Source organism: Marinobacter profundi (assembly GCF_002744715.1).
Taxonomy (GTDB): Bacteria; Pseudomonadota; Gammaproteobacteria; order Pseudomonadales; family Oleiphilaceae; genus Marinobacter; species Marinobacter profundi.
Window position 1 is genome coordinate 56,290 of record NZ_KZ319377.1, and the last position, 44,467, is coordinate 100,756.

Below are 44,467 nucleotides of genomic sequence, written 5' to 3' on the forward strand. Positions count from 1 at the left end.
ATCCGGGTGGTTGCCGAAGGCGTCGAGACCGAAGCCCAGCTTGCACTGCTGCGCCGGCAGGCCTGCGATCTGATCCAGGGCTATCTGGTCAGCCGACCGGTGCCGGCGGGGGAGCTGCCGGCGGTGCTGGCCCGCGGCTTTGCCCTGGATGACCTTTCCGTCGACCGCTGATTGCAATTCGTGCCCGGCCGCACCAGTATTCGGCCATCACCCTTTTGCGACAGGATGCTATGAGCCAGACCTATCTAACCCCCGAACAGGACCGGACCCTGCGCCGCTGGGAGCGCTGGAACCGGAATTATTTTATCTTTGCATTTATCGCCCTCACCCTCGTCCTGGTGTTCGGCAGTCAACTGGGATTATCCAGCGGTGACAGCTGGGGGCCACTGGGCGTGCTGCTGGTACTGCTGATCATTCCCATCATCGTGCTGCAATTGCGGCTGGCCTGTCCGGCCTGCGGCCACCGGATTGGCTGGCAGGCAAAGCTGATGGCGCCGGATCAGTGCCACCACTGCGGGGTTTTCCTGCGCGCCCGGGAGCGCTGATTCTTTCCGCACTTTCCTTTCTGCAAAAAAGCTTCCTTCAAAAAACCTTTGACCTGTGAGTTGCTCACAGGTTTTAGGCTAATCTTATGGACCAGCTGTGGTGACCGCCGTGTCAGGCTCTGACACTCCTCGAATCCTGCATGGTGGCCAATTTTCTTCATGTCACCTCTTCATGTCACCAAAGGAGTGAGCGATACATGAAAGTCAAAGAGATTGCCCAGGCCGCCGGTGTGAATCCCGATACCGTGCGGTTCTACACCCGGGAGGGCCTGCTCAGCCCGGCCAGAAACCCCGACAACAACTATCAGCAGTACGACGCGGACGACCTGCGCCGGCTGCGGTTTGCCCGCAAGGCCCGCCAGCTGGGATTTTCGTTACCGGAGATCCGCGCCATTCTGGATCAGGCGGACGATCACCACTCGCCCTGCCCGATGGTGCGGGAAGTGTTCGAGCAACGCCTGGCCGAGGTGGAGCGGGAGATTGCCGAGCTACAGCAGTTGCGCGAGCGGATGACCACGGCGCTGTCAGCCTGGCGTGAAATGCCCGATGGCACGCCGGATGGCCATACCATCTGCCGGCTGATCGAACATTGGGACGAAACCGCTGCCGCCACTTGCCACGAGGAGTAAATGCGGATGACCGATACCATCGAGTTGCAGCCAGCCCTGAACATCTCCGGCGCATCCTGTCAGGGCTGTGCCCGGAAAATCCGTACCGCCCTGGCGCCGCTGACCGGTGACACCAAGCGGGTCCAGGTAAACCTGGACGACCAGACCGTCGCCCTGCCAGCCGGTAGCGACCTTGCAGAGGCCGCCCGCCGGGTAACCGAGGCGGGCTATCCTGCCACGCCGATAAGCCCGGCGGCAGCGGCACCGGCCGGTTGCTGCGCCGGCAAGAAGGACGGCGCAGCAACCGGCGACGGGGACGGCAATAACCGCGAGCAGACGATGGCCGGGAGCACTGGCCGGGCCGCGGCAGAGGATCAGGTTGCCTTGTCGGTCACCGGCGCCACCTGTGCATCCTGTGTCAGTACCATCGAGAAGGCGCTGCTGTCAGTCCCGGGGGTTAGCCATGCCCACATGAACCTCGCCGACAATACCGCCACCGCCAGTGGCCATGCCGACCCCCTGGCCCTGGTAGAGGCGGTGGCGAGCGCCGGTTACGGCGCCCGGGTGATCGAAAATGCCGATGAGGCGGACGAACGCAAGCAGGAACAGGACCGCCAGCACTACCGGGTGTCACTGATCCGGATGGCGGTCAGCCTGACACTCGGGGTAGGCCTGATGATCTGGGGGATGGGTTTCGGCTCCATGATGGTGACCGAAGCGAACCAGACCAGCTGGCTGGCCCTCGGCGCCCTGACCCTGGTGGTGATGGCGGCCACCGGCGGCCATTTCTTCACCGGGGCGTGGAAGGCCTTCCGCCACCACAACGCCAACATGGACACCCTGATTGCCCTGGGCACTGGCACCGCGTGGCTTTATTCCATGGTGGTCGCCAGCATCCCCGAGGCACTGCCGGAGATGGCCCGCCACGTGTATTTCGAAGCCTCGGCGATGATCATCGGCCTGATCAACCTGGGCCAGGCACTGGAGCTTCGTGCCAAGGGCAAAACCTCGGAGGCCGTGCGCCGGTTGCTGGATTTGCGGGCTAAAACCGCCCGGGTCATCCGCGACGGCGAGGAACGGGATATCCCGGTGGCGGAGGTCCGCCAGGGTGACCGCATCCGGGTCCGCCCCGGTGAAAAGCTGCCCGTGGACGGGGTGATTGTCGAGGGTGCCACCCGCATCGATGAAAGCATGCTTACCGGAGAACCCATGCCGGTCAGCAAAGCCACCGGTGACGAGGTGGCTGCCGGAACGCTCAACACCCACGGCGCAATCATCTACCAGGCCACCCGGGTGGGCAGCGAAACAGCGCTGGCGCAGATCATCAAGCTGGTAAAGAAAGCCCAGGGCTCCAAGCCCGCCATCGGCCGGCTCGCCGACCGCATTTCTGCGGTGTTCGTGCCCAGTGTGATGCTGGTCGCCGTGGTATCGGCGCTGGCCTGGTACAACCTGGGCCCCGAGCCGGCGGTAGTTCACATGATGGTGGCCGCCACCACGGTACTGATCATCGCTTGCCCCTGCGCGCTCGGTCTGGCCACCCCCATGTCGGTGATGGTGGGCGTCGGAAAGGCGGCGGAATACGGGGCGCTGATCCGCCAGGGCGATGCCCTGCAGACGGCCGGCAAGATTGACCTGGTGATCCTGGACAAGACCGGCACCATCACCGAAGGTCATCCGGCAGTCACCCGCGTACACGCCCGCGATGGCAACAGCCAGCGCCTGCTGGCGCTGGCCGCGGGACTCGAACAGCATTCCGAGCACCCGCTGGCGGAAGCCATCCTGGGCAAGGCGCAGCAGGATGGCGTCGAGGCCGCGGCCGTTACCGGATTTGAAGCCCTCAACGGCAAAGGGGTAACCGGCGAATTTGACGGCCGCCCCCTGCGGCTGGGTAACCGCCGCTGGCTGGAAGGCCAGGGCCTGGCATTCGACGACCTGGACGAGGCAGCCGCAACCATTACCGCAGAGGCCGGCACCCCGCTGTTCCTCTCCCACGGTGACGCCGTACTGGGCGTAATCGGTGTCGCCGATGCCATCAAGCCGGACTCCAGGGCCGCCATCCAGCGTCTGCACGACGCCGGCATCCGGGTAATGATGGTTACCGGCGATGTCAATGCCACTGCCAAAGCCATCGCCGCTAACGCCGGCATCGACGACTATCGGGCCGAAGTGCTGCCCGAGGACAAGGCCAACGTGGTCAGTGAAATGCGCGGCAAGGGCTACACCGTGGCCATGGTTGGCGACGGCATCAACGACGCCCCGGCCCTGGCGGCAGCGGATGTCGGCTTCGCCATTGGCACCGGTACCGACGTGGCCATCGAGAGCGCCGCCATCACCCTGATGCGGGGCTCACTGCACGGTGTGCCGGATGCCATTGAAATATCCCGGGCCACGGTGAGAAACATCCACCAGAACCTGTTCGGCGCCTTCATATACAACACAATGGGTATTCCGGTCGCCGCCGGCCTGCTCTACCCTCTGTGGGGAATCCTGATGAGCCCGATCCTGGCCGGCGCAGCGATGTCGCTGTCATCCGTCACCGTGGTTTCCAACGCCAACCGGTTACGGCTGTTCCGAACCAGCCACCAGCCGGCGCGAAATGCATCCGGCCCTGATCCGAAACCGCAAAAGGAGCGGAACTGATGGAAACACTCCTGGTCAACGCTGGAGGACTTGCACTGATGGCCGCCATCGTCTGGTGGTTCTGGCTCTCCGGCTCCGGCACTAAAAGCTCCGGCGATCATCAACATCACCACTGAGGTAGCTAACATGAAGCGACACACCCTGGCACTTGGCCTGACGGCCGCCCTGGGATTCAGTGCCACCGCCCTCGCCGGCGGTGCCGCCCAGAGTATCCATGTCTACAAATCCCCCACCTGCGGTTGCTGCGGTGACTGGATTGAACACCTGGAGGAGAATGGCTTCGAGGTGACCGCCACTAACACCAATGACATGGGCAAGATCAAGGCTGACGCCGGACTCATCCCCGGGCTCGGCAGCTGCCATACCGCCTTTGTCGGTGATTACGTCATCGAAGGCCATGTGCCGGCCGACGATATCAAACGTCTGCTTGCCGAAGCCCCCCGGGCCACCGGCCTGAGCGTACCGGGCATGCCCGCCGGCTCACCCGGCATGGAAATGGGCGACCGCAAGGACCCTTACAAGGTCATTCTGTTCAACGGGGCCGGTCAAACCCGGGTGTTTGCCGAACATAATTAAGCACCGACGGACAACTGCGAACAGCCTCGGGACCTGGTGCCGGCAACGGCGCCAGGGGGACTCCGGCATTAAGCCCGTGTAACGGGTCTGACTCATTCAGTCATAACCGGTATACTCCGCTCCAACATTTACTTTTCCCCCAGCCAGGTCCTGTTCATGCTCAATGCCGACGCCCTCAGCCAGTTGCGCCAGCTGAAAACCGATATCAAGGAAAGCAAGGTAGTCCTCTCCGGTACCGTGAAAGCCACCACCGGCCGCTTCGGCTTTGTTGCCCTTGACGAGGGGCGGGATGTGTTTCTGCCGCCCGAAGAGATGCAGAAGGTGTTGCCCGGTGACCGGGTCAATATCACCGAGCAGGAAGTGGAAAAAGGCAAGACCCAGGGCGTGGTGGACGAACTGCTGGAAAGCTCCCTGACCACATTTGTGGGTCGCTACCTGGTCAAGGGCAAGGGCCACTTTGTGGTGCCGGAAACCCCGGGGGTAAACCGCTGGATCTTTATCCCGCCCAAGGAACGGATGAATGCCCGGCCAGACGACTTTGTTTACTGCCAGATTCACCGCCACCCGATCAGGGATGGCAAGGGCCAGGCCCGTATCGTGCGCGTTATCGGCAAAGCCGGCGAACCGGGGATCGAACGCGCCTTCACCCTCGCCACCTTCGACCTGCCGGATACCTGGCCGGAGCCGGTGCAACAGCATGCCAGTACGCTGGGCGAAGAATCCATCGCCGCCCTGGGCGGCAGCCGCGAGGACCTGACCGAGGTGCCCTATGTCACCATCGACAGCCCGGGCACCCAGGATATGGACGACGCGCTGTTTGCCGAGCCCAACGCCACCGGCTGGAAGCTGTCTATTGCCATTGCCGACCCGACGGCGGTCATCGAGCCGGGCAGCGCTGCCGAAGCCGAAGCCCTCAGCCGTGCCACCGCGATCTATTTTCCCGGTGAACCGCTGCCGATGCTGCCGGACACCCTGAGCACCCGGCTGTGCTCACTGATGCCGGACGTCGACCGCCTGGCACTGGTGTGCAACCTGCAAGTGAATAACGATGGCAGTCTGGGGGACTACAGTTTCCACCGCGCCACGATCCGCTCCCGCGGCAAGCTCAGCTACGAGCTGGTCAACAACGTCATCGAAGGCCGTGAAGACGACGACGTGCGGGCGTTGCCGGAAACCGTCAGCAACAGCCTTGACCAGCTCCACCAGGTAGCGACCGCACTGCGCAAGTGGCGCCGGGAACATGCCCTGCTCAGTAATGACCGGCCGGAGTTCCGCCTGCGGCTGGATGAGAACAAGCGCATCCGCCAGATCGAGCCGGCGGTTCCGAACGAAGCCCACCGCCTGGTGGAGGAGTGCATGGTGGCGGCTAACCGTTGCGCCGCCGATTTCCTGCGCCAGCAGGAGCATGGCCTGTTCATCCAGCATCCGGGCCTGCGGGACGACCGGCTGGACAACATCCGCGCACTGTTGGAGGCGCACGCTCCGGCGCTGGCCAGCCTGGATGCGGCCAGCGCCGCAGGCTTCCGCGAACTGATGAAGCAGGCCGAACAGGTCGAAGCCGAAGTGCCGCTGAAGGCCATCCTGTCACGCCAGCTGGCGCGGGCAGAGCTGTCGTTCAGTGCGGCCCCCCACCAGGGTATGGGGCTGGAGGCTTACACCACATTCACCTCACCACTGCGCAAATTCAGTGACTTCTACGTTCATCGGCTGATCAAGTCACGGCTGTGGCAGGAAGGCCACCAGGCCCTGAGCGAGCAGGCACTGGCAGCCCTGCAGGCGGCCCAGCTCCGCGCCCGGCAGGCCGCGAACAGTCTGGAAAACTGGCTGAAATGCGAGTTTGCCAAAGGACTGGGGGAGGAACCGATGACCGGGGTAATCAGCCGGACCACACCTGCTGGCTTTTTCGTCCGGTTGGACGACAACGGTCTGGAAGGCTTTGTCAGTTGCAAGACCCTGGATGGCAAGTACAGCTTCGACCCGGTCACCCTGCGGCTGATTCACAACAAGAACGGTCGCATCTTCCAGCTGGAGCAACCGGTCACCGTGACGTTCGCCGACGTGGACGACGAGCGCAAGCAGATCAACTTCCGCCTGGTGGCGGACGCCGTGGATGCCCCCGCATCGTAACAGCCGGCGGGGCCGTGCCTGGCGGGCAACCGGCAGGCACGGTCTGTTCTCAGGCTTGCGGCTCCCCCAGCATGGTCGCCAGCCGGTCATCCTTGGCCTGCCACTGAACGGCCAGCCAGTCCTTCACATTGCGGCGATGCTCGGCATCCGTTGAGTAATCCCGGCCCTTGAGATGCTCCGGGATGGCCACGGTGTGGATCTCCATCCTGATTTCTTTCACCCGACCACACATGAAGTCCCAGAACGTCGGGGCGCCGCCAGGATAGGCAATGGTGACGTCCACCAGGGTCTGAATGGCATCGCCCATGGCGTCCAGCACAAAGGCCACGCCACCGGCTTTCGGCACCAGCAGGCGGGTGTAGGGCGATTTCTGCCTGGCGTGCTTCGCCGGGGTGAAGCGGGTACCTTCGACGAAGTTCATGACGCTCACCGGGGTGTAGCGGAACTTCTCGCAGGCAATGCGGGTGGCTGTCAGGTCCTCACCGCGTTTTTCCGGGTGCTTGATCAGGTACTCGCGGCTGTAGCGCTTCATGAACGGGAAATCCAGCCCCCACCAGGCCAGGCCGATGACGGGCACCCAGATCAGCTGTTGCTTGAGGAAAAACTTGAGGAACGGCGCCTTGCGGTTGAACACCCGCTGCATGGCCATGATATCAACCCAGCTCTGGTGGTTGGCCAGGACCAGGTACCAGCTTTCCCGTTGCAGCTCATCGGCCCCCTGCACCTGCCAGCGGGTACCCTGGGTAAGCGTCATCCAGCCGGTATTGCAGGCCACCCAGGACTCCGAAATCCAGATGATGACGCGGGTGCAAAGGACGCGGAAGCCCTTGTGGGGAACGATCAGCTTCAGCACCGCGGGGATGTACAGCAGGAGACACCAGAACAGGGTATTGATGCCAAGCAGGATGGCATTGAGGACGCCGATAACGGGGGCGGGCAGGAAGCTGAGCATGGTGGTCCTGTTCTGGTTGTTGTGTGTAATGGGCTGCAATCATAACAACCGGAGGCAGGATTGGGCAGTGCCCGGGTGACCGGTTTGCCATCCGCCGGTGACAGTTATGCCATGGCGTCCATGCCGTTGCGGCGGTAGGCTTTATGGCCAGACTGCAAGATCCGGAATCCGGCAATCAGCGGGCAGGACTCTCCTCCCGCCTTGCCGGGAATGCCGGGGTTTCCACTCTTTCGACGTGAGTTTCAGAGCACCATGGACCTGCCCATGCCCAACTTTTTCAGAGCTGCCGCCGACAAGGCCGCAGAGCTAACCCGGCAATCCGCGCTGTACGCTGGCAATGCCTTTGACCGGGTGTTCCGTGCCGCCAGTCTGGTGCAGGCGGGGCAGACGCCGTTCGAGACGCTCCATACCGACGGCCTGGTGAGCCTGCGCTATTACCCGCCGCTGGCCGAGGACGCCATCGAACTGGATGGTGAAACCATCGCCGTCGAGCGCACGGCCCACCGGACCCCGGTAGTGATTGTGCCACCGCTGGCGGTTAACATGCTGATCTACGACCTGTTTCCCCAGCGCAGCCTGGTGCGTTTCCTGCGGGCGAAGGGCTTCGAGGTGTATCTGATCGACTGGGGCGTGCCAACCCGGGCCCACAGTCACTACAACCTGCACACCTATGTGGCGGAGTTGCTGCCGGCGTATCTGAACCGGGTGCGGCAACACAGCGGCGAGCAGGAGCTGTCGCTGCACGGCTGGAGCATGGGAGGCATGTTCACGCTGTTCTATTCTGCACTCAGCAATGATCAGCACGTCCGCAACGCCATCGTGCTGGGGTCGCCCATCGACAGCCATGCTTCGGGACTGATGGGGCTGATGTACCAGCGCATTGCCGAGGTGGCCGAAATGGTGCGCAAGCACACCGGGTTCCGGCTGCACGACGTCAGACCCCAGTGGTTTCACACCCCCGGCTGGGCCAATACCATTGGCTTCAAACTGACCAATCCGATTGGCAGCGTGATGGGTTACTGGGAGCTGCTGGTGCGGCTGGGTGACCGGGAGTTCGTCACCAACCACGCCACCACCTCGGCCTTTCTGGATCGCATGGTGGCCTACCCTGGCGGAATTATCCAGGACACCGTAGTGCGGGTGTGGATCGATAACCAGCTGTCCCGCGGCGAGATCCAGATTGGCGATGACGTTGCCCGACTGGAGAATGTAAGTGCCAACCTGCTGGCGATCGCCGGCCAGCAGGACACCATGGTCACTCCGGGCGCGGCCAAACGGGTCATGGACCACGTCAGCTCTACCGACAAGACCTTCCGGGTGATTCCTGGCGGCCACATGGGCATTCTGGCGGGCAGCAAGGCACCAAAGGCAAGCTGGCTGGAGCTGGCGGAGTGGCTGGCACAGCGCTCGGACTGAAGCGCGGGATACACTGGCGGGGCAGGCCATACCTGGCTTACACTGCCATTCATGAATCCTGTTGATACATTCAATCTCGACATTCGCGCCCTGGGCACCTTCCTTGCAGTCCTGGACGAAGGCAGCGTGTCCCGCGCCGCAGTGAAACTCGGTGTCAGCCAGTCGGCGGTCAGCCACACCCTGGAACGGCTCCGCCAGACCTTGGGTGATCCGCTGTTCGTCAAGTCAGGCCGCGGCATTACCCCCACCCGCTATGCCCTTAATGCCGGCCCGCACATTCGTCAGATTCTCGACGACCTCAGATCGCTGTCCGCCGGGCCGCCCTTCACCCCGGCCACCGCGGAATTTACCTTTACCATTGCGGCCAATGATTACCAGCGCGACCTGTTGCTGCCGGGACTGGTGCGGACCCTGCGGCGAGAAGCGCCCGGCATCAGCCTGCAGGTAATTCCTTCCGGGATGCCGCGGGCTGAGATGTTGCGCAAGGACCTCTGCGATCTAATCATTTCGCCCCATCCACCGGCCGCGGGCGATATCATGCAACGGGGCCTGCTCGGCGATCGCATGGTGGTGTTCTACGACCCAACTCGGCGCGACCCGCCGCAAGACCTGGCCGGCTATCTCCAGGCCGATCACGTGGCACTGATGTTTGCTGCCGGTGAAAAACCGTCACTGGAAACTGCCCTGGAAGTGCGCGGGCTCAGCCGCCGTAATGTGGTTACCGTCGCCAACTTCTCCGGCCTGGCGGAATTTCTCCGGGACAGCGACATGCTCGCCACTGCCCCGGAACGGATGGGCAAGCACCTGCTGCGGGACTTCGCCTCGGTACCCCTGCCCTTCGATTTCAAGCCCTTCACCCTGCTGATGCTGTGGCACCAGCGGAACCAGAACGATCCCGCCCACCGCTGGCTGCGCAACCAGGTCAATGCGGTGGCCGCCACGATCAACGGCCTCAACGATTAATCAATCTGTTTTGTTCATAGGTTGTATGAGCAAGCCCTCCGTTTTCTTTGTCCCCAATATCCCTAGACTTACCTCCATATTCTGACGGCGGGGTTATGGCAACCCCTTGCCGGTCCGGCCGTCCCCGAAGGTAAGAAACCCGATGCTCGCACTCACCAGTACCTGGACCACCATTTTGCTTGCCGCCGCTGTCGCCCTCGGGCCACTGGCGACCGATATGTATTTGCCCGCCCTGCCGCAAATTGGCAGCGACTTTGGCAGCGGAGCCGACGCGGTCCAGCTCACCCTGAGCCTCTACATGGCCGGCTTCGCCCTGGCCCAGCTGGTCTGTGGCCCGATTGCCGACCGTTTCGGTCGCAAGCCGGTGATGATTGCCGGCTTTTTGCTCTTTGCCATCGCCAGCGTGGGCTGTGCGCTGGCTACCGACATCGAGACGCTGATCCTGTGCCGCTTCCTGCAGGCCCTCGGCGGATCCGCCGGCCCCGTCCTCGGCCGCGCCGCCATCCGGGATATCTACACCCCCCGGGAAGCGGCGAAAATTCTCGCGATTCTGGCCAGCATCATGGCGCTGGCACCGGCCATTGCCCCAACTCTGGGCGGACTGCTGGTGACCGGGTTCGGCTGGCCGGCGATCTTCCTCGCCCTCGGCGGTTATGCCGCGGTCATGGCGGTGGTGGTGGCCATTGGTATTCCCGAATCCCTGCGCCCGGAACACCGCCAGCCACTGCGCCCGAGCAGCCTGCTGGGCAACTATCGCCGTATTGCGACCGACGTCAGCTTTCTCGGCTACACCCTGACCAACGCGCTGATCTTTTCCGGCCTGTTTGCCTTCCTGTCCGGCTCGTCGTTTGTGCTGATAGATTTCCTCGGCGTGAAACCCGAACACTTCGGACTGTTCTTTGCCTGCATGGTCGCCGGCTATGTCACCGGCAACCTGGCGTCGGTGCGCCTGGGCAACCGTCTGGAGCCCGATCAGGTACTGCTGCGGGGGTTGGTGATTGCGGTGGCCGGAGGCTCACTGATGGCCGGCCTCGCCATGGCGGAAGTCTACAACGTCTGGGCGGTGATCCTGCCCCAGGCGCTGTTCATGATCGGTGTCGGCATGGTAATGCCGCAGACCATGGCCGGTGCCATGGCCAACTTCCCCACCATGGCCGGTTCGGCGTCCGCCCTGTTCGGCTTCACCCAGATGGCCGTTGCCGCCTGTGGCGGGGCCCTGGTGGGTTACCTCCACGACGGTACGTCGCTGGTGATGGCCTCAGTCATTGCCATCTTCGCCGTGGCGGCGCTGGCCAGCTACCTGTTGCTGGTCCAGCGCCATCCGGCCCCCAGCTTGAAACCGGTGTCCTTCACCGAGTGAGGAGCGGCCCCTGGCCGCACTCCGGGATTGTGAAGCTCATTTGCACCCCGGACTTGTAACGGTAAAAATTTGCATCCAAAGTGGAGAGTCCGGAGTAAGTTGTAATTCACCACAACCCGAGTCTTCAGCCTCAAAGGAGCATTTCATGAGCAAGGTATCACTGGACGGCAATCCCATCGAAATCGGCGGCAATTTCCCGCAGAACGGCGCCACCGCGCCCGGTTTCACCCTCACCAACCAGGGGCTGGAAGAGATCAGCCTCAACAGCTTTGCCGGCAAGCGCAAGATTCTCAACATCATCCCGAGCATTGATACCGGAGTTTGCGCCGCCTCCACCCGCAAGTTCAACGAGAAGGCGGGCAGTCTCGACAACACCGTGGTACTGGTCATTTCTGCGGACCTGCCGTTTGCTGCCGGCCGCTTTTGCGGTGCCGAAGGCCTGAAAGACGTCATCACCCTGTCGACCTTCCGTAACGGCGGCTTTCTGCAGGATTATGGTGTCGCTATCCAGAGTGGTCCGCTGGCCGGCCTTTGCGCCCGCGCGGTGGTGGTGCTGGATGAGAACAACCAGGTCCTGCACGGCGAGCTGGTCAGCGAGATCAAGAACGAGCCGGACTATGAGGCCGCATTGAACGCCCTCTAAGCAACCCGTGGTACCACCTTCCGCCAGGGCCAGTCTCCCCCGTCAGCTCTTCACCATGACCTGGCCGATGCTGTTCGGGGTGCTCTCGCTGATGACCTTCCAGCTGGCCGACAGTGCCTTTATCGGCCAGCTGGGCCGCGACCCCCTGGCTGCGCTCGGCTTCACTCTGCCCATGCAGCAGCTCATCATCGGCCTGCAGGTGGGCCTGGGCATCGCCACCACCGCCATCATTTCCCGCACCCTTGGTGCCGGGGATGAGCGCCGCGCGGAAAGACTTGGTGGACTGGTCATCACCGTCGGAGCCGGCCTGGTCCTCGGCCTGTGTGTTGTTCTCTGGTTGCTGCGAACTCCGGTCATGATCCTGCTCGGTGCCGAGCAGACCCTGCTGCCGCTGATCCGCAGCTACTGGATTCCCTGGCTGGTGGCAGCCTGGGTTGGCGCCATGCTGTATTTCGGCTATAGCGTGTGCCGCTCCCATGGCGATATCCGATTGCCCGGCTACCTGATGGTGGTGACCAGCCTGCTCAATATCGCCCTCGACCCGCTTTATATCTTTGTCTTCGGCTGGGGCCTGCCAGGGGCGGCCCTCGCCACCATTACCGCCTTCGCCTTCGGCTGTCTGGTAATCTATCCCAAGCTGCTCCGGCGTCAGTGGATCCGTTTCGACCTGCGCCAGCTTGCCCTTGGCCAGGCTCTGCGGCAGCTCAACGGCATCATGGCGCCGGCCATGGTGAGTCAACTGATGCCGCCGGCCTCGGCCATGCTGGCGACCGCCCTGGTGGCAGGCTTCGGCTCCGCCGCAGTGGCGGCCTGGGGGCTGGGCACACGGCTGGAATTCTTCTCCATCGTGGTGGTGCTGGCACTGACCATGTCGCTGCCGCCGATGATCGGCCGCCTGCTGGGCGCCGGCGACATCCCACAGATTCGCCAGCTGGTGCGGCTGGCAGTGCGCTTCGTGGTGGTCTGGCAACTCGCCATCGGCCTGCTCTGGCTGGGAGCCTCGGGGCTGGTCGCCGCGCTGTTTACGACGGACGGTAATGTGCAGGACATCCTCACCAGTTACCTGGTGCGGGTACCGCTCAGTTACAGCGGGCTGGGCGTCTGCATGCTGATGGTTTCGGTGTGCAACGCCCTCGGGCTGGCCTTGCGGGCAATGCTGGTGGCTACCCTGCGGCTGTTTGTCTGCTTTTTGCCGCTGCTCTGGCTGGGCGCCCAGCTCGGTGGCATCACCGGGCTGATGAGCGGAGCGCTGGTGGGCAACTTGCTGGCAGGCGCCATGGCTTACAGTTTTTACCGGGCGGGGATACGCCGGCTCAGTTGAAGCGGGCGCGGAAGCTTTCCGGTAACGGCATCACCTGGCGCTTGCGGAAGTCAAAGAACACAAAGCCGTACTTGGCCAGTGCTACCGGCTGCCCACTGTCGGCCTTGGTGACCCGGAACACAAAGTCACCGCCGTACTTGTTGAAGTCCATCACCCCGACCTCAAAACGCAGCATCTCCGGGAAGAACGATTCCGACTGGTACATGGTCGCCAGGTCCGTCACGATGATGCCGCCGCCGGCCGCAGCGGTCTCTTCTACCCCGTAGGTGAGCATGAACTGGGCGCGGGCCTCGGACAGCATGGAAATCAGCGCGTCATTACCCAGGTGATTGGCGCCATTGATATCCGTGCTCCGCACAGGCATCGACGTTTCGAAACAGAACACATCATCGGGAAAGGAAAGCTTGATTCGGGCCACCGGAACACACCTGCTGCAGCTGGGTCAGGAAAACGAGGCGCCATCATACTCTGCCACTCCGGCGCTTTCACCTGAGCCAAATCAATTACAGACAGGCCCGGGGTATTTCAGTTATGTTTAGGAAAAACATCGTTAGCTAATGAGTTGTTCAGAGGCTTGCCAATCAACACGGCCCCATCGCCGGCACAAACATAACAATGGTGACTTATGGAGATTCGCCCTGCCGCCACCCTGGTGCTAACCCGGGATTCCGACCACGGTCTTGAAGTCCTCCTGCTGCAACGCACCTGGGATGCCGTCTTCCTGCCCGGCTACCATGTGTTTCCGGGCGGTGCGGTAGACAACGGGGACGTTAGCTGCCGGGACCGGATGACCGGCGCCGACGACCAGGCGATCAGCCAGACCATGAGCCTGGACGAAGGCGGAGCAGACTACATGATTGCCGCCGTGCGTGAGTGTTTCGAGGAAGCCGGCATCCTGCTGGCGATGGACCGTGACGGTCAGCTGCCATCGCCGGAACACCCGGTCTTTGACTTCGAGTGGGCGGCCCTGAACCAGGGCGAGGTGACCATGGCAGAATTGCTGCAGCGCCATGACCTGACCCTGCCCCTGGACCGGCTGGGTTACCTCAGCCACTGGATTACCCCGCCCGGACCGCCGCGGCGCTTTGATACCCGTTTCTTCGTGGCGGTGGCCCCTGCCGGCCAGCAGGCCCGTCATGATGGCGTGGAAACCATTGACCACCGCTGGATTTGCCCGCAACAGGCCCTGGCGCAGCATCGCCAGGGACAGCTGCTGCTCGGGCTGCCGACTATCCGCACCCTGCGCCTGCTGGCAGATTTCAACGACACCCGGGCACTGATGACCTACGCCCACGCCAACCCGCCAGAGCCTTATCCCACCCGGTCCTGGCCGGCATACAAGGACGGGCGCCGGATCGAGATCGAACCGGGCGCTCCGGCCTACGATGAAGTCCGCAAACTGGATCCAACCCGTGACAGCACCGCCAGTGCAGCCATTGTGCCGGGCGAGCCGGTCACCCTCGGACCGGGCGTGCAGCGACTCACCGCACCCAACCCCGGCATGATGACCGGCCCGGGTACCAACTGCTACCTGCTCGGCACCGCTGACCGCTTCATGGTAATTGACCCCGGCCCCGCCGACGACGGCCATATCGAACGTATCCTGGAACTCACCGGCGGGCGCATCAGCCATGTCCTGGTGACCCACACCCATCGCGACCACTCACCCGCCGCCAGGGTACTCAGGGAGCGCACCGGGGCCCGGCTGGTGGGCATTCCGGCTCCCGAGGGCGCCTCCCAGGACACATCGTTCGAACCGGATCTGATTCCCCGGGACGGCGAACCCTTTGGCAGCGATGCGGGTCCGTTGCGGGCCATCCTCACTCCCGGCCACGCCTCGAATCATGTCTGCTACCTGCTGGAGAACCAGCATATCCTGTTCTCCGGCGATCACATCATGCAGGGCTCCACCGTGGTGATAAACCCACCGGACGGCGACATGGGTGCCTATCTACGCTCGCTGGGACGACTGCTGGAGGAGACCATCCGCTTTATTGCACCGGGGCACGGCTTCCTGATGGGCAACCCCCACGCGGCCATCGACCACCTCACCACCCATCGGCTGGCCCGTGAGCACAAAGTGGTGAAAGCGCTTCAGCTGCATGGCCCCGGCACCCTCAAGGAACTGACCCCCCATATCTATGACGACGTACCGCCGGCCCTGCATGGACTGGCATCGCGCTCGGCACTGGCGCACCTGCTCAAACTGGCGGAGGAACGGATCGCGCACTGCGCGGGCGAGCAGTGGCAGTGGTTGGGGCGAAAATAACGAAAAAGCCCGGGAATCCGGGCTTTTTTTAGCAAATTTCGATCAAATTCCTATTTTTTGGCGATCACCCATACGGCGTGGACGATGCCCGGAATGTACCCCAGCAACGTCAGCACGATATTGATCCAGAAATGCTTGCCAATCCCCACCTGTAAAAAAACCCCCAATGGCGGTAACAAAATCGCAATCAGAATACGCAAAAGGTCCATACACTCTTCTCCTTGAACAACGTATAACAGACACAGGATCGATGCGTGCCCCCTGTAACCTGGCTCTGAGTATAGCGCACGGCTGACCGCACTTTTTGTGAAGCACTGCGATATCCCATGGTTGCAGGTGTCCACGCAGAGTTCATGAAAGTGGCATTAAACCTCTGTCACAGCCGTATTCATGACCCGAAAGGACAATTATCCTTGGGAGCGTCAGATGAACTCCCTTGGTTCCCGGCGCACGACCTGTGAGGATTTATGCGAGCTGCAAGGCCCTTCAAAGCACTTTCCCTGAACCTGCTGGTTGCCCTGGCCGCTGCCGGCGTGGCCGGACCCTGTGCCCTTGCCGCAACCCCCCCGCAAACCCTGCTGATCGCCGAGCTCGCGGAAGACGAGAATGTCGAGGATATTGAACACTCCGAACCCCGCCAGGCCAAGCCGGCCCAGCCCGCCTCGGCAGCGCCCGAGCAGGCTCTCCCCACGGTGTCGCCGATAGCGGATCCGGCGGATACCGCTCCGGACACCGCCCGGCAGGGAGACGGCGTGAGTGATGGCGTAGGTGGTGGAGCAGGTGGTGGAATTGATGGCGGAGTGCAAGATGGGACCGCCGCGGGCGAAGCCGTGGAGCAGCCTGCCGCGACGGCGGACGCACCGATCGAGCCGGCACCCGCCACCGCCCTCCAGCTGCTGGGTGCCGAGGTGCCTCCGGGCACCTCCACCCGCCTGGCGTGGTCGCCGGCAATCCAGATTGCCGGCCTGTCCCAGCCCACCCCGGTGCTGGTTATCAACGGCGCCAACCCGGGACCCACCCTGTGCCTGACCGGTGCCGTTCACGGCGATGAGCTGAACGGTATCGAAATCATCCGCCGCACGGTCTATGACGTAGTTCCGGAAAAACTGGCCGGCCGTGTGGTGGGCATTCCCATTGTCAATTTACCGGGCTTCCAGCAGGGTACCCGTTACCTGCCGGATCGCCGGGACCTTAACCGGCATTTCCCCGGCTCCGCCGATGGCAGCCTGGCGGACCGTATCGCCCACTCGCTGTTCGAGAGCGTCATTCGCCATTGCGACATGCTGGTGGATATCCACACCGGTTCGCTCAAGCGCACCAACCTGCCACAGCTGCGGGCAGACATGAACGTGCCGGCGGTGGCCGACTTTACCCGCGGCTTCGACCGGATTGCCGTGGTTCACAGCACCGGCACGCCCGGCATGCTACGCACCGCTGCGGTGGACGCTGGCATCCGCGCAGTCACCCTGGAAGCCGGCGAATCGCACCGCATCCAGGAGCACCAGATCGAGGCGGGCGTTAACAGCCTGACCAGCCTGATGGAAAAACAGGGCATGATTTCGCGGATGTTCGTCTGGGGCGACCCCGAGCCGGTCTACTACGATTCCAACTGGATCCGTGCCGAACAGGGCGGCATCCTGTTCAGCGAAGTCGAGCTGGGCGACCGGGTAACGGCAGGCCAGATCATGGGCTACGTGGCGGACCCCATCACCAATGCCCAGCACCCGATCCGGGCGACCAGCAAAGGCCGGGTCATTGGCATGGCGGTGGACCAGGTGGTGATGGCAGGCTTTGCCGCCTACCACGTTGGTACGGAGGCAGAAGTTCCCGGCGAGTAGTATGCTAACGGGCCGGGAGCCTGACTGCGGATATCACCGAATCCGGCTCCCGCCTTGAGCAACCACAGGAGCCGGTGTGCCTTTCAGACTGCAGCAATCCTCTGGCCTGGCCTACCTGGGCCTGACACTGACGACTCTGTTCTGGGCCGGCAACGCCGTGGTGGCCCGCAGCGTGGTCGATACCATTCCGCCGGTGTCCCTTGCCTTCTGGCGCTGGGTGCTGGCGCTTGTCATCCTGCTGCCCATCGGCCTGCCCGGCATCCGGCGGCACTGGACCGTGATCCTGGCAAACTGGCGACCACTGCTGGTGCTGGCGGTGTTCAGTGTCAGCTGCTTCAACACCCTGCTCTACCAGGCGGCGATTACCACCACGGTACTGAACATTACCCTGGTGAACTCCACCGTGCCGGTAGTCGTCGCGTTGATGGCCTGGCTATTGCTGGGAGACCGGATGCGGTCCCCCCAGGTCCTCGGCATCGCCCTCGCACTGCTGGGAATGCTGGTAATTATCGGTCGCGGTGAGCTGGCGACCTTTCGCCGCCTGGATTTCCAGCCCGGCGACCTGTGGATGGTTGCCGCCGTGCTCTGTTGGGCGCTGTTCTCGGTTTTACTGCGCCGTCACCAGATACCACTGCCGGCGTTTACCTTTCTGACCGTCCAGGTCGCCATGGGCACGCTGGTGCTGCTGCCACTGTACCTGGTGGACGCCCTGATGCTGTCCGGAGGATTTTCGCTGACCCCGGCGGTGGTGCCACCCCTGCTGTATGTCGCGATCTTCCCCGGCATACTGGCGTATGCGTTCTGGAATCACGGTGTCCACCAGGTGGGGCCGTCCCGCTCGGCGATGTTCATGTATCTGAACCCGGTGTTTGCGGCGGTCCTCGCCGGGCTGTTCCTCGACGAGCGGCTCAGCCTGTTCCATCTGGCCGGCGGCCTGCTGATCCTCGCCGGGCTGTTCCTTGCCACCCGCAGCAGGCCGGCGCCCCGGCCTACCCCCTGACCGAGACGCCACCGCACGTTCAACTCCCGGCGCGCCCGCCAACCGCCGATTCAATCTGCTCCAGGGCCTGTTGCAGGATCGGTCGGGGGCAGCCGATGTTCATCCGCATGAAGCCGCTGCCCTGATCGCCGAAACTGCTCCCCGGGTTCATCCCCACGCCTGCCCGGTTGACAAAAAAATCCTTCAGGCCGCGATCGTCCAGCCCCAGTTCACGGCAATCCAGCCACAACAGGTAGGTCCCTTCCGGATTGACCAGGCGGATCTGCGGCAGCCGCTGGCGCAGGAACTCCGCCACGTAATCCCGGTTGGCCTGCAGGCAGCCGCGCAAAGCCTCCAGCCAGCCCGCACCACCCCGATAGCCCGCCTCAAATGCAACGCTGCTGAATGGATTGCAGTGCAGCATGTGCAGGGTGTCGAAGGTCTGTTTCAGGGCCTGGCGACGGCGGGCATCCGGCACTACCAGCGCCGACAGGCCAAGCCCCGGCATGTTGAAGGTCTTGCTCGGCGCGACCGCGGTAACCAGCGCATCCTCAGGCCCGGCCAGCGTTGCCAGCATGCGGTGACGGGGCCGGTCCGGATAGGTCAGGTCGGCGTGGATTTCATCCGACAGCACCACCAGCCCGTGACGGCGGGCAATATCCAGCACCGCTTCCAGCTCCTGCCGGCTCCAGATCCGGCCGACCGGATTGTGGGGCGAGCACAGCAACAGCAACCGGGCGCCCGGTTGTGCCGCGCACTGCTCCAGGTGCTGCAGGTCCATGGTGTAGCGGCCATCGGCCAGGCGTAGCGGATTTTCAATCACGGTACGGCCGGTCTGGCGGATCGCACTGAAAAATGGCGGATACACCGGGGGCTGGATAATGACGCCCTCACCGGCTGCGGCGAAGGCCAGGCAGGCGGCATGGAGTGACGGCACCACGCCGGGCACCAGCAGGATCCATTCCCGCTCGATGGTCCAGTCATGACGATCGTGGAACCAGTCCGTCATGGCCTGGTAGAGGCTGTCCGGAAACAGGCTGTAACCATAGACCGGATGGCGGGCGCGCTGCAGCAGAGCCTCGGTGACCGCGGGGGGTGCCGGGAAATCCATATCCGCAACCCACAACGGGATGACATCCTCGCGGCCAAACACCGCCTTACGGGCATCAAACTTGACGGCCTGGGTGTTGGCGCGGGACAGGATCTGATCAAAGCAATCGGACAACAGGGGCCTCCGCCGGGCAACCGGGAAATGTTGACCGTCCATTCTGCGGCAGCAGCATCTCAGGAACAACCCGCCGGCGCAGCCCCGCTGTCAGGAGGTTGGGCGCAGGTGGCGGCGGAACCAGTCAACAGCGAGCTCGCAGACCTGGTCAAGCGTGCCCGGTTCCTCAAACAGGTGGGTGGCGCCCGGCACGATACTCAACTCGGTTTCACAGGTCATTTGCGCGGCAGCCGCCCGGTTCAGCGCGATCACCTCGGTGTCGTGGCCGCCAACAATCAGCAGGGTCGGAGCCTGCACGCCGGGCAGGGCAGCGCCGGCCAGGTCCGGCCGGCCACCGCGGGATACCACCGCCGCCACGTATTGCGGGCGCTCCGCAGCGGCGATCAGGGCGGCGGCGGCACCGGTGCTGGCCCCAAAGAAGCCGATGGGCAGGTCCTCCAGGGGCGGGTATTCCAGCACCCAGTCGGTGGCACTGACCAGACGCTCAGCCAGCAGTGGTATGTCAAACCGGTATTCCCGGGTAAAGCGGTCCAGTTTCTCCTCTTCTTCGGTCAACAGGTCCAGCAACACGGTGACCAGGCCATGCCGCACCAGCACCCCGGCAACCCCCCGGTTACGAGGGCTCAGCCGACTGCTGCCACTGCCATGGGCAAACAACACCACCCCCTGGATCTCGCCCCCGGGGAAAGTCACATCCGCACATAACCTCACCGTACCGGTTTCGATGGTAACGGCATCCGTCCCCCGCGCCCTGTTCATGACCTGTGCACTCCTGCCAACCGCCAGCAACCTCAGCAACCGAAGAAACGACGGACTTCCTCGATGACCTCCTCGTCGGCCATTGCCATCGCCGGACGGTCCTCCCGGATGGTGCCGCGGAAATGCTGCTTGTCCTCAAGGTAATGACGGAACTCCTTGTGGGCCTGGCCGGAACCCAGGATCAGCAGTTCATCGACACTGGCAAGCTCTGCCGCAACCGCCTGGTAATAGTGTCCGAGCTCCCGCTGATAGTCATGTTTACGGTGGTCTTCCGCTACCACATCCTGATGCCCCCAGGGCTCTTTCTGATGGGATCCCCCCGAGGTTTTGGTAGGCTTTTCGGTATGGGATTCAACGGTTTTCACCCGCGGCTCGCCATCTTCAAGAACCACTACCACTGCCTTACGATGGTCAATCCAAACACCCGCCTGACGCTGCATAACCGGTCTCCTTGTCGTCCAGACATCGCTCATGGCCGGTGCCGCAGCTGCAGCCACCGCACTGACCTGTCTTGAGCCAGACTACGCCTGCCGCTTGCGGCAAATGTTGATACGCATCAAGCTTGCTGCGCAAAAAATACACAACCCGACAAAGACCACTTGCAACTTAGGTCGCAAGGCCGATCAGAACACTTGCTCCGACCAGCCTGTAATTGCGAAGCTAACGGATTAATACGCAGCCTGCCGTCCCGATGCGGAGCCCGTTCTGATGATTGCCCAGATTCTGTCCACGATGCTGCCGGTGTTTCTGATTACCGGCTGCGGGTCTCTTTATGGCCGCTATCGCACGCCCGATATCCAGGGGCTGAACACCCTGAACATGGAACTGTTCGTGCCCATGCTGGTGTTTGCCGTGCTTGCCGATCAGCAGGCACCGCTGCAGGAGTATGCCCGCCTCGCGCTGGCCGCGACCGTGGTGGTACTGGGCTCCGGCCTGCTGCTGTGGCCGCTGGCGAAGGTGTTGAAACTCAACATGAAGACCTTCCTGCCGCCGATGATGTTCAATAATTCCGGCAACATGGGTATTCCGCTGCTGGTACTGGCCTTTGGCGACGCCGCACTGCCGGCGGCCATTGTGCTGTTCATCGTGGAAATGCTGCTGCATTTCTCCATCGGGCTCTACATGCTGGATCCCCATACCCCGATCTGGCGCCTGCTGCGGCTGCCCATCGTGATTGCCAGTATTGCCGGCCTCGCGGTGAACCTCAGCGGTGTCGAGCTGCCCCAGTGGATGCTGGAGGCGCTCAATATGCTCGGTGGCGTGTGCATCCCGCTGATGCTGTTCGCCCTCGGGGTGCGCATGCTGGATGTGGATTTCAGTGACTGGAAGCTGGGCCTGCTGGGGGCCATCGCCTGCCCTGCCAGCGGCCTGTTGCTGGCCTGGCCAATGATTGCCCTGCTCGACCTGCCGGGACTGCAGATTGCTGCGCTGTGGGTGTTCGCCGCGCTGCCACCGGCGGTGCTGAACTATATTGTCGCCGAACAGTATCGCCAGGAGCCCCACAAGGTGGCGTCGCTGGTGCTGATTGGTAATATGGGCAGCCTGGTGGTGATGCCACTGGTGCTCGGCCTGGTGTTTGCCGCGGGCTACGTCTGACGCCACCGCCTCACCAAACGGACCTCAGGCTCGCAAGGCAGACCTGCCCCACAACAAACCTCAAGGGATCGAGATGACCACAAGCGTGGCGGTATTAAGGGCATCCCGCCCCAATTTCCTGTTGCTGGCGCCGTTGTGTGCCGGCCTTGGGCTGGCGCTGGTTTGGCGCCAGGGCGTGGTACCGTCCCTGCTGGACACACTGCTGGTGTTTGCCGGTGCCCTGCTGGCCCACGCCGCGGTCAATTTACTCAACGAATACGAAGACTTTGCCTCCGGCCTGGATCTGATCACCCGTCGGACCCCCTTTTCCGGCGGCAGCGGCAGCCTGCCGCAACAGCCGGAAGCCGCGCCGCCGGTGCTGATGGCGACCGCCGTGACCCTCACACTGGTGGGCCTGATCGGGCTCTGGTTCCTCTGGCAGCGGGGCTGGCCAATGCTGGTGCTGGGCGGTGCCGGGGTGGTGCTGGTGGTGACCTACACCCGCTGGATTACCCGCTCGCCCCTGCTGTGCCTGCTAGCTCCCGGGATCGGATTCGGCCCGGTCATGGTGCTGGGCAGCGTCATCGCCCTTGGTGGTCGCCTGGACAGCACCGCCCTGGTGACCGCGCTGGTCGCCCTGTTGCTGGTCAGCGAACTGCTCCTGCTTAACCAGTTGCCGGATACCGAGGCCGACCGTCAGATCGGTCGCCGCCACCTGCCGATAACCCTGGGACGGCGGCGAGCCGCCGGGCTGGTGTCGCTGCTGCTGATGGCCGCCTTTATGGTGATCGCGCTGGGCGTCGGCGCCGCCGTCTTGCCCGCCCTGTGCCTGGTTGCGCTGATTCCCGCGCCGGTGGCGCTGTGGCGGATTATTGCCCGCCTGCCCGCAGCCACCATTGACGACCAGCGGCTGATGCCGGTGCTGGCCGCCAACGTCGCGGTTATCCTGACCTGCCTGGCCCTGCTGCTGGTCGCCCTGCTGCTCGCAACGCCGGCGGGATGATTCCGGCCCCGGCTTGCACTTGGTCCGGGTTTGTCCGATGGTGAACGGGTATTCGGGTAGATGACATTTCACGATAGGGAGGTCTGTCCATGAGCGTCCTGTTACTGCTGATCAGTGCACTGGTACTGATTTATCTGGGAATCGGCGGCAGTACCGCCGCGGCGGTGCTGGTCATCGCCACCATCATTGGCCTGTTTCAGGACGGCTGGCATATCTTCAGCATCCTCTGCGGCGGCGCCCTGCTGGCGCTGGGCCTGATCCTGGTGCTGCCCGGCAACGTCAGGCGGGAAAAACTCAGCCGGCCGCTGCTGGGCTGGGTACGGGGCCGGCTGCCGAAACTGTCTGCTACCGAGGCCGAAGCCCTCAAATCCGGCAGTGTTGACTGGGATGGCGAACTGTTTTCCGGCCAGCCGGACTGGCAGAAGCTGCTGGATGCACGGCCTGCCCACCTCACCAGCGAGGAACAGGCCTTTCTGGACGGCCCGGTCGAAACGCTGTGCGGGATGCTGGATGACTGGCAGATTACCCACGAGCACTACGACCTGCCGCCGGAAGCCTGGAGCTTTATCCGTGACAACGGCTTCTTTGGCCTGGTAATTCCGAAGGAGGACGGCGGCCTCGGCTTTTCCAACACCGCCCATTCGGAAATCGTGATGAAGATTTCCACCCGCAGTGTATCGGCAGCGGTGACCGTGATGGTGCCCAACTCCCTGGGCCCCGGCGAACTGCTGATGCACTACGGCACTGACGCCCAGAAACAGCACTACCTGCCGCGCCTGGCCAGTGGCAAGGACATTCCCTGCTTTGCGCTGACGTCACCGGTTGCCGGGTCCGACGCCGGTGCCATTCCCGACAAGGGCATCGTCTGCAAGGGGCAGTGGCAGGGTGAGGAAGTACTCGGCCTCAAGGTCACCTGGAACAAGCGCTACATCACCCTAGCGCCGGTCGCTACGCTGATTGGCCTGGCCATCAAGGTCTACGACCCGGACCGGTTGCTGGGCGGCGAAGACGACATCGGCGTCACCTGTGTGCTGGTGCCGCGGGATACCGACGGTGTCCATGCCGGCCCCCGCCACCTGCCGATGAACACCGTGTTCATGAACGGGCCGACCTGGGGGCATGAGGTCTTCATCCCCATGGACCAGGTGATCGGTGGTCAGGACATGCTCGGCAAAGGCTGGACCATGCTGCTGGAATGCCTGTCCATTGGCCGCTCCATTTCGCTGCCGGCCCTGGGTACCGGCGCCGGCAAGGTCGCCAGCCTCGCCACCGGTTCCTACGCGCTGGTGCGTGAACAGTTTGGCCGCTCCATCAGCCAGTTCGAAGGGGTTCAGGAAGCACTGGAGCCCATCGCCGGCTACACCTACATGATGGACGCCGCCCGCTTGCTCACTGCCGGCATGCTTGACCGCGGGGTACGGCCATCGGTGCCCTCCGCCGTGCTGAAATACCGCAATACCGATCTGATGCGGGAAGTCATCAACCACGCCATGGATGTGGTGGCCGGCCGCGGGGTAATCACCGGGCCCCGCAACTTCCTCGCCCGCGCCTACCAGGCGGTTCCCATCGGGATCACCGTGGAAGGCGCCAATATCCTGACCCGCAGCCTGATGGTATTCGGCCAGGGTGCCATTCGCTGCCATCCGTTCATTGTGGAAGAGATCGAGGCCGCCGGCATGGCCGACCAGGAAGCCGCCATCGACCGGTTCGACGGCATCTTCTACCGTCACCTTGCCCACACCACCCGCAACGCCCTGCGCGCCCTTGTGCTGGGGCTCACCCGGGGCTGGCTGGAACCGGTGCCGCGGCAAGGGGATATCCGCCCCTGTTACCGGCAGCTGGCCCGCTTCTCGGCGGCCTTTGCGTTGCTGACGGACGTCACCCTGCTGACCGTCGGCGGTGGCCTGAAAGCCCGCCAGCGGCTGTCCGGACGGATGGCCGACTGCCTGGTGCAGCTCTACTACGCCTCGGCCATCATCAAGCAGTGGCATGAGGAGGGTTACCCGCAGGATCAGCGGATACTGGTGGAGTGGGGCCTGAAAACCTGCCTGCGGGACCTGCAGGCCGCGATGCGGGCACTGATCATCAACTTCCCGGTGCCGGCATTACGCTGGCCGTTACGGCTGCTGGTGTTCCCGCTGGGCGCAACCGGGCTCAACGGCCCGGATGACCGGCTCGGTCGCAAGGTCGCCGAATCCATCGTGAAGGACGCCCCGCTGCGGGACCGCATCGCCCGTGGCTGCTACCGCAACGATCAACCGGACGACCCTCTCGGCCGGGTGCTCAACGCCTATCGGCTGGCCAACGAAACCACCGACATGCGGGCCCGGCTACACGACGCCGTGCGTAACCGCAACGAAGACGAGCTGGACGCCATCGCTCTGTTGATGGGCCATGAGCGCAAGGAACTGGTGGAATGGGCCTGCACCGAAGGCATCGTCCGCCGCGAAGAATGCGACAAACTGCTCGAGGCGCTGACGGCCCTGTATGATGTGATCCGGGTGGACGCGTTCGACGGCGACGGGCTGAAAGAACTGGCCAACTGCGCCACCGGCAAGCGTAAGGTGGTGGAACGGCCGGCCCGGGAGTAACGGGCCGGCCCGGCAACGCAGGGCTCAGTGCTTGAGAATGTCCACGATTTCTCGGGTACCCCGGACGATGGTGTACACCTTGTCCTCGATTTCTACCCGCTGATGGCGATGGTCGATGTCCCGCACCCGACCATAGCGCAGCAGGTCGTGGTCGAAATAGTCACCGCGCCGGTAATCCAGTTTCTTCTGCCAGCCCGGCGGCAACTCACCACCCCGCGCAACCTTTTTGTGCAGCCCCGGCGGCAGGCCCTGGCTGTGAGGTGGCTGGGCCATGGCCGCGAGGGGCCCGGCCAGCAGAGCGCCGGCCAGCAGTACGCTCAGAACTCGATTCATGCCTTGTATCCTTATCTGACAACAGCGATTTGCTGACAGTAACACGCCCCCCACGCAAATAACGTTACCGGTTATTCAGTGTTGTGGAAGCGGTCGCAAACCCGGCCGTTGCGCCCCGCAGTTATCAGGTTATGCAGCATCGGTTTTAACAGCTGCCACCCGGCCCTTTCATTCGCCCGCTCACAAGTTATAAAATAAATGACATCTATTACTTTTGAGAATATATACATATTCTGGGACGTTATATGGAACTCAGGTTTGACGGTATCACCAAAACCTTTGGTGAGCTGGAGGTCATCAGGCAGTTCGAGACCACCATCCGCCAAGGGGAAATTGTCGCCCTCGTCGGTCCGTCCGGCTGTGGCAAGTCCACCCTGCTGCACATGGTGGCCGGTTTGCAGCACCCCTCCTCCGGCAGCCTGACGGCGGATGGCAAAGACGTTTCCCGGCCATCCCCGGAACGGACCCTGGTGTTCCAGGAACACGCGCTCTATCCGTGGATGACGCTGATCGAGAACGTGGCCCTGGCCCTGGAATTCCAGAACCGGGACAAAACCTATGCCCGCGAGCAGGCCCGCAAATGGCTCGGCCGCGTCAAGCTTGCCGGCTTTGAAGACTACTACCCCCATCAGGTTTCCGGCGGCATGCGGCAGCGCTGTGCACTGGCCCGGGCGTTCATTGCCCGCCCGGAGGTATTGTTGCTGGACGAGCCCTTCGGTGCCCTCGACGCGCTGACCCGGATGACCCTGCAAAGCGTGCTCAAGGACCTGATCGAAGAAGAGCGCCCCACCGTGGTACTGGTCACCCACGATGTGGACGAAGCGCTCTACCTGGCCGACCGTGTGCTGGTGTTCAGCAACCGGCCGGCCACCGTTCTGCAGGAAATCGAACTGGGGCACATCCCGAAAACCCACGATCTCTCGGCGTTTGCCCATATCCGCAGGGACGTCCTTCAACTGCTCGGCATCGACACGGATTCCGAAGAGACCATTACCGAAACCCTACAAGCCACCCCACAAGCCACCCCATCCAGGCAAGGAGAAATTGCATGATACGCTGGATTTTCGCTCCCCTGCTGGCCCTGATCCTGGCCAGCCCGGTCACTGCCAATGAACCCTTCCGCGTCGGCTATGTAAGGGTCATGGACGACGCCCAGGCGATGCTCGCCTACGAAGCCGGCCTGTACGAGAAGTATGGCCTGGATGCCCAGTTGATCGAATTCAGCTCGGGTACCGACCTGATCAAGGGCATCGTCGGTGGCCAGCTGGACATCGGCGTTCTCGGCTTCTCCAATGCCTTTACCTGGGCCTCCCGCGGTGCCGACCTGAAAATTGTCGGTGGTGCCCAGCGTGGCTACCACTCCCTGGTGGTCCGCGAGGACGCCGGCATTGAATCGGTGGCGGACCTCAAGGGCAAGAACCTCGCCTCTCAGAAACAGGGCAGCACCGCGGATATCGTGCTCAAGGGGGTAATGCTCGACAATGCCGGCCTGCAGCCGGGCGATCTCAACATCATGGGCGTGGCACCGGCCGTGGCGATCCAGTCGCTGGTCGGCGGCCGGGTGGATGCGGCCTTCCTGTTCGAGCCTTACGACCGCATCGCCCAGCTGGTGGCGCCGGTCCGGCAGATCTATGAGATCGGCGAAGTGTGGCCCTTCCCCTGCATGGTGGTGATCACCTCGGCAGAAACCCTGGAGAAGCGCAAGGACGTGCTGTGGGCCGCGCTGGACGCCCAGCGTGAGGCCATTGCCATGCTGGAGAACGAGCCGGCAAAGGCGGCGCCGCTGATTACCGGGTATTTCATCAAGGAGCCGGTGGTCAAGTCACTGAACCAGGGCGACATTCCCAGCGAACAGGTGATCGAGCAGGCCATCCAGACCAACGACTTCAGCGCCAAGCTGACGGACGCCGACATCAGCCGGATGAAGGAGCTGGCCGCCATCATGCAGGCCCAGGGCATCCTGCCCGCCGGTGAGGCGTTCGACGTGGACAGCCTGCTGGACCTGTCCTGGCAGCAGGCTCGTGAGCTCTGACCATGGCTGACAGCAACGCCAGCGGGGTCGCCAGCAAGCGCGCCTACGTGGTGGCCATCGCCGTTATCCTGCTGATGTGGCAGGTCGCCGCCTGGTTCCTGCCCGATTTCCTGATGCCGGATGTGCCGGTTGCCCTGCAGCGGCTCTGGCAGGAATTGCAGAGCCCGGCCTTCTATGAGGGTCTGGGCAACAGCATGAGCCGGCTGGGTGCCGGTTACGGCGCGGCACTGGTGTCCGGGATCATTCTCGGCCTGGTGGGCGGCACCCTCAATGCGGTGCGCTCCACCCTGAAGGCCGGCATCATCATCCTGCAGTCGATACCGTCCATTGCCTGGGTGCCGCTGTTCCTCATCCTGATGGGTTTCGGCAACCTGCCCATCATCGTGGTGGTGGCCATCGGCGCCTTTTTCCCCACCGCGCTGAGTGTGATGAACGCCACCGAGAGCGTCGAGAAGGTCCATATCTCGGCGGCACGGGTCATGGGCGCTTCGAAGCTGCAGATGCTGCGCCGGGTCTATTTCCCGGCGGTCACCCCTGAGCTGATTACCGGTGCCCAGCTGGCCTTTGGCAATGCCTGGCGGGCACTGATCTCGGCCGAGATGATCGTGGGGTTCAGTGCCGGCCTCGGCAAATCCCTGGCCTATTCCGGAGAGATTGCCGACATGACCGGGGTGATGACCAACATCCTGGTGATTGCGGTGCTGGCAGCGGTGATTGACCAGGTCATCCTGGAGCGGATCAAACACCGTTTGCTGCGCTACCAGTACCTCTGATCCATACGGAAGCGAGCGGCCCGGTAAGGCCGCCCGCGCCCGGCTAGCCGCTGCCTGCGGCTCCGCCCCGCAAGCCACCGGCAATCGCCTCGTCCACCAGCCAGCGCCGCAGCAGCTGAATGCCCCGTTCCCGCCGCCGGCTGGTTTTCCAGGCAAAATAGAATCGATCCCCGGTCACCACCGCATGGCACGGCAGGCGGACAAAATCCGCCGAATCCGTCCGGGTACTGAGCATGTAATCGTTGGTCAGCGCAATGCCCTGATGAAAACGGGCCGCTTCCAGGGCCAGCAGCATGTGGCTGAAATGCTGGATGCGGGTGCCTTCCGGAATCTTCCGCTCCACCGTGCGGTACCAGGCCTCCCAGTCCCCGGCGGACTTGTCGAAAATACTGTGGGTAGACAGCAGCGGAAAACCGGCCACCTCATCCGGCGTCATCGCCGGGTCTGCCGCCGCCACGGTCTCCGTATCCCGGCCCAGCTCACGGCGGATTTTCTGCCAGTAGTCCTGGCTGCACACCGGAAACAGCCGCTCGACATACAGCAGTTCGTAACTGTAGGCCGGCGAATCCCGGTGAATGGTGATGAAACAATCCGCCACCCGGTCCGACAGCACCGGGTTCTCGCTGGACATTTCCAGGGCCAGGTCAATTCCGGGATGCAGCCGCTGCAGGCCGGGTAACCGCGGCACCAGCCAGCGTACCGCGAACGAACTGAACACCGACAACCGCAACCGGGACTCCTCGCGGCCCAGCAACTGCTCGCTGGCCCGTTCAATCTGCAACAGGGCGGAACCGACGGCCTCCAGATACTGACGGCCTTCGTCAGTGAGGCGCAGCGTCCGGCCACTGCGCCAGAACAGCTTTTCCCCCAGATAGGTTTCCAGCTGTTTGATCTGATGACTGACCGCACTCTGGCTGACGGCAAGCTCTTCCGCCGCCAGCGAAAAACTGTTGAGCCGGGCAACCGCTTCGAATACCGGCAAGGCCTTGAGGGGTGGCAGTTTCATTATCTATTTTTCTCATAGGTAGAGAACAAAGATCATTTTATCAAATATTAGCACCTGCCCAGACTACCACCTCACCGGCAACGAACAGGTTAGCCACGCACCTGCGCTTGCCGTCTGATCAGAAAACCGCCGCAACGGAGTCATGGAATGTCAGGGAAAACCGTCAACAGCGCCATCTTCCTGCTGGTCATCGGCAACGCCATGGCGCTGATCTCCGACGTCTTCATCAAACTGCTGGAACCGGGTGCACCGGTCTTCCAGTTCGTCTTCCTGCGCTGCCTGCTCACCCTGCTGTTCCTGCTGCCCCTGGCCAGCCAGCTTGACCTGCGCCGGCTGTTTAGCGGCGCTGCCGTGCATGCCGTCCGCGCCCACATCCACCTCGCAGGTATGGCCTGTATGGTGGTTGCCCTCAGCAATCTGCCGCTGGCCACCGCCAATGCCATCTTCTATGCCGCCCCCATTCTGGTCATGGTGCTGTCGGTCATCCTGTTCCGCGAGCAACTCACCGCGCTCAGCCTGTTTGCGGTCGGCAGCGGCTTTGCCGGCATCATCGTCATCCTGCGTCCGGTAGAGTTCAACTGGGCCGCCATTGCCGCCCTCGGCTCCGCCCTGGCGCTGGCCATCAATGCGGTCATGGTCCGCCAGTTACCCCGCCAGCAAAGCACCGTCCACAAACTGTTTCTCAACTATCTGCTGATCCTGCCGGTGGCGGCATTGCTCGCCATCTGGGAAGGTGCCAGCTGGCACACCGGCATTCTGCTCAGTGCCTTCGGTTCGTCAGCCTTCATTCTCGGTTACAACATCACGGTTCTGCTGGCCTATCGCCACGTCGATGCCAACCAGGTCACCAGCGCGGAATACACCGGGCTGATCTGGGCGGTACTGATTGGCTGGATCGGTTTCAATGAGGTTCCAGACCTTTGGTTCGCCGTGGGCAGCGCCATGATTGTGGTGCCGCTTATGATGGTGGGTTTGCGCTCGCGTCATCGGAGTCGCCGGGTGTTGCAGCCTCAGCCAATGAATGGTTGACGCCCTCTGGCCTGCTTCCATCTGGCAGGGCCTAATTGTGGGGTTAGGGTCACTCCTCAGAGTAGCACGCCACACGAAACTGAATGCGGCGTTCCAAAGGTTGATTGGCAGAGGTATGGAACTGGAGCTACGGTCGCAAAGCGAATATTCGCGTAACGCAATGGAATGGCCTCTGCTTGGGGTTATGGGAAGTCAGTAGTTGCGGGGTAAGTCCACCACCGTTTTAGAAATTCCATGGAAACGGGGTGGCCCCGTGTGCGTCCAATTTCATGAGCTTTTCGAATCGAGCGCTGGCATTCACCAATAGTCACTCGTCGATGTTTTAGTGAGAAATGACTCCTCAAGATAATCAAGAAACAATGAGATTCGTGTTGCGAGCCGCGCTTTCTGTAGGTAGACAGCGTAAATGTCGGCAGCAGGCGTTTCATACTCTGGAAGCACCAATTCCAGCTCACCGCTTCTCAAATGCTTAGCAAGGTCCCACTGGGCTCGCATCAACAAGCCATGTCCCTCAATTGCCCATTGAAGAGCGACATGCCCGTCATTTGTGCTTAACTTCACCGGCACTCGAATCGCTTGAGTTTGATCATCTTTCGTTAAACGCCAGAGGCTGGCCGTTTCATCATTTTGACGTAGCGCAATCGCCTGATGGTTACTCAGATCCTGAGGCACGACTGGACGCCCAACTCTATCGAGATATTTTGGACTTGCACTAATAAAACGTCTGTTCGGAGCTATCTTCCGAGCAATTAACCGTGAGTCTGGAACGTCGCCAAAGCGAATTGCTATATCAGTTGCGTCGTCAGGTGGTGATACATGCTTGTCGCTTAAAGTTAGCCGAACTGCCAAATTCGGATATGTGGTGACAAACTCAGATACAAGCGGGGCGATGTATTTTCTACCAAAACCAAGCGGTGCATGGATATTCAACTGGCCGGCCGGTGCTCCTGACTGGTTTCGTATGACATCCTGCATTTCCTCTATCTTGGAAAGGATGCTTTGGGCATATTCAAGATAAATCTCACCTTCTGGTGTCAATGAAATGCGCCTGGTTGTCCGATTAACCAGCTTCACTCCTATCTGATCTTCTATCTGAGCCAAGCGTTTGGTAGCCGCTGGAGGAGATAGATCCAGCTCCTGAGCCGCCCCGGATATGGAGCGTTTCTGTGCAAGGCTTACAAAAAACCGCATCGAATCGTCAGCCGTCATTATTAACCTTTAGGAACAAGTGTTTTTACTTTTTGTGAACCTTAAGCCAGTTTCCACATTCTATGATCACCTTACAACCCATCCGGTTACTCCATAAGGCGAAATCGGAACACTGTAAGAAGAGGATAGAAGCGTGGAGAAAGAAGCTGAAGTTCAGTCTTTAACCGACATTCTTGCGAAATTCACGGCCTACATCGGAAAACGTCTGCCAACCGACGTGAAAGATAAACAGGCCGAGTTGCGCGCCAAAGAAACCAATCCCATGGCAATTGAGATTTTCGACGTGATGGCCGAAAACCAAGATGCCGCAGACAAGCTTGATCGGCCAAGCTGCCAGGACACTGGTGTAATTCAGTATTTTATCCAGGCCGGATCGTCTTTCCCTTTGCTTGGTGAGCTCGAATCCATTCTGGAAGGAGCAACCATAGGTGCAACTGAAATTGGTCCTCTTCGCCACAACGCGGTCGAGGCATTTGTTGAGAAAAACACGGGTACAAATACAGGTTCGAAAATTCCATGGCTCGATTGGGAAATTCTTCCGGGAAAAGACCATGTGATTATTGATGTTTACATGGCCGGCGGTGGATGCACGCTACCCGGAGCATCGACGGTATTGATGCCAGGTCAAGGCTACGAAGGTGTGGCCGAGTTCGTTCTTGATGTAATGACCTCCCGAGGCTTGAACGCTTGCCCCCCTCTCCTAGTTGGCGTTGGTGTGTCGACATCCGCTGAGACGGCTGCTCGATTGTCCAAAAAGGCGATTCTCAAACCAGTTACCGCTCGCAATACAAACGAACAGGCAGCGCTCCTTGAGGAGCTTCTGGCAGAGGGCATCAATGATTTGGGCATTGGTCCGCAAGGTCTAACCGGCGACAACACCGTGATGGGAGTAAATATTGAGTGGTCTGCTCGTCACCCCTCAACAATTGGCGTTGCCGTTTCAACTGGTTGCTGGGCTCACCGCCGCGGCCAAATCAAGATCAACGCAGACCTTTCCTACGAAATCATCTCTCATCAGGACGTCAAGCTATGAAAAAGGTATTAAAAACCCCTATTTCCATCGAAGACCTAGAAGCGCTGAAGGTAGGTGACATTGTTTACCTCGATGGAACCCTTGTCACCTGCAGGGATGTGGCTCACCGGCGTCTAATTGAATATGGACAGGAACTCCCGGTTGATCTTGCCGGTGGCGCAATTTTTCACGCAGGCCCAATCGTTCGAGAAAAAGATGACGGTAGCTACGAAATGGTCTCAATTGGACCAACTACCAGTATGCGAATGGAGAAGTTTGAGCGCGAGTTCATAAAAAAGACTGGCGTCAGGCTGATTATCGGTAAAGGAGGAATGGGTCCGGAAACAGCCGCTGGATGCTTAGAAAACAAGGCTGTTCATGCGGTCTTTCCAGGCGGCTGTGCAGTTGTCGCCGCAACGAAGGTTGAAGCGATAGAAGGTGCTGAATGGAAGGACTTAGGTATGCCAGAGACACTCTGGATAAACCGAGTAAAAGGCTTTGGCCCTCTGATTATTTCGATTGATACCCACGGCAACAACCTATTCGAAACAAACAAAAAAACATACAACGAGCGAAAGTCCTCAGTACTAGAACGAATCAGCGAGCAGGTTAAGTTCATAAAATAAGCTACCTCGTTAATCGATCTAGATATCAAGGTTAATTCCTAACGAAGCAATATCTAAAAACAAATAAGTATTGGAGATTGTCATGAAAACAATTAAAACCTTTGTTCTTTCTGTGGCTCTAGTAGCCGCATCATCTTCCCTGTTTGCGGAAGACAAATCCGCGTGGCCGGAGAGCTTTACAGTAGGCACTGGGTCACAAGGTGGCGCATATTTTGGGTACGGCACCGCTTGGGCAAACATTGTATCTGAACAAACAGGCGTAACGGGTGGTGCTGAAGTAACCGGAGGCCCCATGCAAAACATGGCCTTAGTTCATACAGGCGATAACCATTTCGGCATGACAACCATGGGCCCTGCAAGAGAATCGCTTGAGGGGAATAATGCCATAGCACCAGGAATACAATTGGACAATGCCTGTGCAATGTTTCCCATGTACCAGACGCCGTTCTCTATCACTGCATTGACGTCATCTGGCATTACTTCCATCTCAGACATTCCCGATGGCGCCGTCATTGGGTTTGGTCCAGCAGGATCTACCTCTGATACCTATTTCCCACGTATGTTGGCAGCACTAGGCCTTAAATTTGAGCGCCGAAACGGAGGGTGGTCAGATCTTGGCGGGCAACTTCAGGACGGACTGCTTGACGTGGTTGCATTTGCAGCTGGTGTGCCAGTTCCAGCAGTCAGTCAGCTTGAGGTACAAACTGATATCAACATTATTGAGTTTACCGAAGAAGAACAAGCAAAAATTATCGACGCCCTTCCTGTGAGTGACTACGAAATCCCAGCTAGCGTATACAAGAGCCTTGAAACTCCAGCTCGCTCTGTCGCTATGTGGAACTTTGCAATAGCAAATTGCGATCTCCCAGAGTCGTTTGTATACGAAGCTGTAAAAGCAGTGATGGGTGACAATGAGCGCATGGTTCAAGCCCACAAAGGAGCTCGCACCACACTGGCAAAGCACTGGGATAAGAATACCTTCCTGCCATGGCACCCTGGAGCTGCGCGCTGGTTTAATGAAAATGGGGGCAGCATTTCTCCGAATTTAATTCATAACTAATTAGATTTTTGCGTGGCATCTTGGCTTTTTTGGGTGCCACGCGTTTTAAACATTAATGTGGCGCTAAATCAAGCAAAGGTCTAGTCATGAATAACGACAAGAATTTGGCTCAGAAGCCAGACCACCTTATCGCCCAAGGGGTGGATGATGAACCAGTAGAGTCGAATCTACGACTCTTTAAAGGGCGCTCCTATCAAATCGTAACGCTCATTGCGGTGGTGTATGCAGCATTTCATATGCTCGCCTTAAACGGAATAGGTATTAAGGCAATGACGGGCGGCTTGGTCGACATTCCATTTCTACCCGACTTCCCCATTGAAACCTGGAACTTCCGTATTGCACACGTCGCAGGCGCATTGATACTCGGCTTCTTAATGTTCTCGGCGACGGGATTCGCTGACGGTCAGAAGCCCAGTTCGAGAGCAATTCGTGTCGCGGCCTATCCATTGTTGATTTGCGGGCTATTTTCGCTCGGCATGGCTTTTTATTTTGCATGGGAGATCGCTTCTGGATCTAACTGGAATGGAATAAACAAAAACATCAGATTCAATGAAATATGGCTGTATGGCGCCCCATTATGGGGAGCAACAGGAGGCTCTATCATCCTCTCATGGTTTGATAAACAAAGCCGTGGTAGGTTCGCTCCACACGATTTTGTCCTCGTAGTATCTACGCTTGCCGTTGCAGTCTATTTAATTACGATTTATGGCACACAGATGAGAAATTCAACTGGAACTGCCTTTGCTCCAGTTGGTATCTCTATGGCGGCCGTTGCCGGAACAGCGTTGATAATGGAACTCACGCGACGCGTGGCAGGTATGGCCTTGGTTGTGATTGCCACCGTGTTCTTGATTTACGTGTTTATCGGTGAATTTCTACCCAGCTTTCTTAACTCACCCGCTATTACTTGGGAGCGCTTTTTCAGCCAGGTATACACTGACGCCGGCGTATTGGGCCCAACCACTGCTGTATCTTCAACCTACATCATTCTATTCATAATTTTTGCGGCATTTTTGCAAGCATCCAAAGTTGGCGATTATTTCGTGAACTTCGCCTTTGCGATAGCAGGTAAGGCCCGGGGGGGGCCAGCGAAGGTCGCCATTTTTGCATCGGGCCTCATGGGCATGATCAATGGCACGTCTGCCGGCAATGTTGTTGCGACCGGCTCATTAACGATTCCGTTGATGAAAAAGGTCGGGTACGAGAAGAACACAGCCGGTGCGATCGAAGCTGCTGCATCGACAGGTGGTCAAATTATGCCGCCAATTATGGGTGCCGGTGCATTCATTATGGCTGAAGTGACGGGAATTCCGTATTCGGATATTGCCATCGCAGCGATCATTCCGGCCATTCTCTACTTTGTCTCGATTTTCTTTATGGTTGACTTTGAAGCGGCCAAATTAGGCATGAAGGGAATGCGAAAAGAAGAGTTACCCCGCGTTTCCAACATGGTGCGTCAAGTGTACCTGTTTGTTCCAATCTTGATCTTGATTGTGGCACTTTTTATGGGATATTCGGTAATCCGTGCGGGCACCCTGGCTACAATATCGGCAGCTGTCGTTAGTTGGTTTACTCCTTACAAAATGAATTTGAGAAGAGTCTACGGTGCGTTTGAAATCGCGGGGCACATGTCGATTCAAATTATTGCAGTCTGTGCATGCGCAGGCATTATAGTTGGTGTGATTTCGCTCACAGGTGTCGGCGCTCGTTTCTCCAATCTGCTCCTGAGCTTGGCTGATACGTCACAATTGCTGGCGCTTTTCTTTGCCATGTGTATCGCGATTCTTTTGGGTATGGGGATGCCAACTACAGCAGCCTACGCCGTAGCCGCATCAGTTGTAGCCCCGGGGTTGGTCGATTTAGGCATTCCATTGCTGACAGCGCATTTTTTCGTTTTCTATTTCGCGGTCGTGTCAGCGATCACACCTCCTGTGGCTCTGGCATCCTTCGCGGCGGCCGGGATTTCGGGAGCTAACCCTCTAAAAACGTCCCTAGCATCATTCAAAATTGGCATCGCGGCCTTTGTTGTACCGTTCATGTTTTTCTACAACGCTACACTACTAATGGAAGGTGAATGGTTACATGTACTTCGTTCAGGATTCACCGCTGTATTCGGTATTTTCTTGCTCGCATGTGCTGTTCAGGGGTGGTTTGTAGGAAATTGCGCAAGTTTCATTGTTCGCCTGACTTTGGCAGCCGCAGCTTTCCTAATGATTTCAGGTGGATTGATTACAGACTTGGTGGGTCTTGGAGTTGCAGGTGCAGTATTCATACTTCAGAAGATAGTGAACCGAGAATCTATTGTGGCTAGCGCCTGATCAGCAGTCCCTCTAATAGTCTAGTTGAGCTGATCTGTGCCGGAATATCTGTTTTACAGATCTTCGGCACAGATCAGCCACATCCAACCACTCAAGAGGTTAGCAGGTTCGCTTTATCCTCAGAAGGTATTCCATGACAGCATTTTCCAACCTTCTTAATGAAACTCAGAGCTACGAAATCTTAGCTTCAGTCCATTACCCAATCGCTGCCCGGATGGCAGTTGACCTCGGCTTCAAATATGGAATGGTAGGGGGATCCGTGGCTTCTTTGAGCATGTTGGGAACACCTGACCTTATGTTGCTCACCTCCACAGAGCTCTGCGACCTGGTAAAACGCACGAGCCAGTCATCGAGCTTGAAAATCATAGTGGACGGAGATGCGGGCTATGGAAATGCCCTCAATACGATGCGCACTGTCGTGGAGCTGGAAATGGCGGGAGCCACTGCCGTCACAATCGAGGATACGAATTTACCCATTGCGTACAGACAAACAAAGACCAAACTAATTTCGCAGCAGGAGCAAATTGATAAACTGTCCGCTGCGCTCGATGCCAGACGTTCTGATAGTTTCGGCATAATCGCGAGAACGCAGATCGTTTCTGGTGAAGACATTGGGGCGGTGGCAGAAAGAGTCTTTCAGTATTCTGAGGTTGGTGTCGATGGTATATGTCTCGCTGGCGTGAATGATCCCGAGCAGTTGGAGTTGATATCAACAGCCAGCAGTAAGCCAAAGATGCTAATTAACTACGGTAGAAAAAATACACTCACGGAAGAGATGTACTCAAGGTTCAATATCAAGCTCCTCTTGAATGGTCATTCACCTTTTGAGTCATCAATTGTTGCCACCTATCACGCGTTGTCGGAATTGTCTGGCCGTACGCCTTCAGATAATGAACTTCATTATAAATCATTAATTGGACGGTACACAGAAGAAAGATGGTTTGATAGTTCACTGAAACGGTACTTGCGGATATTCGGATAGAATTAAGTAAAAGATTTTGAATCCCTATCTTTTCTAGTTCATGAACGTTCTTCCAAATCTCAAATATGAACTAAGTCATGGAATTGAACAATTGAAATATAATTGTTATTTAGCGATGGTAATTTTGCTGAACTTTAAACTGCGCATGAGGAAATAGGCCAGGAGTTTATAGTGGACCGATGTAAGTCCAGTTCGCTTCAATTTAGGATTGGAGGAGCCTGATCGAAACCCGAGGGTAATCATCGACTGGAGCTGGCAGCGTCTGCAGCACCCAGGGACGAAGGAGAAAAGTTACGCACTTAGATCTCAATGCTCTCAGCGATCTCCAGAGCATCCTCCACCTCGACACCAAGGTATCTCACGGTACTGGACATATTTGTGTGTCCCAGTAGCAACTGTACAGCTCGAAGGTTTTTTGTCTTCTTGTAGATCAATGTCGCTTTGCTCCGTCTCATTGAGTGGGTGGCATAGACAGAAGGATCCAGTCCAATGCTGGTTATCCACTTCTTGACGATACGGGCGTATTGATGAGTAGTGATGTGGTCAAACTTTCTGATTCGGCTCGGCCACAGATAATCCATACCCGAAAGGTGGCGAGACTCAATCCATGCTTCGACCGATTCACGCGTTTTTTTGGTTATCTCAAACTGAACAGGCTGACTGGTTTTCTGCTGAATGACTTGCGCCCGATCCAAAACCTCTCCGTTTCTGGAAATATCTCGAACCAGGAGCTTCACCATATCGCAAGACCGGAGTTTGCAATCAATCGCCATGTTGAACATCGCCAGCTCGCGGATGTTATTTGCAATCTCCAACCGAATGCGGATAGCCCATATTTGTTCGAGTTTGAGCGGTAGTTTCTGGCCTACGAGCTTTCCCTTATTCCAGGGAGTTTTGCTGATGGGAAATGTCATGATGCAGCCCTCTTTGGAGGGGAAGGGCCTATAAGTATGGTCCAGAAGAGTGTTTTCTGCTGCTGCGACTGTCGTGAGGCTAACCGTGGTCTTGAATAGCGAGCCCGGAGAAGCCCGCCCCGAAGGACGGACTCCGGCGATCGCGACTTACGTGCAGACAGACTAGAACGGTGATGAGCGAAGCTCAGGCAGCCTCATGATCAGGCTTGCGAGGCGTAATCAGTTTATTGATTTGATCGGATTTCTCCGCACGGGCTCGGCGCAGATCGTAATCGGTCTGCAGATTGAGCCAAAACTGCTCAGTAGTCCCAAAGTAACGAGCCAAACGCATGGCCGTATCCGCGGTCACACCACGACGCTCGCGAACAATTTCGTTCAGGCGCTGTGCAGGAACATAAAGTTCTTTTGAAAGCGCATTCACACTCATGCCAAGAGGCTTAAGGTAATCCTCAAGTAAAATCTCTCCTGGATGGATAGGGCGCATACCTACAGTAACCATTGCGCGACCTCCTCAGTGATAATCAACAATCTCGACATCTTCCGCCCCTTCGTCTGTCCAGCGGAAACACACTCGCCACTGGTCATTGATCCGGATACTGTATTGCCCCTCTCTGTCTCCAGAAAGCTGCTCTAGTCTGTTCCCGGGCGGCGACTTCAGATCCTTGAGAGCTTCAGCACTTAGAAGCTGTTGCAGTTTCCGCTCTGCCGGTCTTTGAATCGCACTGAAACGTCGAGTCCGACCGGTTTCAACCAGCTTCTGAGTGTGCTTGCACTTAAAGCTCTTGATCATAGCTGCTCACTTTATCACGTTACACGTTAAACGTGAAATTCGTTTTCACTTTTCATGAGTACTGAATCGGTGATTCGCTCACCGAAAGCACTACAGCGTACCAAGAATATGCATCAGTTGATCGCGGTAAGGATGCAGCTAGACTTTCGCCGTCCGGTCGCAAAGCGAACATTAACACTGCGAGATTAACCCAGCTGTTCTCGTTCTTTTTCAAATCTAGAAAAATCTCTCTAAATTTTCGGTAAAGGATTCGTGACTCTTCATGCCTACCTACGACTGCACCTTTTTGGATCTCAAGGTTTATCTATATCGGCTGGTGGGATGATCGAGTTGAATTGCTCATGAGCGTTATTAAACATTCGACTTAGAATACTTAAAAATCGATGGACATCCTCCCGAGTTTCACGCAATTCTTGACCAATTCGAACATTGGTGTCACCAGAATCGTTGATATATTTTTGATCCACAATACTTCCTTTGTGTTCGTGAAGATGTCTGCGATGGAACATCTTTTCAGCATAGGTGATATCAGTTGCGCTCATGTCACGGCATAGCGTGATGTCTAGACAATCCTGGAAGGATTCCCTTACAAACTTCAGATCATGAAAGGCCTGCTTGCCTAGTTGATTGCGACGTCGAGGAGTCATTGGAACGAGGTGTAAGATCTGTTCAACAAACTGTCGAATAAACGAATCGAATAACGCTACGCCGCTTCTCAAAGCTGTGGATAGACTTCCTCCATTGTTAATGCTGTTCCTGATTTCTTCGATCTCTTCACTAGCGATCTGCGAATCATTTCTGACTCCACACGTCGAGCAGTATGCGTATCGACCGAGAACATCATTAAAATGGCCACACCGATAGCAATGAAATTTCTTTTGCTGAGATTCTTCTGAAAGGTAGAAATCAGGCTTTTCAGGGCTGGCTACCGCGTCAGCGACTGAGTCAAGATCGATTTCAACTTCTTTCTGTTCATTAGGTGCCAAACCACTAAGAGCTGACTCCGTAGCATCGTTCAAAGTCTTAACGTAATGGCCAACGTAGGTTTTCTGTGCGTCGGAAAGGCATGAGCTAATTTGCAGCGCGACACCGCAGTAGGGGCAAAAGTTAGGGTAAGGGTTACTCCTCCAGTATCTGTCGCAGTTTGAGCATTTGTGCCCAAAATGACCTTCGCTGTCTGACCCTATTATTACGGGGACGCATCCCTGGAAGGGTGGTGGACTCCATGGTTGCCCCAAACCAGCAAAAAAGAGTGGGCATACGGCCAAACCATTGTCTAGGGCATATACACCAGCAAGTGCGGCGGGGTTAGGGCGTTGGCTAGCCCACTTTATGCTTGAGAGAAGTTGCCCGTTCCCATCCTTCCTGAAAATGAAGGTTATTTTTCCCCCGCAATGGCCTACTTCTTTAAAATCTATGTTTTGCCCTGCGTTCATTTGATCAAACCGATTTATAGAAAATGGAGGGTTTTAGCGCTGCATAGCAACACGCAAGTTTGGTGTTAGCGGCGCTTGCAAGGGTTCTTCGCTTACGATGCTACCTCAATCCGGTTACTCGATTCGTCCAGTCTAGGGTCGCGTTTTGATCTTTCAGCTCGATATCCCATCGTCTTCTTGAAATTCCATGCGCTCCTTTGGTAACCCTTGGTAGTTTCAATCATTGCGTTTGCTGCTTTTATCTACTCTTTGTGAAGGCTTCGTGGGTCAAAAAGCGAATACTTAAACACCGTGCGTAACGGGCCGGTGTGTGGGGCGCAGAAGATCAAACGGGGCACGTTGACGCTTATTTTATGCCATCCCCTCACTAGGCAGGTCAAATCTTGATCAACTGGATGTCATCGTATGTTTCAATTTCGTCCTTCCATTCGCTGAATCCTGGAAGAGGAATTAAGCTCCGCCAATGAGAAGCTGAGCCTTCTGCAACATTCTTATAGTTGGTTACAGTCGCCATGGATGAGCCAGGTCGCTTCTCTCCATCCAAATATCTGATGATCAACTGTTTGTCATACTCGTGCCCCTTCAGAGTAGCAATTAAAGAAAGTAAACCGGAAACAGCGATGAGCGCTGACTTTGCCGCGTCGCGCGAAGGTGTTTTCCCGGTATGTTGAAATTCGTTTCGCTCGGATCTCGCAGAATTTAGATGGCGATACAAATCGTCATCGAGGACTCCAAGGCTAAACAATAACTCAACCCGATGCGCCAGATTCCACTGTTGGGACTCCAAGAATTTCCTTCGTTTTGGAATGGAACCGCCTTTGGCATTCTCCACTATCTTTTCCTGCCAAAGATGCTCGACCGTTTGTTCGATTGAAATCCACGCGTGGGTTAATGACTCTCGCAACTGCCCAGTTAGGTAGTAGGTAAATGCGGTGGTAAACAGAGTAGGTGACAACGTTGGAACCAAAGCCAATACTTCATTGCCTACCCTATAGGAAGACTCAAAATCATCCGCCAATATTTGAGGTGGATTATAAAGTTTAATGGTGAAGAAGCTTCCAGCTCCCTGCTCACCGATAGCACGGTGCAGTTCAGCATTGTCCCCCAAGGGATGCTCATGACGGTAATAGCCACAATTTGCTAGATGCCCAAATGACAAATCAGAAGGTGAAACTGCCTCAATGTATAGGCCTCCGATAAAACAAGCAGCAATCACACGATTGAATTCATCAAGAGCCTTATCAGGATCGGCATAATCCTTTATGAGAGGAAGTATAAGGCTGCCGTCATACCCTAGTCCCAGCGTAAACGGTTCTGTCAGATTAACGTCGATGAAACGAGTTGCTCGATGCAGCTTGACGTAGTTGTAAGTCGAGCGATTGACCTGTTCCGTCGTGCATTCCCATGTGTCGCTTTCATCTCGAAGAATCAACCTGAAGGGCTTCGGATTGGCAATGATCACCGCTTGCCTCTCACCCATCCCGGACCTCCTCAATTTCGTTGTCAACGATTAGAATACCGCTGGCGTAACGAGCCTATTTGTGGACGTCAGCGGAACAAAAGGGTCCCGTTGACGTATTTATTACGCATTTTGGCAGCTTCGCTCGATACCCTCTGAAAGCTTCCGTAAAGCTGCCATCAGAAACTCGATATCATGTTCTCGTATTACTATCCTCTGGCCGGTTTTGTAAGTGGAATCCCCTGACTTTTCGATATATCGCTCATCGACAATCCCTTCATTGTGCGCGAGCAAGTGTCTCTTCTGATACAAAATCGATAGCTTTGCGAGTTCTTCATCGGTGAGCCAATATTGAAAGCTTTTCTGTATGGCTCGCTCCCATAGAGAGCTGGCCTGATCTAGCCGCTGGAAGGCATTGAAAGGAGCATCGCCGAATTGAGAATACAGCCCCTCACAGTATTTTTGAAACGCGACAACGCCATCAGATATGCAGGTTTCAAGCATTGATCTGCACGTAAGCTCCGCTTCATCAGCTCCAACTGAGTCAGATAGCGTTGTTCTTACCAAATCAACGTTATCTTTTTTCGCTTTGATTTTGCGAAGCGAATCTGAAAATGTTCTTGTTACGGAATTGTGACCGCATCCAGGGCAGAAATAGGCACTACCAACAACCGCGAACCTCGAACTACATTCTTCGCATTGAATTTCGAGCTGCATTAGCTCTGCTGCTTTTGCCGGTATGGTATGCGTACGGTATGAACCGCCACTCACTTTCATCGACATCGAGACAAAGCTATTTTTTGGTTGTTGCCGATTGAACTTACGCGCCCCAGAACGCAAAGCATTGTTTATTTTCCCTTGGACTACCGCCAACGCCTCTGTTTGAGCGTGCTCAACTTGGGCCTTAGTGAACCACTGATCTGCTGGAGCTTCGTGTCTACACATCGGGCACCAAACAGCTTCATCCTTAAAAATATCCCCCCAATCCTGTTCATTCACTTTAAAGATGAATTCACATTCCTCCGAGGGACACTGCTTATCAATGTAACCCTTCTCGTCTGCTTGAATTTCGGTGGAGACTCCTTGGCCATTCAAACGTTCCATCTCTTTAATTAGATCTTCGAACATAGTGCCACCTCGAAAATGATGCGTAACAGCTATTAAGCAGCGCCTTTATCATTGCAGAAATTTGACTACGCCATTGTCACTGACTTTGAACCATCAATAACGCTGCACATCAACCCATAAAACAATAGCTTAGCCGAGCACGGACACGTCTGCCATGTAATCATTCAGCCTCTGCAAGTTGCTCGGACAGTCATAATGGATAAAAGGGCTGTGATTAGCTTGGAGTCCCTGGAGAAAAGCCCTGACTCGAATGTTCGCTTTTGTTTAGCGACTGGAGGAACCTGATCGAAACCCGAGGGTGATCATCGACCGGGGCTGGCAGCATCTGCGGCATCCACAGGGACCAAGGACACAAGTTACGCAACTAGATTTCAATACTCTCAGCTATCTCCAGAGCATCCTCGACCTCGACACCAAGGTACCGCACGGTGCTCGACATATTTGTGTGTCCCAACAGCAACTGGACGGNATCAAGTCCAATGCTGGTAATCCACTTTTTGACAAGGCGGGCGTATTGATGAGTCGTGATATGGTCAGACTTTCGCATCCAGCTCGGCCACAAATAATCCATACCTGAGAGTCCGCGCAACTCGATCCATGCTTCGACCGATTCGCGCGTCTTTTTGGTTATCTCAAACTGAACAGGCTGACTGGTCTTCTGCTGGATGACTTGCGCCCGATCCAGAACCTCACCGTTTCTCGAAATATCGCGAACCAATAGCTTTACCAGATCGCAGGATCGGAGTTTGCAGTCAATTGCCATGTTGAACATCGCCAGTTCGCGGATGTTCTTTGCTATCTCTAACCGAATACGGATAACCCATATTTGTTCGAGTTTGAGCGGTATCTGCTGACCAACCGGTCGCAAAGCGGCGGAAAATCGATAGCTGTGAAGCCGTTGGTTATGCCTTGTGTCTGATTTCAGATACCGCAGTCCACGGACGAATAGTCTTTAACTGATCCTCCAGGG

The 44,467-nt window shown here is 58.4% G+C and carries 41 protein-coding genes and 2 pseudogenes (1 of these 43 cut by a window edge); 26 read left to right on the forward strand and 17 right to left on the reverse strand.

Annotated elements, in window-relative coordinates:
• From CLH61_RS16755 to CLH61_RS16780, 6 genes are all read left to right on the forward strand, one after another.
• Nucleotides 1–171: the 3' end of a putative bifunctional diguanylate cyclase/phosphodiesterase gene (locus tag CLH61_RS16755; RefSeq protein ID WP_322868312.1), read on the forward strand. Its footprint begins 2,091 nt before the window's first position; the window shows 171 of its 2,262 coding nt (coding positions 2,092–2,262); its start codon lies off the left edge, out of view; the stop codon is at nt 169–171.
• Between the two features lie 59 nt (nt 172–230).
• A complete protein-coding gene (locus CLH61_RS16760) occupies nt 231–545 on the forward strand; it encodes a hypothetical protein (protein ID WP_099615915.1) in 315 nt (104 codons plus the stop codon).
• Nucleotides 546–742: 197 nt separating this feature from the next.
• Nucleotides 743–1,174 (forward strand): MerR family transcriptional regulator, encoded by a 432-nt coding sequence (locus tag CLH61_RS16765; protein WP_099615916.1) that lies wholly within the window; start codon nt 743–745, stop codon nt 1,172–1,174.
• A gap of 6 nt (nt 1,175–1,180) precedes the next feature.
• Entirely contained in the window at nt 1,181–3,793 is a 2,613-nt protein-coding gene (locus CLH61_RS16770) for a heavy metal translocating P-type ATPase (RefSeq protein ID WP_099615952.1), read from the forward strand.
• A gap of 126 nt (nt 3,794–3,919) precedes the next feature.
• Nucleotides 3,920–4,369 carry a DUF411 domain-containing protein gene (locus CLH61_RS16775; RefSeq protein WP_099615917.1) on the forward strand — a complete coding sequence of 150 codons (450 nt, stop codon included), beginning with the start codon at nt 3,920–3,922 and terminating at the stop codon, nt 4,367–4,369.
• Nucleotides 4,370–4,525: 156 nt separating this feature from the next.
• Nucleotides 4,526–6,496: a ribonuclease R family protein gene (locus tag CLH61_RS16780; protein WP_099615918.1), complete on the forward strand. Its 1,971-nt coding sequence runs from the start codon at nt 4,526–4,528 to the stop codon at nt 6,494–6,496.
• Nucleotides 6,497–6,545: 49 nt separating this feature from the next.
• Here the strand turns inward: CLH61_RS16780 and CLH61_RS16785 are convergent, their stop codons facing one another.
• Nucleotides 6,546–7,448 (reverse strand): acyltransferase, encoded by a 903-nt coding sequence (locus CLH61_RS16785; RefSeq protein ID WP_099615919.1) that lies wholly within the window; start codon nt 7,446–7,448, stop codon nt 6,546–6,548.
• 264 nt (nt 7,449–7,712) lie between these two features.
• On the opposite strand from CLH61_RS16785, the gene CLH61_RS16790 reads away from it, so the two are divergent.
• The 5 genes from CLH61_RS16790 (at nt 7,713) to CLH61_RS16810 (ending at nt 13,151) form a co-directional block, all read left to right on the forward strand.
• Nucleotides 7,713–8,864: an alpha/beta fold hydrolase gene (locus tag CLH61_RS16790; RefSeq protein ID WP_099615953.1), complete on the forward strand. Its 1,152-nt coding sequence runs from the start codon at nt 7,713–7,715 to the stop codon at nt 8,862–8,864.
• Between the two features lie 51 nt (nt 8,865–8,915).
• Nucleotides 8,916–9,827, forward strand: a complete 912-nt coding sequence (locus tag CLH61_RS16795; protein WP_099615920.1) for a LysR family transcriptional regulator — start codon at nt 8,916–8,918, stop codon at nt 9,825–9,827.
• 142 nt (nt 9,828–9,969) lie between these two features.
• On the forward strand, nt 9,970–11,187 hold the full coding sequence (locus CLH61_RS16800) for a multidrug effflux MFS transporter (protein WP_099615921.1): 1,218 nt from the start codon (nt 9,970–9,972) through the stop codon (nt 11,185–11,187).
• Between the two features lie 145 nt (nt 11,188–11,332).
• Entirely contained in the window at nt 11,333–11,830 is a 498-nt protein-coding gene (gene tpx / locus CLH61_RS16805) for a thiol peroxidase (RefSeq protein WP_099615922.1), read from the forward strand.
• Nucleotides 11,831–11,885: 55 nt separating this feature from the next.
• Nucleotides 11,886–13,151: an MATE family efflux transporter gene (locus tag CLH61_RS16810; protein WP_099615923.1), complete on the forward strand. Its 1,266-nt coding sequence runs from the start codon at nt 11,886–11,888 to the stop codon at nt 13,149–13,151.
• Here CLH61_RS16810 and CLH61_RS16815 read toward each other — a convergent pair.
• Entirely contained in the window at nt 13,144–13,569 is a 426-nt protein-coding gene (locus CLH61_RS16815; RefSeq protein WP_099615924.1) for a thioesterase family protein, read from the reverse strand. The genes CLH61_RS16810 and CLH61_RS16815 overlap by 8 nt on opposite strands.
• Nucleotides 13,570–13,776: 207 nt before the next feature.
• Here CLH61_RS16815 and CLH61_RS16820 point away from each other — a divergent pair, with 207 nt between their 5' ends.
• Nucleotides 13,777–15,420 (forward strand): MBL fold metallo-hydrolase, encoded by a 1,644-nt coding sequence (locus tag CLH61_RS16820; RefSeq protein ID WP_099615925.1) that lies wholly within the window; start codon nt 13,777–13,779, stop codon nt 15,418–15,420.
• A gap of 50 nt (nt 15,421–15,470) precedes the next feature.
• Here the strand turns inward: CLH61_RS16820 and CLH61_RS16825 are convergent, their stop codons facing one another.
• The gene (locus CLH61_RS16825) at nt 15,471–15,629 is read right to left on the reverse strand and encodes a YqaE/Pmp3 family membrane protein (protein WP_022989318.1); all 159 of its coding nucleotides are present in this window, start codon (nt 15,627–15,629) and stop codon (nt 15,471–15,473) included.
• A gap of 258 nt (nt 15,630–15,887) precedes the next feature.
• On the opposite strand from CLH61_RS16825, the gene CLH61_RS16830 reads away from it, so the two are divergent.
• Together CLH61_RS16830 and CLH61_RS16835 are read left to right on the forward strand one after the other, a co-directional pair.
• Nucleotides 15,888–17,258 carry a succinylglutamate desuccinylase/aspartoacylase family protein gene (locus CLH61_RS16830; protein WP_099615926.1) on the forward strand — a complete coding sequence of 457 codons (1,371 nt, stop codon included), beginning with the start codon at nt 15,888–15,890 and terminating at the stop codon, nt 17,256–17,258.
• A 76-nt stretch (nt 17,259–17,334) separates the two neighbouring features.
• A complete protein-coding gene (locus CLH61_RS16835) occupies nt 17,335–18,258 on the forward strand; it encodes a DMT family transporter (RefSeq protein WP_099615927.1) in 924 nt (307 codons plus the stop codon).
• Between the two features lie 19 nt (nt 18,259–18,277).
• Here the strand turns inward: CLH61_RS16835 and CLH61_RS16840 are convergent, their stop codons facing one another.
• The 3 genes from CLH61_RS16840 to CLH61_RS16850 form a co-directional block, all read right to left on the reverse strand.
• Nucleotides 18,278–19,465 carry a MalY/PatB family protein gene (locus CLH61_RS16840; RefSeq protein ID WP_407657600.1) on the reverse strand — a complete coding sequence of 396 codons (1,188 nt, stop codon included), beginning with the start codon at nt 19,463–19,465 and terminating at the stop codon, nt 18,278–18,280.
• Nucleotides 19,466–19,552: 87 nt separating this feature from the next.
• On the reverse strand, nt 19,553–20,221 hold the full coding sequence (locus CLH61_RS16845; protein WP_099615929.1) for a dienelactone hydrolase family protein: 669 nt from the start codon (nt 20,219–20,221) through the stop codon (nt 19,553–19,555).
• A 32-nt stretch (nt 20,222–20,253) separates the two neighbouring features.
• Nucleotides 20,254–20,661: a hypothetical protein gene (locus tag CLH61_RS16850; protein WP_099615930.1), complete on the reverse strand. Its 408-nt coding sequence runs from the start codon at nt 20,659–20,661 to the stop codon at nt 20,254–20,256.
• Nucleotides 20,662–20,929: 268 nt separating this feature from the next.
• On the opposite strand from CLH61_RS16850, the gene CLH61_RS16855 reads away from it, so the two are divergent.
• From CLH61_RS16855 to CLH61_RS16865, 3 genes are all read left to right on the forward strand, one after another.
• Nucleotides 20,930–21,817 (forward strand): AEC family transporter, encoded by an 888-nt coding sequence (locus CLH61_RS16855; RefSeq protein ID WP_099615931.1) that lies wholly within the window; start codon nt 20,930–20,932, stop codon nt 21,815–21,817.
• A gap of 73 nt (nt 21,818–21,890) precedes the next feature.
• Nucleotides 21,891–22,799 (forward strand): prenyltransferase, encoded by a 909-nt coding sequence (locus CLH61_RS16860; protein WP_099615932.1) that lies wholly within the window; start codon nt 21,891–21,893, stop codon nt 22,797–22,799.
• A gap of 89 nt (nt 22,800–22,888) precedes the next feature.
• Entirely contained in the window at nt 22,889–25,390 is a 2,502-nt protein-coding gene (locus tag CLH61_RS16865; protein WP_099615933.1) for an acyl-CoA dehydrogenase, read from the forward strand.
• A 24-nt stretch (nt 25,391–25,414) separates the two neighbouring features.
• Here the strand turns inward: CLH61_RS16865 and CLH61_RS16870 are convergent, their stop codons facing one another.
• Nucleotides 25,415–25,723 (reverse strand): hypothetical protein, encoded by a 309-nt coding sequence (locus CLH61_RS16870; RefSeq protein ID WP_099615934.1) that lies wholly within the window; start codon nt 25,721–25,723, stop codon nt 25,415–25,417.
• Nucleotides 25,724–25,968: 245 nt separating this feature from the next.
• On the opposite strand from CLH61_RS16870, the gene CLH61_RS16875 reads away from it, so the two are divergent.
• The 3 genes from CLH61_RS16875 to CLH61_RS16885 are packed head-to-tail and all read left to right on the forward strand — an operon-like array spanning nt 25,969 to nt 28,528.
• The gene (locus tag CLH61_RS16875; protein WP_099615935.1) at nt 25,969–26,775 is read left to right on the forward strand and encodes an ABC transporter ATP-binding protein; all 807 of its coding nucleotides are present in this window, start codon (nt 25,969–25,971) and stop codon (nt 26,773–26,775) included.
• On the forward strand, nt 26,772–27,755 hold the full coding sequence (locus CLH61_RS16880; RefSeq protein WP_099615936.1) for an ABC transporter substrate-binding protein: 984 nt from the start codon (nt 26,772–26,774) through the stop codon (nt 27,753–27,755). The genes CLH61_RS16875 and CLH61_RS16880 overlap by 4 nt, the downstream gene beginning before the upstream one ends.
• 2 nt (nt 27,756–27,757) lie before the next feature.
• Nucleotides 27,758–28,528, forward strand: a complete 771-nt coding sequence (locus CLH61_RS16885) for an ABC transporter permease (RefSeq protein WP_099615937.1) — start codon at nt 27,758–27,760, stop codon at nt 28,526–28,528.
• Nucleotides 28,529–28,571: 43 nt separating this feature from the next.
• On the opposite strand, the gene CLH61_RS16890 is transcribed toward CLH61_RS16885, so the two are convergent.
• Complete coding sequence (locus CLH61_RS16890; RefSeq protein WP_099615938.1) at nt 28,572–29,534, reverse strand: LysR family transcriptional regulator; 963 nt, start codon at nt 29,532–29,534, stop codon at nt 28,572–28,574.
• Nucleotides 29,535–29,681: 147 nt separating this feature from the next.
• Here CLH61_RS16890 and CLH61_RS16895 point away from each other — a divergent pair, with 147 nt between their 5' ends.
• Entirely contained in the window at nt 29,682–30,563 is an 882-nt protein-coding gene (locus CLH61_RS16895; protein ID WP_099615939.1) for a DMT family transporter, read from the forward strand.
• Nucleotides 30,564–30,860: 297 nt separating this feature from the next.
• Here CLH61_RS16895 and CLH61_RS16900 read toward each other — a convergent pair whose 3' ends face one another.
• Nucleotides 30,861–31,772 (reverse strand): LysR family transcriptional regulator, encoded by a 912-nt coding sequence (locus CLH61_RS16900; protein WP_008172798.1) that lies wholly within the window; start codon nt 31,770–31,772, stop codon nt 30,861–30,863.
• 133 nt (nt 31,773–31,905) lie between these two features.
• On the opposite strand from CLH61_RS16900, the gene ttdA reads away from it, so the two are divergent.
• The 5 genes from ttdA (at nt 31,906) to CLH61_RS16925 (ending at nt 37,770) form a co-directional block, all read left to right on the forward strand.
• Nucleotides 31,906–32,805 (forward strand): L(+)-tartrate dehydratase subunit alpha, encoded by a 900-nt coding sequence (gene ttdA / locus CLH61_RS16905; protein ID WP_036211507.1) that lies wholly within the window; start codon nt 31,906–31,908, stop codon nt 32,803–32,805.
• Nucleotides 32,802–33,410, forward strand: a complete 609-nt coding sequence (ttdB, locus tag CLH61_RS16910) for a L(+)-tartrate dehydratase subunit beta (RefSeq protein ID WP_008172310.1) — start codon at nt 32,802–32,804, stop codon at nt 33,408–33,410. Before ttdA ends, ttdB begins: the two co-directional genes overlap by 4 nt.
• 82 nt (nt 33,411–33,492) lie before the next feature.
• A complete protein-coding gene (locus tag CLH61_RS16915) occupies nt 33,493–34,470 on the forward strand; it encodes a TAXI family TRAP transporter solute-binding subunit (RefSeq protein WP_099615940.1) in 978 nt (325 codons plus the stop codon).
• A gap of 86 nt (nt 34,471–34,556) precedes the next feature.
• A complete protein-coding gene (locus CLH61_RS16920) occupies nt 34,557–36,788 on the forward strand; it encodes a TRAP transporter permease (protein ID WP_036211514.1) in 2,232 nt (743 codons plus the stop codon).
• Between the two features lie 133 nt (nt 36,789–36,921).
• Nucleotides 36,922–37,770 carry an isocitrate lyase/PEP mutase family protein gene (locus CLH61_RS16925; protein ID WP_099615941.1) on the forward strand — a complete coding sequence of 283 codons (849 nt, stop codon included), beginning with the start codon at nt 36,922–36,924 and terminating at the stop codon, nt 37,768–37,770.
• Between the two features lie 299 nt (nt 37,771–38,069).
• Here the strand turns inward: CLH61_RS16925 and CLH61_RS16930 are convergent, their stop codons facing one another.
• The 8 genes and pseudogenes from CLH61_RS16930 to CLH61_RS18595 all read right to left on the reverse strand — a co-directional run.
• Nucleotides 38,070–38,684: a tyrosine-type recombinase/integrase gene (locus CLH61_RS16930; RefSeq protein ID WP_036211517.1), complete on the reverse strand. Its 615-nt coding sequence runs from the start codon at nt 38,682–38,684 to the stop codon at nt 38,070–38,072.
• Nucleotides 38,685–38,868: 184 nt separating this feature from the next.
• On the reverse strand, nt 38,869–39,183 hold the full coding sequence (locus tag CLH61_RS16935) for a HigA family addiction module antitoxin (RefSeq protein WP_036211519.1): 315 nt from the start codon (nt 39,181–39,183) through the stop codon (nt 38,869–38,871).
• 12 nt (nt 39,184–39,195) lie between these two features.
• A complete protein-coding gene (locus CLH61_RS16940; protein ID WP_099615942.1) occupies nt 39,196–39,474 on the reverse strand; it encodes a type II toxin-antitoxin system RelE/ParE family toxin in 279 nt (92 codons plus the stop codon).
• 293 nt (nt 39,475–39,767) lie between these two features.
• Nucleotides 39,768–40,493: a type II secretion system F family protein gene (locus CLH61_RS18375; protein ID WP_143752171.1), complete on the reverse strand. Its 726-nt coding sequence runs from the start codon at nt 40,491–40,493 to the stop codon at nt 39,768–39,770.
• Between the two features lie 793 nt (nt 40,494–41,286).
• Nucleotides 41,287–42,390, reverse strand: coding sequence for a hypothetical protein (locus tag CLH61_RS16945; protein ID WP_099615943.1), 1,104 nt, complete (start codon nt 42,388–42,390; stop codon nt 41,287–41,289).
• Nucleotides 42,391–42,492: 102 nt separating this feature from the next.
• Nucleotides 42,493–43,497: a hypothetical protein gene (locus CLH61_RS16950; protein WP_099615944.1), complete on the reverse strand. Its 1,005-nt coding sequence runs from the start codon at nt 43,495–43,497 to the stop codon at nt 42,493–42,495.
• Nucleotides 43,498–43,861: 364 nt separating this feature from the next.
• A pseudogene (locus CLH61_RS18590) lies at nt 43,862–43,965 on the reverse strand (integrase); the annotation flags it as partial.
• 1 nt (nt 43,966) lies between these two features.
• Nucleotides 43,967–44,365, reverse strand: a pseudogene (locus tag CLH61_RS18595) (integrase); the annotation flags it as partial.
• Nucleotides 44,366–44,467: the final 102 nt, after the last annotated feature.

Bases quoted from the DNA above. Each gene is read 5' to 3' on its own strand.
- CLH61_RS16760 (WP_099615915.1), top strand. From the start codon at position 231: ATGAGCCAGACCTATCTAACCCCCGAACAGGACCGGACCCTGCGCCGC.
- CLH61_RS16765 (WP_099615916.1), top strand. From the start codon at position 743: ATGAAAGTCAAAGAGATTGCCCAGGCCGCCGGTGTGAATCCCGATACC.
- CLH61_RS16770 (WP_099615952.1), top strand. From the start codon at position 1,181: ATGACCGATACCATCGAGTTGCAGCCAGCCCTGAACATCTCCGGCGCA.
- CLH61_RS16775 (WP_099615917.1), top strand. From the start codon at position 3,920: ATGAAGCGACACACCCTGGCACTTGGCCTGACGGCCGCCCTGGGATTC.
- CLH61_RS16780 (WP_099615918.1), top strand. From the start codon at position 4,526: ATGCTCAATGCCGACGCCCTCAGCCAGTTGCGCCAGCTGAAAACCGAT.
- CLH61_RS16785 (WP_099615919.1), bottom strand. From the start codon at position 7,448: ATGCTCAGCTTCCTGCCCGCCCCCGTTATCGGCGTCCTCAATGCCATC.
- CLH61_RS16790 (WP_099615953.1), top strand. From the start codon at position 7,713: ATGCCCAACTTTTTCAGAGCTGCCGCCGACAAGGCCGCAGAGCTAACC.
- CLH61_RS16795 (WP_099615920.1), top strand. From the start codon at position 8,916: ATGAATCCTGTTGATACATTCAATCTCGACATTCGCGCCCTGGGCACC.
- CLH61_RS16800 (WP_099615921.1), top strand. From the start codon at position 9,970: ATGCTCGCACTCACCAGTACCTGGACCACCATTTTGCTTGCCGCCGCT.
- tpx (WP_099615922.1), top strand. From the start codon at position 11,333: ATGAGCAAGGTATCACTGGACGGCAATCCCATCGAAATCGGCGGCAAT.
- CLH61_RS16810 (WP_099615923.1), top strand. From the start codon at position 11,886: ATGACCTGGCCGATGCTGTTCGGGGTGCTCTCGCTGATGACCTTCCAG.
- CLH61_RS16820 (WP_099615925.1), top strand. From the start codon at position 13,777: ATGGAGATTCGCCCTGCCGCCACCCTGGTGCTAACCCGGGATTCCGAC.
- CLH61_RS16825 (WP_022989318.1), bottom strand. From the start codon at position 15,629: ATGGACCTTTTGCGTATTCTGATTGCGATTTTGTTACCGCCATTGGGG.
- CLH61_RS16830 (WP_099615926.1), top strand. From the start codon at position 15,888: ATGCGAGCTGCAAGGCCCTTCAAAGCACTTTCCCTGAACCTGCTGGTT.
- CLH61_RS16845 (WP_099615929.1), bottom strand. From the start codon at position 20,221: ATGAACAGGGCGCGGGGGACGGATGCCGTTACCATCGAAACCGGTACG.
- CLH61_RS16850 (WP_099615930.1), bottom strand. From the start codon at position 20,661: ATGCAGCGTCAGGCGGGTGTTTGGATTGACCATCGTAAGGCAGTGGTA.
- CLH61_RS16855 (WP_099615931.1), top strand. From the start codon at position 20,930: ATGATTGCCCAGATTCTGTCCACGATGCTGCCGGTGTTTCTGATTACC.
- CLH61_RS16860 (WP_099615932.1), top strand. From the start codon at position 21,891: ATGACCACAAGCGTGGCGGTATTAAGGGCATCCCGCCCCAATTTCCTG.
- CLH61_RS16865 (WP_099615933.1), top strand. From the start codon at position 22,889: ATGAGCGTCCTGTTACTGCTGATCAGTGCACTGGTACTGATTTATCTG.
- CLH61_RS16870 (WP_099615934.1), bottom strand. From the start codon at position 25,723: ATGAATCGAGTTCTGAGCGTACTGCTGGCCGGCGCTCTGCTGGCCGGG.
- CLH61_RS16875 (WP_099615935.1), top strand. From the start codon at position 25,969: ATGGAACTCAGGTTTGACGGTATCACCAAAACCTTTGGTGAGCTGGAG.
- CLH61_RS16880 (WP_099615936.1), top strand. From the start codon at position 26,772: ATGATACGCTGGATTTTCGCTCCCCTGCTGGCCCTGATCCTGGCCAGC.
- CLH61_RS16885 (WP_099615937.1), top strand. From the start codon at position 27,758: ATGGCTGACAGCAACGCCAGCGGGGTCGCCAGCAAGCGCGCCTACGTG.
- CLH61_RS16890 (WP_099615938.1), bottom strand. From the start codon at position 29,534: ATGAAACTGCCACCCCTCAAGGCCTTGCCGGTATTCGAAGCGGTTGCC.
- CLH61_RS16895 (WP_099615939.1), top strand. From the start codon at position 29,682: ATGTCAGGGAAAACCGTCAACAGCGCCATCTTCCTGCTGGTCATCGGC.
- CLH61_RS16900 (WP_008172798.1), bottom strand. From the start codon at position 31,772: ATGACGGCTGACGATTCGATGCGGTTTTTTGTAAGCCTTGCACAGAAA.
- ttdB (WP_008172310.1), top strand. From the start codon at position 32,802: ATGAAAAAGGTATTAAAAACCCCTATTTCCATCGAAGACCTAGAAGCG.
- CLH61_RS16915 (WP_099615940.1), top strand. From the start codon at position 33,493: ATGAAAACAATTAAAACCTTTGTTCTTTCTGTGGCTCTAGTAGCCGCA.
- CLH61_RS16920 (WP_036211514.1), top strand. From the start codon at position 34,557: ATGAATAACGACAAGAATTTGGCTCAGAAGCCAGACCACCTTATCGCC.
- CLH61_RS16925 (WP_099615941.1), top strand. From the start codon at position 36,922: ATGACAGCATTTTCCAACCTTCTTAATGAAACTCAGAGCTACGAAATC.
- CLH61_RS16930 (WP_036211517.1), bottom strand. From the start codon at position 38,684: ATGACATTTCCCATCAGCAAAACTCCCTGGAATAAGGGAAAGCTCGTA.
- CLH61_RS16935 (WP_036211519.1), bottom strand. From the start codon at position 39,183: ATGGTTACTGTAGGTATGCGCCCTATCCATCCAGGAGAGATTTTACTT.
- CLH61_RS16940 (WP_099615942.1), bottom strand. From the start codon at position 39,474: ATGATCAAGAGCTTTAAGTGCAAGCACACTCAGAAGCTGGTTGAAACC.
- CLH61_RS16945 (WP_099615943.1), bottom strand. From the start codon at position 42,390: ATGGGTGAGAGGCAAGCGGTGATCATTGCCAATCCGAAGCCCTTCAGG.
- CLH61_RS16950 (WP_099615944.1), bottom strand. From the start codon at position 43,497: ATGTTCGAAGATCTAATTAAAGAGATGGAACGTTTGAATGGCCAAGGA.